Genomic DNA, 56,694 nt, shown 5'->3' on the forward strand with positions numbered 1-56,694 from the left:
CGAGGGGAGGTAAGTCAGCCGTCGCACCTTTTGGCAAGAGCAACGAGCCGATCCCGACGAGTAACGGAAGTCCGACCGTAATCATCGCCGTCTGTCGGTTCAGTTCCCTGGACGCTTCGGTGACACCGATGATTGCCATCCCGGCAACAATCGGGGCGACCATCGCATACCCGACAGCAACGGGAATTTTTGCAATCAGTCCGACGAACGGCGTGACGATGCTGAGGAATAAACAAATAATATTAGCGACCGCAAAGGCTCGACGGTCCGTATTATCCGTTGAAGCGATAAAACCGGCTGTTCCGGAAATCGCGACCGGACCGACCGTTCCGAACATTCCGGCGAAAATTTGCCCGATTCCGGCCGTAACGCCGGCAGTCGCGACTTGTCCTTTGACCTTCTCTCCGCGTTTCGCACTGATGATGCGTTCAATGACTTTAATGTTCGCCAGAACGTTTGTCATCAGTAACAACGAGATGATCAATGCGGTCGGAAGCAGGCTCCAGTCGAGATGAATGCCGCCAAACGGCATCAAATCGGGGAAGGTAAAGAATGGACCATCAAACGTCGGCATTTCGGCGCGTCCGATTAAGGCAAACATACTCCAGCCGACGAGTAAGGTAATCAATAACGCATATTGCCGCAATCGGTCACTGCGTTCGAGATAAAGCGAGACGATGACGGTCAAGATGGAGATGATGGCAGGGAGGACTTGAATCTTGCCGTCTTCGATGTTGAGCAACCCTTTCATGACAGACCCTGATAATTGAGCAGACAACAGTAGCATGTACACGCCGATGACTTGTGGTGTGAACAGCGGAACGAGTCGACGCAGGACACCGGTCAGGGTGAGAATGATACAGATGATGCCGCTGAGGATCAGCAGGAATCCAAGCGACTGCAGTGTCGTGGAATAACTGCCGTATAATGTGATGCCAATCGACGAGTAGAGGGCGAATACACCCCACCAGATCCCGGCAGGACCTTCCATGATCGGCAGACGGTGACCAAATAAAACTTGAATCAGACTTAAAATCGCAAAAACGAATAAACAACGTGAGAGGAAAGCGAGGGTATCCGCACTTGATAATTCAAATGAGGCAGCAATCGCGAGCGGCGGGGCAATGTTCGTACAAATGATAAATAAAAACCACTGAATCGTAGATACAACAGTACGTGGCAAAACAAATGATTCCCCTTTCGAATAACCGATACTTTTTTTATCTTAAACCAAATATTGAAAAAGAGATAGATACGCTTACATTAACTGAAAATTCAAAACTTAATTTTCATATGTGATGTATCACACTGTAAGGGGTAGAAGAAAGAGAGGGGAGAGATGAAGATGAAGAAATGGATCAAACGAATCGGAATCGGTCTCGCAAGTCTTCTAGCCATCATCATCGTCGTATTTATGGTGTGGGCACAGTTCGATTATGGACCGACCGCGGAAGCTAAAACGTATCTCGGAGAAAAAGTCGGACAAGGATATCAGTTTGGAGATCCGAAGAGCGAAACCGGCTTTATTTTTTATCAAGGTGCCAAAGTAGACCCTGCGGCGTACAGTTATATCGGGCAACAACTCGCGGAGAAAGGCCATTTTGTCACGATTCCGAAATTGCCGTTTAATATCGCTTTACTCAACGCCAATGAAGGATTATCAATCATAGATGATCATCCCGATGTCAAACGGTGGTACCTGATCGGTCACTCACTGGGAGGGAGCGCAGCATCGACGATATTAGACGAGAGTCCAAAGATTAAAGGCATCATTTTCCTCGCCTCCTATCCGATCGACGCCATTGATACGCCTTCATTGACGGTGTACGGTGGTCGTGACGGCGTCCTGCCGGTAAAGGATATTGAAGCAAGTAAAGCGGACGTTCGGTCTGACGCGACATTCCATCTGATTAAGGACGGAAATCATGCTAACTTCGGAATGTACGGAAAACAGAAGGGCGACAATTCAAGTCCGTTGAGCGCAAAAGAACAACAGGATGAAACGTTGACGGTCATCGAGGCGTTTCTGAAGGGTCAGTAAAAAGTGAAGTAATACAAACAAGGATGACAGAATTATAATTCTGTCATCCTTGTTGTGTGATATGGGAAAGTTGCCTGTGTCACGGCAGGGTTAATTTAATCGTCGTGACACTTCGTCAAGCGTCGGCAAGGCAGCCATGGCGCCTTTGACGGATGCCGCCAGTCCACCGGAAATCGCGGCGAACCGACCGATGTCCCGTAATTCTTCTTCACCCCAGTCAAACGAAAACGAGCGGATGGCACACTGATGCAGAAGTCCTGACATGAATGCGTCTCCAGCTCCTGTCGTATCGACGGCATCGACGGAAATCGCCTTGATTTCTGCCATGGAGCGGTCCGAGTAAAGAAGAGAACCTTCGGCCCCGCGTGTCACAGCGAGTAAGCGAATCGGATATTCGGCCAACAGTTCGGCCGCGCCTTCGTCGAGATTCGTCTGTCCCGTCAAAAAGGTCAGCTCTTCTTCGGCCAGCTTAACGATCTGCGCATCCGGTAAAACGGAACGAATCGTTGAACGGGCCGCCTCTAAATCAGACCATAAGGATTCGCGTAAGTTCGGATCGTAGGAAATCGGTACAGCATGTTCTTTCGCAATCTCGATGGCGCGACGTGTCGCCTCGACCGAGTCCCCGGAAATCAATGAAATCGATCCGATATGCAAAAGATCGGCATCTGCGAGTGAGGTGGGAATGTCTTTTTCATGAAAACTCATATCGGCGCGGTAACTGTTGATGAATTCAAATGACCGTTCACCATCGGCCGAGTTCGTGACGAGAACAAGACCGGTTTTATGCTCCGGATCAAAGACAAGATGGTCCGTCTTGACACCGTAGTGATGCAGCGTATCTTTAAGGAAATGGCCCATCGAATCATCACCGACAGAACCTAAAAAGTAACTGTCTGCACCGAGTCGTGCTAAACCAACCGCAACGTTTGCCGGGGCACCGCCCGGATTTTTTTGAAAGGTCAGGTTGTCTGTATCCAGTGGAATCAGATCAATTAATGCTTCTCCAAGACTATAAATTCTCATACGATTTGCTCCTTTCAAAATCAGGACGAATCCGTTCAACGTGAAGGGCCATATAGCCGACTTCCGAAATCGGGACCGTCGTCTGTAATTCCTGTTCGAGCCAAGCCGCCATGTTTTCGGCACAACGGAAGGCGTCGGTATAACGCGTTTGGACGGCAGACAAGATCACATCGTCCATATCGTGTAACGTTTGCCCCTGTTCAATCCGGGCCAAAACCAGTTTCATATGAGTGAAAAACCGATAATAGGTCATCGATGTTGTTTCAATCGTCTGCCCAAAAAAGGCTTCAATTTGTTCACGTAATTCATTTAATAAAGTAGCCGTTTGCAGGGCTGTAGCCATATTCGGATGCTGCTGACGGGCATTGTACAAGTGGAGTGCAATGTTCGCAGCCTCTTCTTTCGGTAAAGAAACAGCCAATTTCTTTTCGATGTGGGCTACGGACCATTCTCCAATCTGATACTCTGCGGTATAGAGCAATCGGATTTCTTCCGCCAATCGATTGTGAACGACTAATTCTTCCCGGGCGAGCCGGACGGCGTGGGCGAGGTGATCAGTCAGACTGACGTGAATGTAGTCATGAAAAGGTGTTTTCAGTTCTCCCTCTGCGTAGGAAATGATCTGCTCCGACAAATCGATGATATCAAGTGGTGTCGTCGTCAAGATTTCCTTGAACTGTTCTGCATTTTCAAAAGACGGAATAAACATTTTTTCGATTTTGGACGGATCGACGGGATCCTTCTTTTTTTTACCGAAAGCAATGCCTGGTCCCATGATGATTCGTTCTTGACCGTTTTCTTTTGTAACAATCGCATTGTTGTTGAGTACCTTATAGATGATCAGTCTGACTACCTCCTTTCTATTTATATTATACGGCTAATCCTTCAACTAAGAAAACTGACAAATGCGACCCGAAGAGGATTCTCAAAGGGTCGCATCGTTTAGTTAAGCAGCCAAATCTGTCTGTTTTTGTTTCCGTGCGTCAAGACGCATCAGGATGACAGTGGCGACGAAAGCAGTCGCTACGGCAATCGCAAAACCAACCAGATAGTTGATCAAGTTCGAGGCACCGAGTGGAGCGACGATTGCGATCATCGGAATGCCGGTTAATCCATAGGCGTTTGCTGCGACTTGTGTCAAGACGACATAGCCACCGCCGATGGCACCACCGATGGCGCCGCCGATAAATGGTTTACCGAGTCGCAGGTTCACACCGTAGATGACGGGTTCTGTGATACCGAGGAAAGCAGAAAACGCAGAAGGGAGTGCCAGTGCTTTCAGTTTGACGTTTTTCGTCATGAAGTAAACGGCAAGTCCGGCTCCACCTTGCGCGACGTTGGCCATCGACCAGATCGGGAGGAGGAAGTTTTTACCGATACTCTTATCTGCCAGCAAGCCGGCTTCAATCGCGTGGAAGCTGTGGTGCATCCCCGTAATGACGATCGTTGAGTACAGACCACCAAACAACAGTCCGGCAACGACGGAGAACTGTTCGTAGAAGAAGACAAGAATGAATGAGATCCCTTTTCCGAGCAACGTTCCGATTGGACCGATGACGATGAGGGCAAGGAAACCTGTCACAAGAATCGTGACGAATGGTGTGACGAGCAGATCCAGTGTTTCCGGTGTCCGCTTGCGCACTTGTTGTTCAATTTTGGCCATGACCCAAACTGTCAGGAGAACAGGGAAAACCGTTCCTTGATATCCAATCAATTCAATGTTCATCCCAAGGAAGTTCATCACTTCCGGTTCACTGTTTCCGAGTGTCCACGGGTTCAGCAACGACGGGTGTGTCATGATTCCACCGATGACGGCACCGAGGTACGGATTGGCGCCGAACTCGCGTGCTGCTGAGAAACCGATCAAGATCGGTAAGATGATGAAGGCAGAAGACGAGAACATATCCAGCAATTGAACGATTGCCGAGTCACCGCTGACCCAACCGAACGCTTTGATCATACCGAGCAGTCCCATCAACAAACCGGCTGCAACGATTGCCGGGATCAGCGGAACGAAGACGTTGGACAGGGAACGTGCGAGACGGGCAAAGGGATTCAGTTTTTGAGAAGCTGCTTTTTTTACATCAAGCGGTTCTTCTCCGTCGAGCTTCACACCAGCGAGTGGTGCGAATTCAGCAAAAACTTTATTAACCGTTCCCGTTCCAAAGATGATTTGGTATTGACCAGAACTGGAGAATGCCCCGCTGACACCATCCAAATCTTCGAGTGCCGCTTGATCGACTTTGGATTCATCGTGTAAAACGAGACGCAGGCGCGTCGCACAATGGGCGGCTGTGATGATGTTTTCTCGACCACCAACCAGTTCAAGGACACGTGCTGCAGTTTGCTTGTAATCCATGTTGAGTTCCTCCTTTAGGAAAGACGTGCGATGGCAACAGGCCACAAAAAAAGGCAAGACCGAACAACACCTTCACGAACGAGGTGTTGAATCGGTCTTGCCAGCCGTACTGTCACAATCCGCACTATTTACTTGTTGCCCTCATCATAATGAGAAAAGAAAGCGTTGTCAACAGTTAAATCGGTTCTTTTTGAATGGAAATATCGACTTCGACGCCAAAGTGATCGGAGACGACCGGTGCCAGGACACCGTCAAACACGACACCAACACGATCGACATCAATTTTTCGGTTCGACAAGACAAGGTCGAGCCGCAAGCCGTGTTGATTTTCTTCCCAACCGTCAATTTTTCCTTCGACCGTCTCGACACCGACGGTTTCCTGTGCCAACAAAAAGACATCGTGCAGTCCGCGCTGCACCATGTAGTCATAACCCGTTCCGCGTTCTAAGGCATCGTTGTTGAAATCGCCGAGGAACAGTGTCCATTCGAGGGGATCCATCCGTGCAATCAAGTGATTAAACTGTTCACTGAACGGTTCCTCCGCATCTTCCCACCACCCGAGATGACAGGAGTTGAACGTGATGTGTGTTCCATTGACATCAATCGTCGCCCGGACGATTTTCCGGGATTTCCAGTCCATCGTATCCTGACTCCGGCTGATGTAATAGGAATCAGATTTGATGATCGGATGTTTGGTCAAGAGGGCAAGACCTTCTTCGTAGGCATCATACCCGATATGCGAAAAATCCCAGACGAACGAATAGTCGAGACCTTGTTTACGCAATGCTTGTTGAATCAAGTAGACAAAATTATCTTCACGGACATTGTCATAGAGGATCGGTGTATCCATCAGCTGACTCACTTCCTGTAAAGCGATCACATCATAATCCTGCTGGATGATGTGCGTGACGATTTGATTTAATTTCTCAAGTTGTTGTTCTTCCTGCCATGAGTGGCAATTTAACGTAAGTAGTCGCATCTGCTGTTCCTCCTGATTTTCAATAAAGAAAGGTGAAACTCATGATGAGCTTCACCTTTTCTTATTTACCCTAATCCATTTGGTTTATGCGCCGATTCGATCCTGGATATCCGATTTCAGGACATCCGCTTTTGGACCGTAAATGGCTTGCACGCCATTATTTTTTAGGATAAGACCAAGTGCACCGTTTGACTTCCAATCGGACTCAGGTGCGACCAGGTTTGGATCTTTGACCGTGACGCGTAAACGTGTCATGCAGGCATCGACTTCCTCAATGTTCGCCGGACCACCAAGTAAACCGATGATTTGCGAAGCTTGTGACTGATCGGAAGTCGCAGCTGCTTCTGAAGTCGCTGCGGCACCGTCAGCTACCACTACGTCATCGAGGTAGTTTCCGTTCCGGCCTGGTGTAGCATAGTTGAACTTTTTAATAACGAAACGGAACGTAAAGAAGTTCAAGAAGAAGAAGAAGATACAGACACCGATGAAGCGAATCAAGTCACCGAGAAGTCCTGCTTTGGCGATCAGTGGAATACGCGTCAGCAACTCGATGGCCCCGAACGCATGAATCCGTAAATCCATCACGTCTGCAAGCGCAAACGCGACACCCGTCAAGACGGCATAAACGACGTAAAGAACAGGTGCGATGAACATGAACATGAACTCGATCGGCTCTGTAACACCTGTCAAGAAGACCGCAAGACCAGCAGATAAGAAAACAGGTTTGTAAGCTTTCTTTTTGTCTTCGTCAACCGACATATACATCGCAACGGCGACACCGATTAAAGAAGCAAGTGATGTGACGACTTGTCCTTCTTTGAAACGTGCTGGAACGACGCTGTTGATCAAATCATTGTAGCCCTGTGTATTGCCGGCTTGTTTTAAGTTGACGAGATCGGTGATCCAAGCCAGCCAGAGTGGATCTTGACCGGCAACGACTGAACCTTGTGCTGCACCGGTGAGAATTTTATACGTTCCGCCGAGTTCCGTATAGTTCATTGGAACCGTCAACATATGGTGAAGACCAAACGGCAGAAGAAGACGCTCGAGTGTTCCGTAGACGAATGGCGCAAGAATCGGTGCTGTATCACGCGATGTTGCAATCCAGCGTCCGAAGTCATTCAATAATCCTTGAACGAACGGCCAAACGAGTGACAGGACGAATGCGGCGACAACCGATCCACCGATGACGACGAACGGGACAAACCGTTTTCCGTTAAAGAAGGCTAACGCATCTGGTAATTTGCTGAAGTTATAAAATTTATTAAACAGTACGGCTCCAAGGAAACCGGAAATGATACCAACGAAAACCCCCATGTTCAGGGCAGGAGCACCGAGAACGGAAGTGAAATAATCTTTCACGACTAAGTCCGAACCTAACAACGAAGTGACGGTTGCTTTTGGATCCGCGAGCATAGCTGAGTTGACACCGAAGATGGCGCCTGTGACGCGGTTGACTAAAATAAAGGCAAGCAAGGCAGCGAATGCTCCGCCGGCTCGTTCTTTCGCCCACGATCCACCGATCGCGACCGCGAATAAGACGTGCAGGTTAGTAATGATCGCCCACCCTAAATCTTCAACGATTCTTGCAATCGTTTGCATTAGGGCGAGATCGCCGCCGTACATTCCGATCAGCTTGCCGATCGAGATCATGATTCCGGCTGCTGGCATGACTGCGATGACTACCATTAACGCTTTCCCTAGCTTTTGCCAGAAATCAAATGAAATCTTGTTTTTCATGTGGTCTCACTCCTCTATGTCTCTTTTCTCTGTCTGTTTAGTGCAATAATGTAAGCGATTAATGCAACCGTTTGCATTTAAAATTGTAAGCGATAACTTTTTAAAAAGCTAGTCTTTTTTTATGATTTTTTTAAAATTATATTTCATATCCTGAATATCATGAAGGGAAGGGGTGTTGAAAAAGGAAATTCGGGAATAAGTTAACAGGAACAAAAGCGGAGTGTGGTTTGCTTAGAAAAGGAGATTACATTATGAGCGAAACGATAAGTCCTCTCGAAAATTACGGGCAGCGGATTCGTACATTACGTGAGCGGCAAGAGATTAACTTGGAGCAATTGGCTGAGCTGACAGAAACGACACCGGAAATGATGGAACGGATTGAGCAGAGTATCGCACACCCGTCATTTTCGATGATTGAACGTTTGGCAAAAACACTTAACGTCCCCTATGACCATTTATTGCGGCATATCTGGCCGGCCCAAATGATTCGTCTACACGAACAAGGGGCAAAAATCATTGATTTACCGTCCAGTTGACCGGTTTAAAAAAGCCTCCACTGCCTAAGGCAATGGAGGCTTTTCGAGTCTTAACGATTGTCGATCGTTTCAGGGTAGAGATCGTGATTGAAGAGACGGTGTTCGGCCATCTGTTCATATTTCGTTCCCGGTTTACCGTAGTTGTAGTACGGATCGATCGAAATTCCGCCGCGTGGCGTGAACTTGCCCCAGACTTCGAGGTAACGGGGTTCCATCAATTTGACGAGATCTTTCCCGATGACGTTGATGCAGTTTTCGTGGAAATCACCGTGGTTACGGAAGCTGAACAAGTAGAGTTTTAATGATTTCGACTCCACCAATTTCTCGTCCGGAATATACGAGATATAAATGGTCGCAAAATCCGGCTGATTCGTAATCGGGCAAAGGCTTGTGAATTCCGGTGCGTTGAATTTAACGAAGTAATCGTTTTCCGGATGACGGTTCGGGAAGGCTTCAAGCACTTCCGGTTGGTATTCAAAAATGTAAGGGACGGACTTTTGACCAAGTAAAGACAAGTCGTTTAAATCTTCTGGACGCATAATTAATCTCCTTAGACGCCGCGATCGTTCGCAAAAACGAGGGCATGTAGTTGTGGGAGAACCCGTGCATGATTAAATCGTGCATCACCTGCAACGCGTTCCCATAAAGTTTTTAAATCAGACAACATCCGCGGGGCAATCGTACCTTCTTCCGCGGGATCGGGATTACCGAGCGATAAATAAAGGGTCTTCAAGGCATAGCGATCGGAAACGGCAGCGGCAAAATCAAGGTCCGCCTCATCAAAAATAACGATTTTGACGGCCCGTTGCTGCTCGGGTAACCGTTTGAAAAAGGCATCGAGACGGTCATAATCAACGGTCATACCGCTCGACGGTGGTTTCGGGCTGATCGTGACGTCTTCAATATCGAGGATCCAGTTTTGCCAGTAGGAACCTTGTGTTTCGACCGACATCGTAATGCCGCGGCTCTTCAAGGCATCAACAAGTGTCCCGATGGACGCGTGCAGTAACGGATTACCACCGGAAATCGTGACGTGACCGTAGGAGCCGAGAGCATCCAGCTGCGTGAGGATGTCTTCGGCTGTCATCAAATCCGGTTTCTCTGATCCGTCCCACGTAAAGGCTGAGTCGCACCAGGCACAAGAGTAATCACACCCACCGGTCCGGACGAACATCGTTTTTTGACCGATCGATCGTCCTTCTCCCTGAAAGGTTGGACCAAAGATTTCGAGTACAGGAATCTTCGGTGTTTTTTTCAGTTGACTCATGATTCAAGCATCCATTCCCGACGGACTTCCGCAAAAGCAGTTGGTGTTTCGTACAGTTTGACGAACTCGACACGCAAACCACGTTCGTCCGGCAAATGTTTTCCGAGCGTCTCAAAAATCCAGGCCGACATATTTTCAGCTGTCGTATTCATGTAAGGAAGCGATTCGTTCAAATACCGGTGATCGAGCAACGGTTCAAGGTGTTCTTTGAAAATCTTTTTCAAATCACCAAAGTCGAGTGTCATCCCGCGATGATCGAGAAATCCGCTGATTCCAAGATCAACATGGTACGTATGACCGTGTAAAGCCCGGCATTTTCCGTCGTAATCATACAGATGGTGCGCCGCATCAAACGTCAATTTTTTGACGATCATGACACGTGATTTTGTATAAATAAGCGAGTCGCCCGTCGGACGCTCGACTGTTTCGGGTGCTTCATAATTGAATTTCATGTATGTTGGACCTCCTCGATGTAGGCATCTAAGCCTTTTTTCCGTAATTCACATGCCGGGCAATCGCCGCAGCCGTCTCCGATGATTCCGTTGTAACACGTCAATGTCCGCTCGCGGACAAAATCAAATGCGCCAAGTGAATCAGCTAATGCCCATGTCTCTTTTTTGTCGAGCCACATGAGCGGAGTATGAATCACGAATGGATAATCCATCGCGAGGTTAAGGGTCACGTTCAGTGACTTGATGAAGGAATCACGACAGTCGGGATAACCGGAAAAGTCCGTTTCGCAAACACCGGTGATGATATGGCGAATTCCGCGTCCTTTTGCGAGGACAGCTGCGAAAGACAGGAACAAATGATTCCGGCCGTCTACAAACGTAGAAGGCAATCCGTCTTCATTCGTCGTGATCGATTGTGAGTGGTCAGTCAACGAATTACTTGTTAATTGACTGAGGAGCGAGAGGTCGAGCTCATGGTGTTTCACACCGAGTTCGGATGCAATCGTGCGGGCGACGTCAAGTTCTGCGGCATGACGCTGTCCATAGTTGAAGGTAACGACTTCAACCTGCGAATAATCGGCGAGTGCCTGAAACAGACAGGTCGTCGAATCTTGACCGCCACTGAAGACGACAAGAGCACGTTCATTTTTCATAATGTACACTTCCATTCCTAGTTTTTGTGACGGAGGAGGTTACGAACTCCGGAGACACAGTCTCAACTATTGACACTAGCAGAAGGTGTTCCAAAAGTCGACTGCTAATCCAAGATTTTGTCAGACAAAAAACACCCTCGAACTAAAAGTGTTCGAGGGTGGAAGAATTAAAGCGGATAATGGTAATACCGTTCTTTTACCAAGAGGTCGCGGATGTTCGAGTCTTCTGAGATGACTTTCATCAATCCACCGGTTTGTGAGGCGTGTGCCTGCAGGGCTTCGATTTTTTGCTCGGTATAGGCACTGACGTCATGGATAAACGTCCCTTCACCGAGTTCATCGCGCGTATTGTTGGCGAAGGCGACTGCTAAAAATTCAGGACGCTCGGCTTCTTCGATTGCGCGAAGAGCCCGGACGACGGCACGTGCCGTTGCTTCGTGATCCGGATGGACGGCATAACCCGGATAAAACGAAATCACCCGTGTTGGTCGGGTCTGTTCCATCAATTTGCCAATCCGTTTCGCAAGCATTGCTTCATCTTCAAATTCGACTGTCTTGTCGCGAAGTCCCCACATTTGTAAATCAGAAATCTTCATTTTTTCCGATGCCGCAATCAGTTCGCGTTTTCGGATCGTTGCGAGCTGTTCACGGTTCGTAAAGACAGGACGTCCCATGTTGCGTCCCATTTCTCCGAGTGTTAGACAGGCATACGTAACAGGTCCCCGATTTTCAGCATGCTCAATGATTGTTCCGGCTGAGCTGAATGCTTCATCATCCGGGTGAGGGAAGATGACAAGTAGATGATCTTGTTCGTTATAAGCCATCATTCTACCTCCTCTGCGCCCTGCGCGAATGGGGTCGGACTGAGTTCGAAGGCAATCGCAAGACGCCCTTCGATGTCATGACCGGCAATCAAAAGCTGATCTCCGGCGAACTCGTAATCCGTTAATCCTTCTCCGTACAACCAGCCGTGTGCCAGTTTCAAGCCGATCCGGTAGGGACCGTTTCCTGTAATCAGTCCACGTTCATACGTAATCTCGGCGTTGCGGAAAAACATGCCGGCACTGTGGAACGTCGGATCCTGATGGGTCGCATACGCGCCGTTCGTCGTCTCGACGTGAACGTACAGTGGTGTATTGGCATGCTTGTCGATATAGTCTTGTACAGCGGTTAAATCAAGTGCTTGCATGGTGTATCCCCTTCCTATACAGAAAGAAGTCCGCGATCGTTGCGCGGACTTCTTGAGCGATTAAGACGTTACTGTTCGGTGAGCAGCGTGGTCAGTCGGACCGACATATTCATTCAAACGGAATGAATTACGAATCGCAGAGGTGATAAACGATTTCGCAGTCCGGACCGCTTGTTCCACGGAAGCTCCTTTTGCGAGTTCAGCCGTGATGGCGGCGGAGTAGGTGCATCCTGCTCCATGCGTGTACGGTGTCTCAATACGCTCGTCCTCAATTAGGATAAACTCTTTTCCGTCATAAAGCACGTCAACTGCTCGTGGGTGGTCAATCTTGCTGCCGCCCTTGACGAGTACGTATTGTGCGCCTTTTTCATGGATCCGGGCAGCTGCCAGCTTCATTTCATCGATTGTCGAAGGTGTTTTTCCGAGACCGGACAATTGACCCGCTTCAAAGACGTTTGGTGTCACGACCGTAGCGAGCGGTGTCAGGACATCACGTAAAGCGTTAGCTGTATCTGGATTGAGGACTTCGTCTTCACCCTTACACACCATGACCGGATCGATGACGACGTTTTTGACGCCGGATGACTTGATTTTTTCAGCAACGACTTCAATGATTTCGACAGTCGGGAGCATACCCGTCTTCATCGCGTCAACGCCAATTCCTCCAAGGACCGTGTGGATTTGTGTCCGGACGAGTTCGGCATCGATTGGATAAACCGCATGGTGCCAAGATTGATCGGGGTCTTGTGCGACGATGACCGTCAACGCGTTCATCCCGTAGACTTCAAGCTCCTGGAACGTCTTCAAGTCAGCTTGAATACCGGCACCACCACTTGTATCAGAACCAGCGATTGTTAAGGCTTTACGTTTTGTCATTTGGAATTCCTCCTAAATAAAATAAGCGATTCTTCTTGCCATCAATCATAGCGAATTATAGACGAGGCGACAACTCCCTGAGCTTAACGGGGACAAAAATTCCCCATCTATTTAAACTAGACGGGGAATCGTGATTATCGGATGAAAAGGAAATCAAGAATGTAGTAAATGAGAGCAGCCACTGCCATTGAAATCGGGAGTGTGATGACCCATGTAATCAACATCCGTTGTGCCGTACCCCATTTGACTCCTTTTTTCCGGTGTGATGTACCGACACCAAGAATCGCAGAAGAAATGACGTGTGTCGTCGAGACCGGCAAATGAATCGCGGTTGCACCAAAGATGATGGCAGCAGACGTTAAGTCAGCCGCAACTCCGTTGACGGGACGGATTTTCATGATCTGTCCACCGACAGTCTTAATGATCCGCCATCCACCGACTGATGTACCGAGACCCATCGCGATTGCACATGATAACTTAACCCATGTCGCGACGTCGTGATCCGTTTGGTAACCGGAAGAAATCAGAGCAAGCGTGATGATCCCCATTGCTTTTTGGGCATCATTCGTTCCGTGCGTATACGATTGAAGGGCAGCTGTCGCAATCTGCATATGACGGAAACGACGATTCGTCTTCGCCAGATTACCCTTCTTGAAGACTACTTTAAAGATGGCATAGACAATGAAACCGAGTGTAAACGCAAGAATTGGTGAAATCAATAAGGCTTGGACGATTTTCAAAAGTCCTTTTGCTTCGATTCCGCCAAATCCGACTGAGGCGATCGCAGCACCGGCGATCGAACCGATCAGCGTGTGCGAAGAACTGGACGGAATACCGAAGTACCACGTCAACAGGTTCCAGGCGATGGCAGAAAGTAAAGCGGCAATGACGACATAACTTCCGTGTTCAAGTGTCGACGGATCGACGATATCGCCGGAAATTGTTTTAGCTACACCAGTAAACGTAATGGCACCTAAAAAGTTCATCGTCGCCGCAAGAATGATTGCGTGACGTGGTTTCAAAGCACGAGTCGACACCGAAGTCGCAATCGAGTTCGCTGTATCGTGGAAACCATTAATGAAATCAAAGCTAAGTGCGAGAATGACGATTATGGCGGTGATGATAAAAAGACTATCCATCTCGTTCGCTCCTCACTTATGCGTTTTTCATGATGATCGTTTCAATGACGTTTGCTGCATCTTGGCAGTAATCGGCGATTGATTCGAGCGATTCATAAATTTCTTTGTATTGGATGATTTTAATTGGATCGGTTTCTGTAGCGAACAAGGCTTTGATTGACTTACGACGTAAGTTATCACAAATTGTTTCCTGTTCTTTTACTTTAATGACGTGTTCACGCATCGGTTGAAGTTTACGGGCAACCAACAGATCCATTGATAAAGCGAGTTCGTTGACAGCAATGTGGATCTCATCGACGAAGCGGATCATGTGCTCGTCTGCTTGTACGATATTATAAATTTCAAAAATAGCTGAACATTCTTCAAAACCGTCGAGAACATCGTCAAGCGAGTTAGCGAGTGCCAATAAATCTTCACGGTCGATCGGTGTAATGAAAGCATTGTTTAAATCAATGATGAGTTGGTGCATCAAATCATCACCAGCTGTTTCAAAATCTTTTACTTTATGGGCGAATTCTTTAACATCGGCAATACCATTAATTTTAAAATCGACGAAAAATTGTGACGTTTGTTTCAGGTGTCCTGCAATCTCAGATAATTTCACTGCGAATGGATCTTGTTTTTTACTAAACATTCTTTCTGCCTCCATATTAAGAACAAGAATAGTGAAGTAACTTCACGAGTTCGATTGTATCAGACGCTATTGTAAAAGAATACAACTATGTACCACCTTTACGAAATCTTAATAAATCTTAATATAAGACAGATTGTTGATTTAATAATGATTCGAAAACCTTCTGAATCGTAGGTGTTTCCTCCTTATTCTAAAGGGAAGTTGTGTTTTCGGTTGGGGTTGTGAAGGGAATAGAAGGAAAGCAGGAAAACGACGAACAAAAGCGAATGATAAGCTAGGTAGGATCGATCGGCAGTTCAGCCAGAACCATGAAGAGGAAAGAGGAGGACGTTTAGTATGCTCGTTCAAAGTTTATGCATCCCGAAACACCAGTGTGTCAAAGTATCAGAAACAGCCACGCTCCGTGAAGCGTTACAGACGTTGGAAGAAACGGGATATCGTTGTGTACCCGTTCTGGATCAATCCGGTCAACAGTTCAAAGGGAACATCTATAAAATGCACATCTATCGCCATGGCATGAATGGCGGCAGTTTAGACGACAATGTCATGACATTGATTAAGAATACGACGAAGTTCATCTATACGGGAAGCAACTTCTTTGAAGTCTTCTTTTCCATTAAAGAACTTCCGTACATCGCGGTACTGAACGATGACGGACAATTTTTCGGTATCTTACCACACGGAAAGATGCTCGGTATGCTGGAAGAAGCATGGAACCGTGATTCGGGAAGTTATGTCTTAACAGTGGCACTCAGTGAACAAAAAGGTGCGCTTGAAAAAATCGCCAAAATCGTCAATAAATATTCGACGGTCGCAAGCCTCATGACACTTGATGCGAAAAGTAGTGTCATGCGTCGTGTCTTAATCACATTACCAACAGATTGTGATGACAAGACGAAAAAGAAAATCGTTAAGAAGTTGAATGAAAAAGGGCTGCGTGTCGTCGCTGTCGAAGATTTAGCCGTTCGTGTATAATGACTAGGAAATCCAAAAGGGCCAGCAGCGACTGGTCCTTTTTTTGTTGGGAGGAATGAACATGAACATTTTAATGATAGGTGCAGGTTCGATGAGTGAAGCACTCGTCAAGGGATGGATTGATTCCGGAATCTCACCGCAGACGATTACGATGACGAACCGAGCGGATCGTGCCCGTCTTTTTGCCTTGGCAGAGCAGTATGGGGTGCGGACGACGACGGATGAACAAATCGATCGGTTTGATGTCATCGTCTTAGCGATGCAACCGGACGGTGTCCTGGAATACATCAAACAACACCGTTGGACGGATCAACTGTTGATTTCCGTCGCAGCCCACATCACACCCGTCGAGATTGAAGCGCATGTGACATGTGGAGCGGTTTGTGCGATGCCGAATACGCCTGTCGCCTTTCGAACAGGCATGACCGGCCTTTGGTTCGGTGATCATGTTTCTGACATCAAGAAACGACAAGCAACGACGTTGTTTGAACGAGTCGGTGAAACGGTTGAAACGGATGCTTCAACCATGCCGTATTTGATGGCAGCAGCAGGATGCAGTCCCGCTTTCTTCTATGAAATCGTCGGCGCCATGACACCGGTGTTAACGAAAGCTGGTTTTAATGAATCCGCTGCACGGCGAATCATTGCACAAGCGATGAAAGGTTCGGCGGAATTACTGTTGCATGAAGAACGGCCGACAGCAGAACTGATTCAAGATGTGGCGGCTCCCGGAGGACCGACGGATCGTGGGGTGCATGTCTTGCGTGAACATCAGTTAGCAGAAGCGATGCATGCAGCCTTAATGGAAAGTGCCCGCGAAGACGTTTAACCATCATCTGAAAAAGTCCGCATGTTCCCGATCTGAAAAGAGCGGGAATCGTGTGGATTTTTTTGTTGTTTCAGATGTAGATTGTCTAACCAGAAAGCGTTTCACGTGAAACATCGATTTAATCTTGCAAAGTCGAAAAGAAATTCGTATATTTATAAAAGAAACCGTCCGGACGGTACAGTAAAAAGAAAGGAGAGAGACCATGGTCAGTGCAAAAGCGTTAGAAACAAGACGTCGGATCACGGATGCGACGGTTCAAATCATGCTGACCCGGGGTTTTCCGCAATTGACGCTGGAAGAAGTGGCGAAACAGGCCAACGTGTCAAAGGGTGGGCTGTTGTATCATTTTGCTTCAAAAGAAGAATTGCTGATGGGGGTCATCGAAGAACAGGAAGCCCGTCAGTTTCAGCAATATCAAACCTATCGTGAACAAGGGCTTGGGCAAATGGAAGCATTCGTCATGCTCCAAGCCCAGCGGGACGAAGAGATTTGTCTGGATATCGATACGGTCGTGTTTTTATTGTCATTCTTGAAGGAAAATGCTGATTTCGTCGAAGAACGAAAGAAACAGGTCCATCAATTTTTTGACCAGTTGATGGAACAGACGGATCCCGTTGATGCAATGATGATTCGTTTTACGTTAGACGGCTTAAAGATGTCGGAGCACTTTCAATTTGGCGAGCCTACACCCGATCTTCGCCAGTCCTTGATTAACCGATTACTTACACAAGCACGTGCGATGGATCAAGCATCCGAGAATCAGAAATAAATTGAAAAAGAAGAGAGAAGGCGAATCCTTACCATGAAGCGTATCATTCAATTTTCAGTCAATAACAAGTTTGCTCTTTGGTTGCTGACGATCATCATCACGGTTGCCGGAATTTATGCCGGAACGACGATGAAACTCGAAACGTTACCAGACATCACGACACCAACGGTCTCGGTAACGACGATTTATCCAGGTGCGACCCCGGAACAAGTATTAGACGAAGTGAGTCGGGAACTTGAAAGTAAAGTAGAGAACTTAGGCGGCGTCGAAACGGTCCGTTCTTCGTCTTTCCAAAATGCGTCGAATCTGCAAATCGACTACAGCTTTAGTACCGATATGGACGAAGCAGAGCAGAAAGTGAAAGAGGCTTTAGCGAACGTCGAGTTGCCGGAAGGGGCACAGGAACCTCAAGTTTCCCGGATTTCCTTTGATGCCTTCCCTGTCATCGGATTTGCCGTATCGGACGAAAAACGTTCGTTGTCCGATTTAACCAAACTGGTTGAAAGTGAACTCCAACCGAAACTCGAAGGAATTGAAGGGGCGCAGACAGTACAAATTGCGGGTCAAGAAATTCGCCGGATCGAGATTCAGTTTGATGAAAAGAAATTACAACAGTATGGATTGACGGAAGAGAACGTCAAACAACTGATTCAAGCAAATGATTCCCGTTTGGCGCTCGGCTTGTATGAGTTGGGAGATCAAGAGCAGGCGGTTGTATTGGATGGCAAAGCGACAACCGTCAATGAACTAAAAAATCTGCGTTTACCGTACACGCCGCAGCCGTCAGCGGAAACAGGCCAGGCGTCACCTGGAGCAGGAGCACAAGCACCAACTGGAGCGCCGGCACAAGCAACGGAGGCACCCGCTTCAAACCCAGCGGCACCTACAACGGCTGCCCCGACCCAAGTACCGACCGTCAAATTGTCGCAACTGGCGACAATCGAAGACAAAGGGATCGAAGAATCGATTTCCCGGTCGAACGGAGAACGATCGATTGGTGTTCAAGTGACGAAATCACAGGATGCGAACACCGTCGAAGTCGTGAATGCCGTCAAAGAGACGATTCAAGCCTTTGAAAAAGATAACAGCACCGTAAAAGCATCCGTCACCCTGGATCAAGGGAAACCAATCGAAGAGTCGGTCTCGACGATGGTCAGCAAGGCCTTGATTGGCGCCTTGTTCGCGGTCATCATCATTCTCTTGTTCCTGCGTAACATTAAATCAACGATCATTGCCGTCATTTCGATTCCACTCTCTCTGTTGATGGCGATTCTCGTCTTGAAACAGCTGGACATCTCACTCAACATCATGACGCTTGGTGCGATGACCGTTGCGATTGGTCGGGTCGTCGATGATTCCATCGTCGTCATTGAGAACATCTACCGGCGATTGACGGATCCGGCTGAACCGTTAAAAGGAAAAGCCTTGATCATCGATGCAACACGTGAAGTGTTTATTCCGGTTGCTTCGTCCACCATCGTCACGATTGCGGTCTTCTTGCCACTTGGATTCGTCACCGGATTCGTCGGCGAGTTGTTCCTGCCATTCGCCTTGACGGTCGTCTTTGCCCTGTTTGCTTCGTTGATCGTTGCGGTCACGGTTGTACCGATGTTTGCCGATTCATTGTTCAAACGCGGGAAGGCACCAAAACCGGAAAAAGAAGATGGCGGTAAACTCGCGAACTGGTACCGTGGTGTACTCAACTGGTCCTTGAACCATAAACTTGTGGTCTTTGGTCTGGCTGTTCTGTTGCTGATCGGCAGCTTTGCACTCGTTCCGGCAATCGGCGTCAACTTCTTGAATCAAGAGAGTGAAAAAACGTTTTATGTCACCTACAATCCAAAACCGGGTCAAACACTGGAAGATTCATTGAAGGCGGCTGACCAGGCAGAAGCTTACTTTGACAAACAAAGCAGTGTCGACAACTTACAGTTTACGGTCGGTGGAGAAAATCCACTAAACCCGGGAAACACGAAACAAGCCGTCTTCATTGCCCAGTATGATCCAGACACAGAAGACTTTGCAGACATTAAACAACAAGCGATTAAACAGTTGAACCAAGACATCCCGACTGGAGAATGGAAAGAACAAGACTTCAGCGGCGGGGCGGCCTCTTCGGGTGTCTCGTATTCGATCTATGCCAACTCGATCGAAGATTTACAAACGATGACACCTAAGTTCGTTGAAGCGATCGAGGGTGAATCGAAATACGTTCGAAAAGTGACGACAGACTTAAAAGAGTCGTACACACAATACACGTTTGAAGTCGATCAACAAAAAGCAGCGGAATTCGGTGTGTCGACGGCACAACTGGCCCAAGGCATCGCAAATGTCCAAGGGGAAGAAAAACCACTTTCTACTATAAAAGTAGACGGAAAAGAATTAGACGTCATCGTACCAAACGAACAGACGACGTATGATTCGATTAATGACTTGGAAGAAACGGATGTCACGACGCCGCTCGGCGTACGGAAATTATCAGAGTTCGTGTCGGTCAAAAAAGGAACGACACCGGATTCACTCAGTGAACGTGATGGAAAACTTGTCGCGACCGTCACGGCAGAACTGAAAACGGATAAAGCAACCGAAGCCTCACAGGCGATTGACAAAACCGTCAAGAAGATTGACCTTCCGACAGGCGTATCCTATGACGCAGGCGGAGTGACGGAGCAGATTCAAGAATCGTTCACGCAACTTGGACTTGCGATGGCAGCAGCAGTTGCGATCGTCTATCTTGTTCTTGTCGTCACGTTTGGCGGAGCATTGACGCCACTCGTCATCTTGTTCTCACTTCCATTTGCGATCATCGGTGGTTTACTTGCCCTGTTGATTACAGGAGAAACGATTTCTGTCTCCTCGTTGATTGGTGCCTTGATGTTGATTGGAATCGTCGTCACAAATGCGATTGTTCTGATTGACCGTGTCATTCATAAGGAAAATGAAGGGCTCGATACGCGGGAGGCATTACTTGATGCAGCCGGAACGCGACTACGTCCGATTTTGATGACAGCTCTCGCAACAATCGGTGCGTTATCACCACTCGCGTTAGGTCTTGAGGGCGGCGCACTGATTTCGAAAGGACTGGGTGTAACGGTCATCGGTGGATTAACGAGTTCGACCTTGTTGACACTGTTGATCGTACCGATCGTTTATGAATTCTTTGCCCGTTTTCGGAAAAAGAAATCAACACAGTAACATGATCTGAAACGGTCACTACTAAAACAAAGGTCATCAAACAGCAGAAACGAGCTGTTTGATGACCTTTTTTAACGTTCATTCACAGCAGGATTCGCAGTGAGACCGTTCAAGAGTGTGGTCGGAATTTCGATTTGCGGATGATCGCGCCACGTATCACTGATCGCGATGGAGAAAGCTTCCCGCCCGATTGTCTCATAAGGGACAGCAACGGTCGTCAAGTTCAGGACGACGGCCAAATCACTGCCGTCAAAACCGATCACGGCTAAGTCCTCCGGAACGCGGTAGCCCCGTTTCCGCAGTTCCAGGATGATACCGGCCGCAACGTGGTCACTTGCCGTCAAAAGAGCGGTCGGACGTCGGGGCTGACTTAACCAGTGGCGTGCGATACTTGCACCATCCTCGATCGTCAGCGAATGTTCGTAAATCCATTCTGACGGCGTACATGCCACCGTATCCTGATAGGCTCGTTTTCGGGCAAGACTATTGGTGCTGTCCGGTCGGCCGAGACAGATGCCGATTTCCGTATGTCCAAGGGACTGAAAGGCAGCCAACCCTTTTTGGAATGCTGTATAGTGATCGATATAGACAGCAGAGACATCTGCATGGTGTTCACAAAAAACAATCGGTCCGTATTGTTCGTATTTTAGAATGTCCTCGACGGCGAGACTATGGGAGACGATGATCAGTCCATCGACTTCACGTTGAGCGAGTGCTTGCAGAACAGTTTGTTCGTGTGACTCGACATAGTTCGTCTGCCAGGTCAAAAACCGGTAGTCTTCTTCGAAAGCACATCGGGCGATTCCTTGGAGGATGGCGGCGTGATACGGATGGTCGACATAAGGCAGCATGACACCAATCGTCTTGGTCTGTCCGGTGGATAACTGGACGGCTGTCTGGTTCCGGATGTAACCCAGTTTGCGGATGGCATCTTGGACGGCTTTTCGTTTATCGTCCGCCACGTACGGATGATGGTTAAGGACACGCGAGACCGTCGTCACTGAAACATCTGCTTCACGTGCCAAGTCACGAATGTTGGTCATCAAAGGTTCCTCCTATCGGTTGTTGGATAGTTGCTGGTGGAGATGGATCCAGTCTTGTTTCGTAATCGATCCTTCGAGCCAAGTCGAGCGCTCAATCTGTTCGGAAATTTTTTGCAACAGCTCGACCTGATGAGCCGGCGTCAACTCTTTGTACTGGGCGACCAGCGTATGTTTACACAGGTAGTAGCCGGTTGGTGTATACAGTTGTTCAATCGCTAATTCAAACGCCACATTTTTTTGGAAAAGACGCTGTAAGACTGTTTGCAATGACATGATGAAAGCCTCCCTTGTAGTGTATATCAAGACCATAATCTGTGGAACGCGTTTCACGGCAAGGGAAATGTGGGGTGTCTGTCGAAAGGGTAGAAATCCGAGCTGGAATTGACCAATGGAAAAAAGAGGTCTATGATTGTTTCGAATGAAGATAAAGAGGGGCGAACGTAAAATGGAATCGACAGACTCGAAGCTGGCATTAAAAATGCTCGTTGTTCTATCTCGTACAATGCATGCGGTAACGGAACAAGTAAAGGTGGACATCAAGACACATCAATTGAATTTATCGGAATTTGGTGTACTTGAGTTGTTGTACCACAAAGGAGACACACCGCTTCAACAAATCGGTGATAAGATTTTACTGACAAGCGGCAGTGTGACGTATGTCGTCGATAAATTGGAAAACCGTGGACTTCTTGCCCGACGATCGTGCCCGACAGATCGCCGTGTAACATTCGGGACATTAACCGAAGCCGGTCGGACGTTGATGGAAGAAACCTTCCCGAAACACGAAGCATTTTTAACGGACTTATTCAGCGATCTTTCAATTGAAGAAAAAGAACAGTTGATTGACCAATTGAAACGGATTGGTCATAAAGCAGATCATTATACGCATGCAAAAAAAGCTTAATCGTCATGATTAAGCTTTTTTTGCTGAATTCTTCGAAATCAAACTAATTGACAAAAGAAAACGGTGTTGGTATATTTACTTACAGAAATTACTTTAGATAAAAGGGAGAAATAAAAATGACTAAATTACTTTATGTAACTGTAAACCCGAAATCAACGGAACACTCATTCAGCCTTCAAGCTGGTGCAGCTTTCCTCGAAAGCTACAAAGCAGCTAACCCGAACGCTGAAGTAGAAGTTCTTGACCTATACAACGAAGATGTTCAAGAAATCGATACAGACGTATTAAGCGCATGGGGAAAATTCGCAACAGGCGAAGCGCTCACAGAAGTTGAAATCGCAAAAGTCGGTACGATGACGAAGCACCTTGAGCAGTTCATGGAAGCGGACGAATATGTATTCGTGACGCCAATGTGGAACTTCTCATTCCCAGCACGTCTCAAAATGTACATCGACAGCGTTCTTCTTGCAGGTAAAACGTTTGCTTACACTGCAGAAGGTCCTAAAGGATTGATGGAAGGCAAAAAAGCACTCCACATCCAAGCAACAGGCGGTGTCTACACTGGTTCAGGACTCAACTTCGGAGATGACTACCTCCGTCAAGCACTTGCTTTCACAGGTGTAACAGACTACAACGCATTGTTCATCGAAGGTATGGCAATGAACCCTGAAAAAGCAGAAGAAATCAAAGAAGAAGCGATCGTTAAAGCAACAGAACTCGGTCGTTCATTCTCAACAGTTAACGCATAAGAAACAAAAATACCCGCTGTCCCTTCAAACGGACAGCGGGTATTTTGTGTTTACAGACGTGATTTTTTCCGCAAGACGAGTAACACGAACAGCAACAGATCCTTTAATTTCTCAAATCCACGCGGATGGCTGGAAATCCGGTACAGCCACTCGAGCTTGAGTTTGCGGAACAGTTTGGGTGCCCGTTTGCTGTGACCGGACCAGACATCAAAGGCACCGCCGACACCGATGAAGATGCCGTGATCCAGTTGATCATAAACGGAAGCAATCCACTGCTCCTGTTTGGGTGCCCCCAGCGCGACGAGGATCAAGTCGGCATCAGCCGAGCGGATGGCGGCGGCGGCTTCCTCTTCTTTCCCGAATCCATGAAACGTACCGACGAACTGGATATCGGGAAAACGGATGGACAGCTGTTTAAGTAAAGCTTTCATGACCTCCGGCCGACCACCGAGTAAAAAAACACGTTTTTTTAAGGCGTCTGCCGTCCGAAGAAGTTCACGTGCCGTCTCGATGCCGGGCAAGGTCGCCGTTAAGGGTTCGCCCATCCGTTTACTGGCTGCCGTCACGCCGATTCCGTCGGGTGTAATGTATGTCGCTTGTTGTAAGATATGATTGTAAGCGGGATCGCGCAACGAACGGAGGACCAGTTCGGGATTAGCGGTGACGAGAAAGGCTTTTTCGTTATTGTGTAAAATCGTTTTAATATGGGTATACCATGTCGATGGTGTTGCGTTGACAAAAGGCAAACCAAATAACTGTGTTGTTTGAATCATGTTTATTCCACCTCATTACTCATCATAGCAGAATCAAGCCGAACGAACAGGGGCTTGAGACTGAAAAAGGAGCGAGCTGTATGCATTCAGCCTGGCAGGAAATCTTAAAAGAAGAGAAAGAAAAAGAATATTTTATCCGTTTATGGGATTTCGTTAAAACGGCTTACCGGGAAACAATCGTGTATCCGCCAAAAGATCAAATCTTTCATGCCTTTGATGCTGTGGCACCAGCTGATGTCCGATGTGTCATTTTAGGTCAAGATCCGTATCACGGACCGAATCAAGCCAACGGATTAAGTTTTTCAGTCAATGACGGTGTCGCGATTCCGCCTTCTTTGCGGAATATGTACAAGGAACTCGTCACCGATCTCGACTGTCCGACGCCGACGACGGGCAATCTCGAGGCATGGTCAAAGCAAGGGGTCTTTTTGCTGAACACGTCTTTGACGGTCGAAGCCGGAAAAGCCGGCTCGCATTCGAAAAAAGGCTGGGAATCGTTTACGGATCGTGTGATTGAAGTATTGGGACAACAGGAGCAGCCGATCGTCTTCATTCTGTGGGGAAACCATGCGAAAAGTAAAAAAAGTTTGATTGATACGACGCGTCATCTGGTCTTGGAATCGGTTCATCCCAGTCCGCTTTCGGCCAGTCGCGGCTTTTTTGGCAGCCGTCCGTACTCGCAAACCAATGAGTGGTTGAACCAACAAGGTCGCCCGACGATTGACTGGTGTATGTCTTAACACAACAAAAAGCATTCGACTCCGAGGACACCGGAATCGAATGCTTTTTTGTCGAAATCGTTAATCCATCATGAATTTTTCAACGACGAGGGCAATGCCGTCTTCGTCATTCGAGGCGGTCATGTACTGAGCTTTTTCTTTAACGGTATCGGCGGCATTCGCCATGGCGACACCAAGTCCGGCCCATTCGATCATCGATAAATCGTTGTTGCCGTCGCCACACGCGATGACGTCGGCACGCTTAATGCCGAGGCGGTTGGCAAGCCATTCGAGACTGGTTCCTTTTGTGACACCGGCCTCTGTGAATTCCAAGAAAAATGGTTTGGAGCGGGCGACGGCGAGTTCACCGGCCAATTCGAGTTGCAGTTTTTGTTCGACTTCCGCCAACCGGCTTTCTTCTGCGAGCATCAAACATTTCACGACAGGTGCTGTGATGGCTGCTTTAAAATCGGGTACAGTGACGACGTCCATTCCTGTCAATTCCCCTTCGATTGTCGTGTAGGGATTAGGGTGTTGGGTATAAATTTCGTGTCCGACGTACGTATGGATGTCGATGTTTTCCCGTTGACTTAAATCATAAAGACGATGGACAGTCTCCGGAAGAAGGGTACTGGAGAAGAGTGCTTCATCGGTCTTGCAGTCGATGATGGAAGCTCCGTTAAAACTTAAGATGTAACTGCCGTAGCGGGCGAGTTCGAGTTCTTTCGCAAGATCGATCATGGCGTAAGTCGGACGTCCGCTTGCCAGGACCACCTTTTTTCCACGACGCTGTGCATCGAGTAATGCGTGTTTCGTTTTTGGAGAAATCGTGTGATCACTCGTCAATAATGTATCATCCAGATCAAGTACGATCATTTCATAAGCCATAAGTGTAAACTCCTTTCGAATATCTGTTACATCTTAACAAGTTGACTCCTCTTCCACAATTACTCTCTCTCGAAAGAGTGTGATAAAGTTTGAAGAGAGTATGTACGGAAAGGATATTCATCTGATGAAATATGTTGTTATTTTCTTATCGACCCTATATTTAGCAGGGTGTGGTCTTACATTCCCGCATCCTGCCTCGTTACTGGAACATCCGGCTTTACCGGAATGGGAAAAGTCGTTAAAAACAAGAATTGATGCCGATTTACCGGCACAGGCCGAAATCGTGGCGCCCCGCAATCAATCATTTTCCAAACTGTATGAACTGATTGATTTGGATCGGGACGGTCAGGAAGAAGCGGTTACGTTTTACCGGATCAATCAGGACGGAACGTTCCAAATCCACCTGTTGGTCCACGAGCGGATGAAAAAGAAGTGGGTGTTGCGTGTCAGTCAGCCGATTGCGGCAGGTCGTTCGATTGATCAACTCCACGTCCTTGCCAATCCATCAAAAACCTTGAATCAGTTAGTCATCGGCATCACGAGTCTTGAGAAAAATACCGTCTATGTCTTGCAGGATCTGCTGAAGTCTTCGATGCGTGTCACGGAAGTCGATACATACGATCGATTGACGATCGCCGACTTGAATCAAGACAAACGCCAAGACATGCTGTTGCTAAAAACCGGTCAACCGACAGAGCTGGTTTATTACGAGGAAGCGTTGACTCCTTCCGTCCGTCAGGTCATATCCCTGCCGATGCGGGAAGGTGATCTGTTTGCCGATCATGATTTATTTGAGATCGACATCATCAATGCAGCAAAGGAAAAAGGACTGCTCGTGTCCTTTACGCGTGACGCGGCGATGCATTTGATGCTCGTTCAGCTTGATCAAGCCAAGCTCAATCAAGTGAATTTTGATCAAATCACAGAAATCATTGAGCCGATGTACACCTTCCCGAAAGATGTGGATCAAGATGGAGTCGTTGAATTCGCCCATCAGTACACACCGGAAGGAAGTGTCGGACGCACTGCGGAAGACAAACCGCGTATCACGGCGTACTATGCCTGGAACGGCGCCAATGTGCAACCGTTTCTCGAAAGCGGATTTGAATTGCGGGAAGAACAATACATCGATCTTGAGTATAACTTCGTCATGCGTTTCCCGGCGAACTGGGCCACACGCGAAACGATCGAGAAAAAAGATAACCGGGTCCGTTTCATCAACCGGGAAACCGGCATGATTGATTTTGAACTCGAAATCATTCCGAAAAATCAGTATATCGCCAGCCAACAAAAGAAAAAAATCAAAGAAGGCATTGATTATGTCTACGTCATCGATGCCAATCAATCGTATGACGAATATGCAGCAAACGTAGCCCTTGTGGAATAAAGCGAAAGCAGGAGGAAATCGAGATGACGAAAATATTAGTGGCTGAGGATGAACATGCGATTCGCAGTTTCATCGTCATTAATTTAAAGCGAGCGGGATATGAAGTAATTGAAGCTGAAAACGGACGGGAGGCATTGGACCAGTTTGAGCAGCAGACGTTTGATATTTTGTTGCTCGATATCATGATGCCGGAAGTGGATGGATTTGCCGTTTGCGAACAAGCCCGCTCAAAAGATGAAGTCGTCGGCATCATCATGTTGACGGCACGGACACGTGAAGAAGATAAAGTCATGGGCTTAAGTGTCGGAGCCGATGATTACATCGCGAAGCCGTTCAGCCCCGCGGAGCTGCTCGCACGGATTCAATCGTTACTTCGTCGCGTCGAGACGTTACGCCGCCGTAAACAACCGCGTGAATTGCTGTCCGGACCGTTTCGAATCGATCTTGGGGCGAAACGTGTCCAAAAAGCAGGTGTGGATGTGGAAGTGACACCGACCGAATACGATTTATTGTGTCACTTCATCAAAAACGAAGATCAAGTCATGTCACGTGATGAATTGCTGGATGCCGTCTGGGGCGAAAATTATTTTGGCGATCGCAAGACGGTCGATGTCAACATCCGTCGCCTGCGTCAAAAGATTGAAGAAAATCCAGCCGAACCCGAGTTCATTGAAACGTTATGGGGTCATGGATACAAATGGCGTAACGAAAAATGAAACGACAGATTCTGATGCGTTTCATGACGATCATTACCGTGACGGTGTTACTTGTCATCGGCATTTTATCGTTCGTGACGTATAACTATTATTATGTGACGGCAACGGATGTCCTGAAACGGCACGCCAATGCCAGCGCCGTGTTATTCGCCAACAGCGGACTGGCGTATGATTTTCAGGATTCTGAGGCGACGATTCATGAAGTCCTCGATTCGTATGCGTATACGGACGCTGAAATCGAAGTGTTGGACGTCAAGGGAGTCCCCCGTTACTCGTCGACCGGCTTCGTATCCAAGCGGAGCCTGACAAAAGAGGAAGCAACCCGTCTGTTGGCAGGCGACACCATTACGAAACGGTATGACGACCCGAGTACGGACGAACATTTGTTGGAAGTGACGGAACCGGTCGTATCGTTTGGTCAAACGACAGGAGCTCTTCGGTATACGACCTCACTCGCCAAAATTGATCAGCGGGTTGTCGAGATCTGTTTGGCGATTCTTGTCTTAGGGATCATGATTTGGGGACTGGCTTATATTTATTCGTCACGCCTCGTCTCATCCATCGTTCGTCCGATTCAGGAAGTCATCGGTGCGTCCGATCAGATTGCGAAACAACATTATGATGTCAAAGTGAATGAAGAATATACATTTGAATTAGGCGAGTTGGCCCGGACGATCAACTATATGGGACAACAGATCAAACAACAGGAGACGCTGAAAGACGAGTTCATCTCGGGAATCTCGCACGAACTGCGAACGCCGCTGACCTCAATCAAAGGTTGGAGCGAAACCTTACTGGCAGAACCGGAGCGGTTGCCGGAAGAAGCCTCGCTTGGCATGGGAATCATCCATTCGGAAACGGAACGGTTGATTTCACTGGTCGAACAACTGTTGGACTTTTCCAAGCTTGAAACGAGCCGCCTCGTTTTATACCGTCAAGAAGTCAACCTCACGGAAATCATTGAGGCGGTGACGGCACAATTGCGTCAAAAACTGGAGGAGAAAGACATCCGGATCGTCCGGAAACTGCCGGCACAGGTGATTGGTTTATACGACGAGAATCGATTGAAACAAGTTTTCTTGAACCTGCTCGATAACGCGATTCGATTTTCACCGACAGGCGGTGAAATTACGATCCGTCTGGTCCGTTCGGAACGGGTCTTGTTCCTGTCCTTCAGCGATGAAGGACCCGGGATTCCGAAAAATCACCTTCGTCACGTGACGGAGAAGTTTTATCAGGTCCAAAAAGGGAAAGGTGGAACGGGACTCGGACTGGCCATCTGTCGCGAACTTGTTGAAGCGCATGAAGGAAAACTGTTCATCGATAACCAGCCGGAAGGGGGCGCCATCGCGACGATTCTCCTGCCGGTCACAAAAGCATAACGAAAAAGTCAAATGAGAAGCGCTTTCGAAACCGAACTGGTAAAGTAAAATGGGAATAGAGATTTACTGTAAGACGAAACGAATGGAGGAATCAGTCATGGCACTTGGCGTATCGAACGGAACATTAAGTCCGCTGACCGGGAAACCGAATGCGGTATCGACACAAACGGACAAAGAAGCGTTGAAAATGGCACCTTTACCGTTTAAAGGCAATCTGACAGAATCAAAGTTTCAAATTATGCGGATTCTCCAAAGTTTGGACCGGGTGGACGTCGTGAAAGAAGATGCCCAGTACATTCATGCGGTGTTCTCAAGCAAACTTCTACGTTTCAAAGATGATGTCGAATTTTATTTTGATCCATCGGCTCAGCTCGTCCATTTCCGCTCGGCTTCACGCGTCGGATATTCGGACTGGGGGGTCAACCGGAAACGGATGGAAGAGATTGCAACACGATATAAGGAGGTTTCCCGATGAAAAGTTATCAGTTGGTCGTAATTGGCGGGGGTGCAGCCGGAATGACGATTGCTGCGGGTGCAGCAAGTCTCGGTGCCCACGTTGCATTGATTGAACGGCATACGCATTTAGGGGGAGACTGCCTGCATTACGGATGTGTGCCTTCGAAAGCGTTGATCGAAGCCGCCCATGATGTCCATGTCATGAAGCAGACGGCAGCTAAATATAACATCACACTGAACGGGGACGCCGTTTATGCGAAGACGAAAGCCAGTGTCGACCGGGCGCGTAACATCATCCAATCGCATGACGGGACAAAACGTTTTGAAGATCTGGGTGTAGATGTGTACATCGGGGAAGCGAGCTTCTTAAGTGCCAATGAAGTTGAAGTGGCGGGACAACTGGTTGTTGGTGAAAAATTCGTCATTTCGACCGGCTCACAGCCGATCGTCCCACCAATCGACGGACTGGATACGATTTCTTATTTAACCAATGAGACGATTTTTGAACAGACCGAACGTCCTGAACGATTACTCGTCATTGGCGGCGGCGCAATCGGCATGGAACTTTCACAAGCTTATGCGCATCTCGGAACCGAGGTGACGGTCATCGAAGGCGCGGATTCCTTGATGCCGAAAGAAGACAGAAGCATGGTCACCGTGTTGCAACGCCAAATCGAACAAGAGTTGACGCTGCATCTCGCTACGACGGTCACGAGTGTCCGCAAAGCGGCGAACGGGATCGAAGTCACGGTCAAAACGGGAGACGAATCACGTGTCATCGAAACGGATGCGGTGCTCGTCGCAGTTGGACGGAAACCTCGGATCGAAGCATTGCGTCTTGACCGGGCGGGTGTTCAAGTCGAAAAAGGATATGTTCAAGTCGATGCGTCGCTTCGGACGAACCAACGTCACATCTTTGCCGTCGGTGACACGATTCAATCGTTACCGTTCACGCATGTCGCGGGTCTTGAAGGGAAAACGGTCGTCACGAATGCCTTGTTCGGTTTACGGACAAAACCGGATTACCGTGCGGTACCATGGGTGACGTTCACGACGCCTGAACTCTTCCATCTCGGGTTGACGGAAGCAGAAGCACGTCAAAAGTATGACGACATCAAAGTCTACGAAACAGGACTCGATGAAGTCGATCGTTTTGTCATCAACGGTCGGACGGAAGGACGTGTCAAACTGATTGCGGATAAGCGCGGGAAATTGATTGGTGCCCACGCGATTGGTGAACAGGCGGGCGAATGGATGCAGGAAGTCGTCTATGCGATGGCCCGTAAAGATAAGGTTGGTCAACTGTCGCGTGTCGTCCATCCGTACCCAATCCGAGGAGCAGCCGTCCAGCGTGCAGCCGATCTGTACTGGCGTGAACGTTTGTTTGATGGTCCATTACCAAAATGGTTAAAACGATACTTTGATTGGAAACAAGGAGAATGATTCATGCAGCAATCCGCTAAAAAACGTAATTTTGTTCCACTCGTCATCATCCTGACGCTCGTCATCAACTTGTTGGTCGCACTGTTATTTTTTGCGCCGCCGTTACAAGTCGGGGACGGGTTTGACTGGACGATCCTTCCGTTCTTGAATGCGATTTTTAACAGCTTCACATTCATGTTATTACTCGGAGCCTGGATTTCGATCCGCCGTGGAAATCGCATCAACCACCGTCGTTTTATCGGTGGTGCGATGACGACGACGACGCTGTTCCTGATTTCGTACGTCACCTATCACGCGGTCAGCGAGTCGACGAAGTTCGGAGGCGAAGGGTTTGTCCGTCCGTTGTACTTCTTTATTTTGATTTCACACATCATCTTAGCGGCGGTCATCGTCCCACTGGTCCTGATGTCGCTTGCCCATGCGTTGAATCAAAATTTCGAGAAACATAAGAAGTGGACACGGTTTACGATGCCGCTTTGGTTGTACGTCAGTCTTACGGGTGTCATCGTCTACTTGATGATTCGTCCGTATTATTAAAACAGCAAACAGGTCCATCCCGGAATAGTCTGGGATGGACCTGTTTGCGTTGCTTTTATGATGGTTTGACTTTCGTCTCGTCGAGAACATTTTGTGCTTTGATGTCAATTAACGGACGGATCAATACTTCGACACGGCGGTTTTGACTCCGGCCGCTTTCCGTCTGGTTGGAAGCAATCGGTTGATATTCGCCGTATCCACTGACGGTAAACCGTTTCGGCACGAGTTGCGGGTTACGTTGGAGCGCCCGCATGAAGCTGATCGCCCGCTCAGTGCTCAACTCCCAGTTGGACGGATATTGTGCCGTGTTGATCGGAATGTTATCCGTGTGACCGGATACCTGAATCTGACGCTGACCGGCTTTAACGAGTAAATTACTCATCCCTTGGGCAATCTGAACGGCATTGCCGCGCACTTCGGCCTGTGCAGGAGAGAAGAGCGCACGGTCGCGGATCGTGAAGACCAATCCTTCATTCGTCACTTCGACTTTGATGTCTTTTTCAAGCTTCTGTTGTTTGATGTAATCATTCGCTTCTTCCTTGATTTTTTCAAGTTCGGCGATTTCATAACTTTGCGCCTTTGTCCGGGCATCCGTCTTTTTGGAGTCCTCTTCTTCCTGTGAGGTCGACAATGAACTGTTCGTGATCATCCCGGAACCGCCGTTAAAGACGGAGCTGAACGATTGGGACATCGCTTTAAGCTTAACGGCATCGACGTTACTCGAAGCGAACAGAACGATGAACAAGGCAAGCAATAACGTCAGAAGATCGGCATAAGGAATCAGCCAACCTTCGGAGATATGTTCGTCATGCGGCTTCTTTTTCCGTTTCATACGTCGCACGCTCCTTCGGTGTCAGATACACAAGTAGCTTATCCTCCAGATTTTTAGGGGACTCTCCATTCTGAATCGATAAAATCCCTTCGATCATCATTTCATACAGTTGGATTTCATTGGCTGATTTTTGCTTGAGTTTGGTAGCGAACGGGAACCAGAGGACATATCCCGTGAAAATCCCGAACAGGGTTGCGATGAACGCACCGGAAATCGCATGGCCCAATTTTTCGATGTCCGACAGATCGGACAAGGCAGCGACGAGTCCGATAACGGCTCCGAGTACACCAAGAGTCGGTGCATATGTACCAGCTTGCGTAAAGATGTTGGCGTTGGCATGATGGCGTTCCGTCATGTTTTCGAGATCGCGTGTCATGACATCTTCGACATATTCAGACGGTTGTCCGTCGATGACCATCATGACACCACGGCGCATGAAGGCATTATCGACTTCTTCGAGTGCTGTTTCGAGTGATAACAACCCTTCTTTTCGAGCTTGTGTCGAAAGTGTTAAAAACTGTTGCAACAGCGTTTGTTTCGTCATCAGTTTTTGCTCAAAGAAGATGACCTTAAATAAAGCGGGAACGATTTTGAGTCGCTCTTTCGGAAATGAGATCATGATGGCCGCAATCGTTCCGGCAAAGATGATGACAAGTGCCGCTGGGTTCAACAGGGCGACCGGCGAAGCCCCTTTTAAAATCATTCCTCCGACTAGGGTGATGAGGCCTAGTATAATACCAATAATCGACACGATATCCATTTGTTTGTGCCACCTTTCCCCATGTTGTCTGATCGTGAACGAAAAATAAAAAGAGCAGAAGAGGCGTCTTCTGCTCGGAAATCCAAAAACCGAGTATCAAGCGCCGTTTTCGTCGATAAGCAATTGAATGCTTTCGTTTCGTTCGTCACGCTCTATATCGGTTAATACATCGTATTTTTTTAATGCAATATACAATTCATTTAGAATTGATTGATCCACATGTAGTGATAATAACTCCTCGAACTGATAATACAACTGTGCGGGCATCCATTGTGATTGGCGTTCCAGCCTTCGCGAGACATCTTCAATCGAATGTTCAGCCGTCCTAGGGTCCACTGTTTCCCTCAACCTCCTTTTATGATTAAACGTCGACTTTTATCTATTTTACCAAAAAAAAACGAAAAGGTTTAGCAGATTGTACATTTAGATAGAACTAATGTTTTTGAGAGAGTATGATAGATGCAATTGGGTCATTTCATATAGGAGGAGTACGAACATGTTTTCACATAAAAGACGTTCGCGATTAGCCAAATTTGGACGGCTCGGGGAACTGATTTATCATCAATTTGATAAGCCGGCCCGGTTCATTGCGATGGGGTTTACCCTCACCATTCTGTTAGGGGGATTTTTACTCTGGTTGCCGGTCTCACAGCAAGCAGGACAAGAGGTTTCCTTTATTGATTGTTTATTTGTTGCGACGTCTGCCGGTACCGTGACCGGATTATCGCCGATCAACATCGCGGAAGCATACAATCTGTTCGGGCAAATCATTTTAATGCTATTGATTCAGGTCGGCGGACTGGGCTTCATGACGATTGCGCTGGTCTTATTGAGTGTAACCGGTCGGAAAATCGGGATTCGTCAACGGATCATCATTCAAGAGATGTTTAATCTCGACAGTCCGGGAGGAACGATTCGTCTCGTCCGGAACATCATCGTTACGACCGTCGTCGTCGAATTGATCGGTATGGTCCTGATTGCGCTCGACTTGTTTATTCAGTATAAGTACACATTCGGGAAATCGTTATATTACGGGTTGTTCCACGCCATTTCGGCCTTCAATAATGCCGGTTTTGCGTTATGGGGGGATAGCTTGACTGGCTTTCAGCAAGATACGACCTTTATCCTGACGATTGCCGCGTTATTAATGATTGGTGGACTTGGGTTCACGGTCATCGCTGACTTATCAGCGAAGCGCAGCTTCAAGAAGATTTCGCTCCACTCGAAATTAATGGTCATGTCGTTGCTCGTCATCAATGGTCTTGGGGTCATCGCAATGATGGTCTATGAATGGGTATCGAATCTTGGTTCACTCAAAGAGTATTCGTTTTTTGAGGCACTCCATATTGTATTCTTCCAAGTCGTCACGACACGGACAGCAGGTTTTCAGACGATTGATCTGACGACGATGGTGCCGCTCTCGATTGGTCTCATCATGGTCCTGATGTACATTGGAGCAGGTTCGGCCTCGACGGGGTCCGGGATTAAGGTCACGACGGCCGCCGTCATTCTAAAGAATGTCTGGACCTATTTGCGGGGGCAACGGGAAACGGTGTTGATGCGTCGGACCGTTCGACCACAAGCGATTCAAAAAGCCTATGCGATTGCCGTGTTCAGTCTGTTGTTCATCGCCTTGATCACGACGCTGCTTGCTTTATCGCAACCAAACGTGCCGTTCATCGGATTGTTTTTCGAAACGGTTTCAGCGTTCGGAACAGTTGGATTGTCCTTGAATGTCACAGCAGAATTAAATGACTTCGGAAAATCCTTGATCATGTTCATGATGTTGGTCGGACGGGTCGGTTCCTTAACGATTCTCTTCACCTTTGCGATGCAACACGACCGGACGATTCGTTATCCAAAAGAAAACATGTTGATTGGTTGAGTTTCTATAACAGTCAAAAAAAGTGTCCTCCCTCCCGTATTGATCGGGACGAAGGACACTTTTTTAATGGACGAAGGACAGGCGTTCTGAAATCGGCCGGATGGTGACGCGTGCGTCCGTCATCCGGTCATCGCGTGTCATGCGGTTGTCCTCTAGAATCTGCCACTTTGCACCGTGCAGAGTGTTCAAGGCTGTCACGATCTCAAAAAACGAATGATTGGAATTCCCGTTCGCCAGATAAAGACCGGGCGTATATGTCGTAACAATCGTGTACAGCGTCTGTGCCGTATCTTCTAAAAAGGCGCAGGAAGGATACCACTGTGTGCTGGCAGGGATCGGACCGGTGACCGCATGGCGTTCCAGATAATCAATCATATTATTGGATCCGGCTGCTTGTCCGATCTGCCAACCGATCCGGACGATGTACGCATCGGGGTTGACCGCTTGAATCAGACGTTCGCACGTTCGCTTGTATGCGCCGTATTCATCCGTTGCTGCCGGTGCGACCGTAGGATCATGCGGTCCGATTTGATCGTCGGCATAGACGGAAGCAGTACTTGTAAACAGAAACGGAATGTTTCGTTCAAACGACAGCCGCGCAAGCGTTTCAGCAAAATGAGCCGACCCCATCCCGATATGGAGCAACAGATCGGGTTGGACCCGATCGATGAAAGCTTCCATGATAGCAGGGTCAGTCGTTGAGACGACGGACCGGTCCCAGGCGGTGATGTCGTAATGGTGGGAACGGAAGACGTCTGCAAGGACAGGAGCGACCGTTCCGTTCATCCCGGTGATTAAAACGTTCATAAGGTTTCTCCAATCTGTGAATGTTTTGTTTTGTAATAGGTGACGAGGCGGGGAATCAGTTCTGCCAAATCAGGGCAGATGATGCCTGTCCCGTCGAGGTCACGTAATGTGTTGCTCGTATCATAACGGACCGGGTGAACGAAGTAATCGAGCGTCTGACGCTGCATCTGTAATCGTTTGGCGACGCGTGGCGTCAGCAACGATGTGACGAGACGAAACGGGACGACCCCGCGGGGATAGGAACCGTAATAGACGACATGCAGCATTTCATAAATCGCCCGGGCGCCGTGCGGGAAGGGATCCGTCAAATGATAGGTCGTCCGGATTCCGGCTGGCGCATGACTCAAGTAAGTGGTCGCCGCAACGACATAGTCATACGGAACCAGATTGACGAGCGCGTTCGCCCGACCGGCGTACGGCAAGGGGGCAAACGTGTCCAACAGGCGAAGGGCGTTCAAGATAAAGTACACACCGTCCCATTTCGGTGTTTCGCCGGTTTGTGAATGTCCGACGACGATGCCGGGACGGATGATGGTATACGGAAGCGTACCGATTTCGTCGCGGAACCGGACTTCCGCTAAATATTTCGTTTCCTCATAAGCATTTTTAAAATCAGCGTGATGAAGCAGTTCCTGTTCGGATACCGTCCCTGTTCGTAAGCCGGAGACATAAGCCGTGCTGAAGTAAACATATCGTTCCAGATGGACGCATGTATGCGCCAGTCGTGTCACGTTGGATGTTCCGATGACGTTGATCCGAAACGCCAGGTCATACGAGGTCGCTAAATCATAACGGGCGGCGAGATGAAAGAGATGGGTGACGCGGGACGCAAGCTCTTGCCGCATTGCTTCCGGTAAGCCGAGTCCTTCTTTTGTAATATCTCCTTCTATTAAAATTAACTGTTCTTCTTGTAAGGCAGTCGTCTTCAAAAAATGATTTTTCTGAGCCTCGGCGCCGGCCTGCTCCTGCTTAAGATAAAGCAGATAAAAGCAGTCAATCTGTTCCGGTACAAGCGCGAGTCGTTCAACGAGCTTCGTTGCCAAAAAACCCGGGAAACCGGTCATCAAGTAAGTTCGTTTCATAGTTTCTCAAATTCCTTTCGTGGATCGAGATCCAGTACGATCGTGAACGTCGATCCCTGATTCAGTTCCGATTCGACAGAAATGGCACCACCGTGCGATTCAATGATCTCCTTGCAGATGGCAAGTCCCAGTCCCGTGCCGCCTATCTTGCGGATGGCTGAGTTATCGACCCGGTAAAATTTCGTGAAGAGCTTATCAAACGCATTTTGTGGAATGCCGAGTCCATAATCGATGACGGTCAAACTGGCTTGATCCGCCGTTTTCTTCAAGTGAACATCGATGTGGTCACAGGAAGGAGAATACTTGATGGCATTCGATAACAGATTGATGATGACTTGTTTGATCTTGTTTTCATCGGCAAAGATCATGACCGGGTCATCCTCCAGCTGGACCTGAATCGTGTGGGTTTCGGCATGTTCGCCAAACGTCTCGATCGTTTCGAGCAGGAGTTGACGTAAGGAGAACGCCTTGAAGACGTAATCTTGTTTACCGCCTTCCATCCGTTGAATATCTAAAAAGTCGTCTAACAGTGTTGTCAGCCGCTTGGCTTCCTCATGGACGATTTGAATGTAGCGTGTCGTTTTCTCCTGTGTCGGCTGCCGGTAGCGCAACAGTTCCATGAAGCCGAGAATCGAGGCGAGTGGTGTGCGTAATTCGTGCGATACGGTGCTGACGAGTTCATCTTTGACTTGATCCATTTTTTGTTCCTCTGTCCGGTCACGGAAGACAAACAAAAAACCATGCCGGGAAAAGCGGCTGCGTTCTTTTTTGATCGACGTCGCATAAAATTCAAAGTAATGATTACTGGATTCATCCGGCTGCTGTAACATGAACCGGAAAGAAATTTCGGAATGTTTTCCGGCCAGTAACTCTTCAACTTGCTGCAACATGGCATAGCGGGTTGCTAAATCCAAATTTGGGATCATGCTGATCCGTTCCTGAATCTTACTTGGGGCGATGCCCGGGACATCCAGTAATTTTCGCGCTTTGACGTTCATGTAGATAAAGCTGCCGTCTTCCTCCGTCAGTAAAAAGCCTTCATTGGAAGCTTGAAGAATGGACTGGGTGATGTCCCGCTGACGCATGATGGCATTTTTTTCACGCTCCAACATTTTTTCGATTTTTTTCCGTTCACTGATATCCCGAACGACAGCGACACGCATCCGTGTTTTATCGTAGGTGATTTCACGTGGGAAAACCTCAATTTCGACAGATGTTCCATCCGCCCGCTGTCCGATGACTTCATACGGTTCCTCATAGTGGGCGGCGATGCGTCGCATGACAGACTCTTGAAATTCAGGGTGAATGAAATCGAGAATCTGATGTCCTTTCATCAGTTCGAGTTTCGTCCGAAAGATGATTTCAGCAGCACGATTGGCATCGAGAATCACACCTTGATCATGGAAGATGACCGCTTCGAGAACGGACTCGGCAATCAGCCGGAAACGGCGTTCACTTTTGGCAAGATGCGTTTCGACTTGTTTTTGTGAACTGATGTCCGTGATGAACAGGAAAAATCCGCCGCTTTCGAGTCGTGTCATATAGAGGCGTCCTTGAAAACGAGAGCCGTCTTTTCGATGGTAGGTCCATTCGTTTTCCGTATCCCGACCGTGAAGTAAAAGAATATCTTCATCCGCCAGATTTTTTAGATTCAACTGCTCCAGGTGCTGTTTTCGAAGCTGAAATTCGTCTGCATCATGCAATGCGATGGGTGTGACGTGATCGAGTGGATACGTCAAATCAAATCCGAACAGTGTACTCGCCGTTTCATTCATCGAGGTGATGAAGAAATCCGAGTCGGTCACAAGCAAGGCGGCATCAATCGTTGAGTTCAACAGCTGTCTTAAGTCGAGTGATTTGATGGTCACGAGATAAAAATCAGTCTGCTCCACGGGTGAAAATGTTAACGCATAGGGAGGAGAGACGATCCGGACCTGACGAGAGAGCGGGAAAAGTGTTTCTTCTATTGAAAAAAACGAAGTAAGCGAAACATCAGCTGACGCTGTCAGGAACTGTTTATGAAATGCAGGATTCGCAAAGTCGATCATACCTAGTCGATCAACCAACACGACAGGTTCTTCGAGAGCGCGTAACGTTGCATGGATGACTCTGCTTGAAGAAGGAGATGAATGTTCTGCCATGAGCTGCCTCCTTAAAAGAAATAAAACGACCCAATTGCCGTTAGCGATGCGTAGTGCTGTTCACTACGTACTCTTTCTCTTTATTCTCCACTTGGACATGACGTTCCTCTTTGAGAAACAAGGGAGCAGTAAATTTTAGTATGATGAAAAAGAAACGAAAATCGAACGATACGAAAAAGGAGTAAAAATGACGATGCAGAAACGGACGAAACGAAGGCTGATTGCCTTGCTATTCGCATTTATCGGAATAATCGGATCTTATTTTATTTCGAGTTCATGGGAACCTTTAATCTTGATTATCAGTATAGTAGGGTGTATACTCTTTTTAATCCTTTCTTTCCTGACACCATCGCTTGAAAATCGACTGGATCGGATGGAAGGCAGAGAGTTTGAAGAATGGTTGGTCGAGCTTTTTGAAACAGCCGGGTATCGTGTCGAGTTGACACCGGCCTCACGTGATTTCGGAGCAGATTTGTTGATTGAAGATGCACAAGGGTATAGGATTGCGATTCAAGCGAAACGATACAGTTCAGCAGTTGGTTTGGAAGCCGTGCAGCAAGTGGCTGCGGCTGTCCCGTTTTACGACATGGATGAAGGATGGGTCGTTACGAATTCGACCTATACGGAAGCCGCTTATCAGTTGGCGGAACCGAACCGGATTCGATTGATTGACCGAAAAGAATTACTGGAGTTTGCCCATGAGATTGGCTTTCGCTAAGGTTGTCGAATGATTGTCGACAAAAGGGGGTTGTCAATTTGTTCAAACGGTGCAATAATCATTTTCGTTAACGAAATATCAGTCAGATAAAGAAAATCAAATTATTAGGAATGTCTAAATATACTGGGGACGAAATACCAGCACTTTTTAGCAGTGAGAGGAGAATTTCTGTTGCGCAAAGTTGTCTATGTGCAGGGTTGCGTTTTTTCGCAAGGTCATGCCGCGATTTATGATGAATCGCACCAAATGATTGGTGCAGTTCAACACGACGAAACGGGTCGTGTCCAAGTAATGAATGGTGAAGGTAGAGGGGTAGCGTTTGGTAAGTTCATCCCGACATGTAAAAAATGGGTCGTGATGAACCACGATGGTCAAGAAGTAGGTCAAATGCGTGAGAAATTTTCACTCTTCTCGAAGAAATGTGAGTATAACGTGTATGAACGTGGCACGTATACGATTTCCTTCGACCTGACAAAAGGAAAATTCTCAGTTCGGAGTTCAGCAGGCGAAGTCGTCGCAGAATTATTGCAGGACGGTGATGAGTACCGTCTTGTCAAAGATGCGGATAAACTGTCGATGTATGAACTGCTCTCTGTCTTAAAAAGTCTGACGAATAACGTCAACTACAAATCGCTTACAGCGGTCTAACCAAAAAGATGTCCCCCGATTCATCGGGCGGACATCTTTTTTTTGTTAAGTGTGTAAGACATGTTGCAGACGTTGCTTCGCTTCGTGCGTCAGATGCGATATACGGCGTGCATAGAGACAAAGCTGAAGGACATGGACCGTTTCAGGGCGGTAGGCGTTGATGCGTTCTAATGAGCGTCTCAGACGTTTTTCCGTCAATTCAATCGGACCACTGGTTTCGGCATGTTGTGTATAAACAAGATAAAAATCGAGGGGACTGATCAAGTCATCCTCATCGATATTCGGGTTTTTAAAGACAATCGTCAATAACTCCCGTGTTTCTTCTAATGAAAAGAGGTGCTTCAAATCATCGAGCAAGTAGATGATGGCAGCTTGGTTGATTGAATATTTTTTACCACGGTGCGGGACACCAATGATGTCTCGGACTTCTCGTTTCGTCCAGTTTTGAATCGTCGTTGCCGACATATGTTCCCCGATCAATGCATTGGCAAGATGGACGATTTCATTAATGGACAACCCATTTTTTGTTGGGTCGAACTGTTTGAGACGTGTCATTACTTTTGGAAGCTCAGCTTCCTCTTCAGAAACGAGTGTACCGATTCCTTTGCCTTCTTTTAAACGAAGCAGGCAGCCAGATAACGTTTGAACTGCTTGAGCATCATACATTCAGAATACTTCCTCTCTAGAACGTCATTTGACCTTATGTTAACAAATGGAGGTTCGAAAGAGCAAACGCCAATCGAACGAAGTACAATGGAACTATCAGAAAAAGGGGGATTCGTATGGAGTGGATTGCTGCAATTGGAACAATCGTCATCGTCGGAATCGTCTTAGCCGGATTGGAGTGGACAGGACGGAAAATACAGGCACAACCCGAAACGGTTCGGAAATGGATTCATATCGCGGTCGGACATTGGGTCTTTCTGGCGCTTGCCTGGATCGATCAGTGGTACATTGCAATCGTCCCGTTGCTGTTCTTTACGGTTGTGAATCTCATCACCTTAAAACGAGGCGACGGACAGATGAACCAAGTCGAGCGAGTATCATACGGGACGGTGTATTACCCAGTCGCCTTGGCCTTATTAGTCATGTTATTTTTCGAACAGGAACCGATGGCTCTCGTCGCGGGAAGCATGGTTCTGGCCTGGGGAGACGGATTGGCCGCTCTCGTCGGGAAACGTTTTGGAAAAACATTTTATACCCGCGGAAACATAAAGCGATCGTTTGAGGGAAGCATCGCGATGTTCCTCGCCTCGTTTCTTGTCCTGACGGTAACATTTTTGTTTTATGAATTACCGTCTTGGCTCGCCGTCAGCTACGGATTTTTACTGGCCAATATCGCCACGTTGATTGAAGCCGTTTCGTACCGGGACACCGACAACCTGTTGATTCCATTGACGATTGGTGCCCTCGTCGCCTTTGCGCTTTAAGTCATCCGCGGTGCTGCAGGCGATTGATCCAGTACCGCGACCGGATGGACAGATACAACGGAACGGATCGCAGTCCGGCATGACGAAACGTCAAGTCGCGGCACATATCGGTGAACATCTTGCGGTACATCCGTTCGTCGGATTGATCATGGATGGCTGCCCACATACTGTGTTCGACCATCAAAGACAGAAGCGAATCGAGCCGCGCAGTGGTTGCTTCGTCCGGTTCACCGTCAAGTGTCTTACAAAAGGCGTCATACCGCATTTCAGCGTTATTAGCGGCAATGGCATGAAACACCATATCGTGCCGATGTTCAGGAATTTCGAGCAGTGTTGCGTAGAGTGATTCCAAGACATAGTCGTCATGATCCGGCATCGACTGCATCATATCGATCATCATCAGTGTCCCTTCTCTGTCAGGACCGATTTTTTTCAAATACTGGAGAGCGTGATGTGCAGCCTCCCCATGAAATGTCCGGTCATAATAATGAACAGCAAGGTAACGATGGACGATCGGTTCGCCCGGGAAAAGCTTGAGGGCAGTCAAGAAATGTTGTTCTGCCTCATGTTGAAAGTGCTCCATTTCGCTCATCAAACCGAGAAGCAGATGAGCCCGGACATGATCTCCCGTCTTGTCTCGCGCCAGCTCGATTTGTTGACGTGCCGCTGAAAATTCTTTCGCATGAAACAAAGTATAGGCCTGTGCGATGCCGAGAAGGGGATGGGTCGGTGCTAACTTCTGAAGGTATTGGATTTTTTCATGCAGTCCATCCACCTCGATTTCAGAAGTCAGGTGATTTAAGAGATCAAGTTCCGCAAAGGGAATCGTGATGTCGTTTGAATGTGCGTGTAACGTATGTGTCATATCTAGTCCACCTTATGTCATGTTATCTTTTCATCATATAGGATATCTGACACAAGAAACAGTCCGTTGCGCGAAGCAACGGACTGTTTCTTATTTGCATGTGACGCGATTAAGCGTGCAAGTGCAGAACATCCTCAACGGATTTATACGTGTAACCTAAGTCGCGTGCAACGGCTTCGTACGTGACGAACCCTTGTGCGACATTCAGACCTTTTTCAAGAGCCGGATTCTCAGCGAGTGCGCGGTGTGTGCCTTTGTTTGCGAGTTCCAGAACATAAGGAAGTGTCGCATTCGTCAAAGCGAGTGTCGAGGTGCGGGGAACAGCACCCGGCATGTTGGCAACAGCATAATGGACGACACCGAATTTCTCATATGTCGGATCATCATGTGTCGAAATCCGATCGACGGTTTCAAAGATTCCACCTTGATCGATGGCAACGTCCACGATGACAGAGCCCGGTTTCATCCGCTCGACCATCTCAGCCGTGACGAGTTTTGGCGCTTTTGCTCCCGGAATCAAGACGGCACCGACGACGAGGTCACTTTCAGCGACTGCTTCCGCAATCGTGTACGGATTTGAGATCAGTGTATTGATTGAATTCCCGAAAATGTCATCGAGTTGACGGAGACGTTCCGGACTGACATCGATGATGGTGACATCTGCACCAAGACCAACTGCAAGCTTCGCTGCGTTTGTGCCAACGACTCCACCGCCGATGACCGTGACTTTACCGCGACGGACGCCAGGAACACCTGCTAACAGGATGCCCATGCCGCCGTGTGGTTTTTCGAGGAACTGAGCTCCGATTTGTGACGCCATCCGACCAGCCACTTCGCTCATCGGTGTTAAGAGTGGTAACGTCCGGTTTTTCTCAACCGTTTCGTAAGCAATGGCTGTGATGTTTGAATCAACGAGTGCACGTGTCAATTCAGGTTCTGCCGCGAGGTGCAAGTACGTGAACAGTGTCAGTTCCGGACGGAAATATTGGTATTCCGAAGCAACCGGTTCTTTTACTTTGAGTGCAAGCTCAGCAGTGGCCCACACTTCTGCAGCTGTTTCGATGATTTGTGCACCGGCCTGCGTATATTCTTCGTTCGTAAAGCCACTCCCCATACCGGCTGTTGTTTCGACGATGACCGTATGTCCTTGACCCGTTAAGGCTGCTACCCCAGCAGGCGTTAACGCAACACGGTTTTCGTTATTTTTAATTTCCTTTAATACTCCGATGATCATAAATGCGATCCCCTTTCGCGAATAAACAAACAGTGTTTCACTTCCCCTTCAGTATACGAGAAATGAAAGCGTTCTACTTTATCGGCGATTTCAAAAATACAGACAATCCTTTGTGAAAAATCACAAAGGATAACGGTCTGCTTTTAAATACAAGTAAAGGAGCGCACGTTCCGGGAGCGACTCCATCCGAATGCCGGCTTCTTCTTCGATCCGGCGCATCCGGTACAGGATTGTATTCGGGTGGACGTGCAGATGGGAAGCCACCTGCTTGACGTTCCCGTCATAGTGAAGGAACCATTCCAACGTTTCACATAAGGAGGCAGCATGTTTGCCGTCGTACGCACGCAACCGCTCAATCTCTTCAAGCCGGACGGTCCGTCGGCGCAAGCGTTCGGAAAAGATCGGCAACAGTTGGAATAATCCGAGTCGTTCATAGCGGGTCACCGCGTCTAACTCAAAGGGAAAGGCATCCTTTAACCGTAAGACGATTCCCGTTTCTTCATAACGGTCCGGAATAGATTGGACACCGGTAAACACTTCGCTGCTGGCAGAAATGAAGTTCGTATAATTGAACCGTTCCGCGAGCATTTGTCGAAACGATTGGATGAAGGCATCAAATTGAAGCCGTTCGTGTTGGGCATCCTGATCGTTTGTGCTGATCCACAAAATAAAATCCGTTTCATCATACGCATACAAGAGCGGACGGACAGTTTGCTGAATCGTCAGCAAGTAACGCAATCGATCTGCGAGACGGGGGGTGATGGCCTCCGAGAAGCGGATCACCATCAATCGACTGATGCCGGGTGGAGCCAAGTGCAGTTTCGAAAAGGTCTTCAGGATTTCCGATTCGGGCATGTCTTCATGAAGCAATTCAAAAAAGAACTGTTCCGATTTTTCTTCCTGCCGTTTCTTTTGCATGTCAATCGCGAGCAGCTGACGTTGGGCAAGCAGGGCACCTTTTTTTAAATCTGCCAATTCTGTTGTTGAAAAAGGCGTGGTCCGAGCGATCGACCAAATGTAGCCGAGAATTTCCGTATCTTGTTTAATGGCGATTGCTACCCGGTCATTCAGACCGACACCGGTCCGAGCCGAAATGATGAGAGGTTCGTCTTGGGCAGCCAGATTTTGAATGACTTCATCTTTCCAAAGTTGATCGATGACGGATTCCGGAACTCGTCGACCGATGATGGTTGCAATCCGGGCTGGGTCCGTATCGGCAGTATGGGTACTATAAGCCAGTAATCGATGATTTCGATCCTCAATCGTGATTGGTGCGTTTAAGGCGATTCCGATGGCTTCCGCCAAATCATCGAGTGAATGGTAGGTCGCTTCTAACATAAAGACATTCCTTCTTTCTCTCTGAACGTGCTGATGTATTCAGTATATCTTGGTTTGTGTAAAATCACAAAAAGTTTCGTAATGGATTGTAAGATTAAACAAACTTGTGCTAAGGTGGGCGACAGAGTATAGGTTAAAGAGAGAGAGGATCAACGAATATGGATGTGTTACAACTAATTTCTTCATGGATCTGGGGGATTCCCAGCATGGTCTTGTTGGTCGGGACAGGACTGTACTTTACGATTCGTTTACGCGGCTTACAATTTCGGCGATTAAAACAAGCGTTTCGTCTGGCGTTGACGAAATCTGAGCATGGTAAAGGGGAAATCAGCAGTTTTCAAATGCTGATGACATCACTTGCTGCGACAATCGGAAACGGGAACATTGCGGGTATTGCCGTCGCTCTGACGATGGGTGGACCGGGTGCTGTCTTTTGGATGTGGGTCATCGGATTGATTGGAATGGCGACCAAATACGCCGAAAGTTTACTTGCGATTCTTTACCGCGAACGAAATGATCGTGGGGAAGTGGTCAGTGGACCGATGTATTACATTGAAAAAGGGCTTGGAAAAGGATTTAAACCGCTAGCGGTTGCCTTTGCGATTTTCGGTTTAATCGCGTCGTTTGGTGTCGGGAATACGGTTCAAGCTAACGCGATGTCGACAGTATTGAATCAGACGTTCCACGTTCCGTTGCTTGCATTCGGGATTCTCTTGGCGATTGCGGTCTACTTTTCAATCCGAGGCGGATTGGAACGGATCAGCTCGATCTCGACGATTTTTGTACCCTTGATGAGTCTGCTCTACATCTGTGCTGCACTCTTGATTTTAGTCATTCAGGCGGATCAAGTGTTACCGGCACTTGGATTGATTGTGCAATATGCGTTTGAACCGCTTGCGCCGGCGGGGGCGTTCACGGGTATTTCCATCATGGTCGCGATGCAAGTTGGGGTCGCACGCGGAATCTTCACGAACGAAGCAGGGCTTGGAACGGCTGCCTTGATTGCAGGTTCGGCCAAAAGTGAACGTCCGGCGGAACAAGGGTTGATTTCGATGACCAGTACGTTCATCGTGACCATCATCGTCTGTACGATGACAGCGCTCGTGTTGATGACGACCGGTTTTTGGGATCCGACGGGTGGGGAATTATCGGGTGTTGCCCACGATGCATCTCTGTCTGGCGCAGCATTGACTTCAGCCGCCTTTACAAGTGTCCTTGGATCAAGCGGAGCCTGGATTGTTGCTTTTTCGGTGTTCTTCTTCGGCTATTCGACGATTATCGGATGGTACGTCTACGGAGAAAAATGTTTGGAGTATTTGAGTGGTGCGACACGTTTGAATGAAGCGTACCGGATCGTTTTTGCGGTTGCTGCATGTTACGGTGCGGTGGCGAATCTGGAGCCGCTTTGGCTGGTTGCGGATATCGCGAATGGGCTGATGATGATACCGAACTTAATCGGTATGTTGTTGCTGTCAAAAATCGTCATCGATCATACGAAACAATATGAGGCGGGAACGATTCGACGGGTAGCATGATGAAACGAGAAACGAGGACGGCAGATTTAAAATCTGTCGTCCTCGTTTTTTTGCAGATGAAGTTTTGCGCAAGTCGCGTATAAGAAAATGAGTTACCGTTTCGCAGAACGTCTTCGACCATAGACGACCAGGGTCAATAAAAAGATGAGACTGAGAGCAATCAGCACAATCAAGGAAGCAACATTGAAATGAAGCACTTCTAGAAGCACACTCAATGCAACCGTCAAATAGAAGATGCCCAAATATTTTTTGACGAAGGCACTCTCAAAATGGGCCAACTGTTTGGCACCGATCGGCGCACCGAGCAAGGCGCCGATGATCAGCATGATACCGACGAGGAGGTCAACATCGGTACTCGCGACCGTGTAGTTGACGAGACCGGATAACACAATCAATAACGCAGAGGCGATACTGGTTCCGACGGCACGCTTGAGTTCATAACCGGCAATCCCGACCAGTAACGGCGTGATGATGAATCCACCGCTGACCCCGAGTAAAGACGAGATGAAACCGGCGAACAAGCCGATGAAAGCAAGGGCAAGATAGCGGTTTTTCCAACCTGTCTGAGGACCGGTCGTTGATTTGGGGCGCAAGAATTTATTGGCGAAGTACAATAACAGACCGATGTAGACGATCGAGATGACCAGATGCGCCCCGTTCACTTCCTCCAATCGAAGAACGATGGGAGTAGCAATGGTAGAACCGATGATGCCGACTAAACCGACAACCAGACTGTCACGCCAAACGACGTTTTTTAAACGGAGATGGGACAGCGTACCGGAGACCGTCGAGCCCAATGTCAGCATCAAACTCGTCGCGATGGCGACACTTGGTGCAAAACCGAGAATCAACAATAACGGAGTCAGAATGATTCCGCCGCCGATTCCGAAAAAACCAGAGATGATGCCAATGAAAAATCCGAGAGGTAAAAAATAATAAAAGTCCATCTATGCCATTCCTTTCACGATCTATAATACGGTAAGTATGGCAATCTACCTGCAAAATGTAAAAGGGAACGGCTCCTTCAAGGGGGTTGAAGGAGCCGTCGAGGGGATTATTCTTTGGATGCAGCGACTTCTGTCGCTGTATCGATGCCGGTATTGGCTTTGACGAGAATCCGTTCGAAGTTACCGGCAACCTCGTCGGATTTTGTAACAAGCGTCCCGATGATCGCACCTAGAAAACCAAGTGGAATCGAGACGATTCCTGGATTCGCCAGCGGGAATAGAGCTTCCCCGACGAACAAGGCTGAACCGTCGACTGCCCAGATATTCGGACTGAGCACAACGAGAATCAGAGAAGAAAAAAGTCCAACCATCATTCCGGTGACGGCTCCGCCAGTACTGAAACGGCGCCAGAAAATCGTAAGCAGAATGACGGGTAAATTGGCACTTGCCGCAACAGCAAAGGCAAGCGACACCAAGAAGGCGACGTTCATGGATTGGGCAAACAGGGCCAAGACCATTGAAACGAGCGCGACGGCAATCGATGCCAGCCGAGCAGCCGTCATTTGTTCTTTTTCCGTCGCTTGTCCTTTACGTAAGATGTGACTGTAGAAGTCATGGGCAAAGGCGGAAGCGGCAGACAGGACCAGTCCGGCAACTACGGCGAGGATCGTCGCAAAGGCGACGGCAGCTACGAAGGCAAAGAGTAAGTCGCCGCCGAGTGCTTGAGCAAGCAGAGGGGCTGCCATGTTTCCGGCAGCGTTTGCGGCAATGATATCTTCCGAACCGACAAACGCGGCAGCTCCAAAACCAAGGAAAATCGTTAAGATATAAAACGCACCGATGATCCATGTTGCATACACAACGGATTTACGGGCAGTTGGTGCATCCTTGACGGTGAAAAAACGAATTAAGATATGCGGCAGTCCGGCTGTTCCGAGGACAAGCGCCAAGTTCAAGGAAATCGTATCAAGCGGCAGCTTAAACTTATTCCCTGGATTCAAGAACGAATCGCCGAGTGGTGTCGCTTGTTTGACTTCGGAAAACATCTTCATGATTGAAAAATCAAACTTCGCAAATACCATAAAGGAGATGACGGCTGTTCCGGCCATCAAGAGCACGGCCTTGATGATCTGTACCCACGACGTTGCGGTCATACCGCCAAAGACGACGTAGACCGTCATCAGGATACCGACGATGATGACACTCGTTGTGTACGGGATACCTAGCAACAGTTCAATCAAGGCACCGGCTCCGACGAGCTGGGCGATCATATAGAAAATCGAGATGACGATCGAGTTCATCGCGGCGACACCCCGGACTTTGGAAGCGTTGAAACGGGCTGCGATCATATCCGCCATTGTATATTTCCCTAAATTTCGCAACGGTTCAGCGACGAGATAGAGTACTACGAGATAAGCGACGAGGAAACCAATCGAATAAAAAAATCCATCAAAACCGGCTAGGGCAATCATACCGGCAATTCCTAAAAAGGAAGCAGCCGACATGTAATCTCCGGCGATGGCCATTCCGTTTTGGGCTCCGGTCAGCCCGCCGTCCGCTGTATAAAAGTCATTGGCTGTTTTGGTCTTACGGGCAGCAAAATATGTAATGACGAGTGTCAAACCGACAATCGCTGCAAACAGAGCGACAGCTGTATAATTCATCGGGACTCCTCCTTGATCTGTTCGACCAATCGGTCAAACGAACGGGCTTTTTTGTTATAGAGGGTACAGAACGTCCACGTCATGATGAATTGAAGGAAAGCAAATAGCCAAGCACCTGTGATATCTCCGATCAGCGGTTGATTTAAAAATGTAAAATAGCTCGTCATGACAGGGAGGGTAAAATAAAAGACAAGACAAAACAGAATCGCAGGGATGATAAAGCTGTTCTTTTCGTGCATCAGTTGTCGAAATGAAGCACTTTCGACAATCGTCTGTGCGGAGCGTGTCGTCTCCGTCTTCGTCGATTCCGATACTTGGTGCATAGGGACGCCTCCTTTAAAAATGAATTTAAATTCATTATAGAGACAGTCTTGTTGGAAAATCTATCCTAATTTAATGAAGGGAAATCATGAAATTATACTAATATTGGTCTTACCAATTTAATGTAAGCGTTTCCAATGTTGAACAAAATGTGAACGATATTTAAGTATAGTAATGGTTGGAGAAAATGATTCAAAAGTCCTGTGTCTAAATGGACGCAAAACCTGACCGTTCAATCACTTAAAAGCGACAGATCTCTTTAAGGATAAAAGAGGTCTGTCGCTTTGTGCGGATAAGTTATTTATTATTGTGTTCGATGTCTTGCTCAATCTCGCGGAGCACTTTCGAACGACGGGCAAGGGCACGCCGTTTAATGATTTCTTCCACTCCGCGGCTGACTCCCCAGATGGCGAGTAAAATCAGGAACAGGAAAACAAGTCGAATCGGTCGTTCTAAAAAAGTCGACCATTCTTTACCGATTAAGGAAAAGATGATGACGACAATCAATCGACCGGCTCCGGCCGCAATCAAGTACGTCCGAAGCGACAGCTGAATCATCGCCGAAATGGATGTAATGATGAATGCCGGCATGAACGGGAGTGAGAAGAAAAACCCGAGTGAAATCGGACTCATATGCCGGACACGTTCAATCCATTGTTGTGCGCCTTTATGTTGTTCAAGCCACCGTGTGACGGGGCGGCGAAATAAATAACGAATACAAGCGAAAACGACAAGTGAACCAAGCATACTTCCGACCCACGAGACTAACACACCCATCCAAAAACCATATGTTGCTGCGTTAGCAGAAATGATCAAGACTAACGGAAGGAATGGAAACAAGGATTCAAGAAACGGGGCGATTAATCCAGTCGAAGCTCCGCCTGGAAGATCCTGAAGAAACGTAATCATCTGTTCAATCCACTGACGGACGGTTTGGAGCATTCGAAATCCTCCTTACAAAATAAACTGCTATCTTCTATTTTAACTCTTTCGTCGTCAGAAAGGGAGAGACATTATGTAATCGTGATCCGTAACATAGCAATTGTACAATTCAAACGAAGTTGGTATCATACTTAAATGGGTGCGTTTTGCAGGCGTTCCCAGCTAGCTAATAGCTATGACGCTTCGTTCGCCAACGTTCGTTTTACTGCAAAAAACTGACATGGGGGCCAATGAGGATTATGAAACCTTATCGCGTACTATTATTTTATAAGTATGTTCCAATCGACAATGCGGAACAAGTAACAAAGGAGCATCTTGCCTATTGCAAAGAGCTCGGCATCAAAGGAAGAATCTTGATCGCACCGGAAGGAATCAACGGAACGTTGTCCGGAACGGTCGAACAGACAGAACAGTACATGCAAGACTTGCTTGCGGACCCACGGTTTAGTGATATCGAGTTCAAAATCGATGAGGTCGACGAGCATGCCTTCAAAAAAATCTTTGTCCGTTACAAGAGTGAGCTCGTGACATGGCGTTTTGAAGATGAATTCAACGTGCCGGAAGAACATGCAGCCTATCTCGAACCGGCTGAGTGGAAAAACATGATGCAAAATGAAGATGTCGTCATCTTGGATGTCCGGAACAACTATGAATACGATCTCGGGCATTTTAAAAATGCCGTCAAAGTCGACGTGGACGCATCACGGGAATTTCCACAATGGCTCGATGAAAATGAGCACCTGTTTGAAGGGAAAAAAGTCCTGACGTATTGCACGGGCGGTGTCCGCTGTGAAAAATTCACGGCCTACTTCCGGAAACGTCAAAACAGTGATGACATCTTCCACCTTAAGGGCGGCGTCGTCATGTATGGAAAAGATGAAGCGACACGTGGAGAAGACTGGGAAGGCGAATTGTATGTGTTTGATGAACGTGTACAAGTACCTGTCAATGAAGTCAACCCGACCGTCGTCTCGACATGTTACTACTGCGGGAAAGACGAGACACGTTATGTGAATTGTGCGAACCCGGAATGTAATCGTCAACACTTCTGTTGCGAGGACTGCGAACCGAAAGTGATGCGGTCTTGTTCAGATGAATGCCGTGAGCATCCGCGGAATCGTTATATCAAAGAACAGGCGGAAGCGCTCGTTAAATAAACACAACCAATCAGAACAGGCTGACGGCATCCTCACGGGGAATGCCGCCAGCCTGTTTTTTTTACGATGAAAACAAGAAGCGGAGAATATCCGGCATCCGTTTGGCCCATTCCGTTTCGTGGTGAACGGCATTTGGAATGACAGTATAGGTCGCGCTGTCGACTTTTTTCTGTACCGCTTTGGCGAGCACATCATTCGTGTGTAAATAGTCATTTTCGGTCATCGGTCCACTGACTTCTTTGGTGCCGACATCCATGTAGCAACGATGCTGTTCCGATAGACGGGGGCTGCGTTCGATGAACTCCAGTAAGGAGGAGAAGTTGGCCCAGCCGGCGGTCGACAAGGCGGCGACACGTGTGATGATTTCAGGATAGGCGAATAATCCATAAAGTGAAATCACGCCGCCCATCGAACTCCCGATCATGGTCGTGTCGGTCGGGATCGTCGCGTAATGTGTGTCGATATGCGGTTTTAATTCGTGGACGATCCAGTCCATATACTGCTTGCCGTTTCCGCCAATCGTTGTCCGGTGGGAAGGATAGGCGGTGCGCATGAGCAGAGCTTCATCCGTCCAAGGGGCATATTCGTCATATCGATCCATCCCGTCGTCCGGGCTGTCGATGGCGACAATCATCGCATGCAACTTGACCGTATGCAACGCATGATGGACTTCCCAGCCTTTTCCGAAGGACGCGGTTTCGCCGCTGAACACATTTTGCCCGTCGTGCATGTAGATGACAGGGAGTGCTTCTTCGGCTGACAGTTCCGTCGGGCGGTAAATCCGGATGGTGCGAGGTGATTTCAGCATCGGGATGGTGTGTTCGATTTCAATAATGGACAAAGTAGTCACGACCTTTCAAAGATTAGCGTAATGGGCGGTACAGTTTCGACCGTTATGTTTGCCGCCGACATAAAGGGCATGATCGGCTTGACGAAGCGACTCTTCAAAGGTCCGTTCACCCGGATGCTCGACCGTATCGACGCCGAGACTGATTGTGATCGATAAGCGGTGTCCGTCGACCAAAAAAGGGCGGTCAAGAACAGCATGACGAATGATCTCTGCGAAATCAATCGCCTGCTTCTGCGGACACTGGTGGAGTAAGAGCACAAACTCTTCTCCACCGTAACGGGCGGCAAAAACATCCTGCCGTGTTTGCTGCAAGGACCGGATACGGCGTCCGAGTTCACGAAGGACGAGATCGCCGACTTTATGACCATACGTGTCATTGACGTACTTAAAGTGATCGATGTCGAACAGAACAATCGACAACGGATAACGGTCGGAGTTGAATTGATAGGCACCCTCTTCATAAAAAGCACGGCTGTTGGACAGTTCCGTCAACGCATCGGTTCGACTTTCAGCATAGAGTTGATGCGTTTCCTGGGAGCGATGCAACGAACGACAGAAAATCCGCAGTAAACGCGACAACTCATCCGCCTTTGCCTCATCGTAGGCATCGGCTATTTGATGAAACAACACAATCGATACATCGACGTCTTCGTTCGTGATCGAAGGAATGGCGAGCATCGAATGACGGTCGACCGGCAAATCGATTTGGATGTCTTTCCCCCAATCAAACCGGAGACCGTGGATGATGGGCGTCTGAAGCTGCTCGGCCGACAACGAATGAAACAAGGGAAGGACATCGATGACCGTCTTTGTCCGGATGTTGTAGATGATTTGTTTCCGTTGCTGTTGAATCGAAATCCAGCCTTCCGAAAAGTCAATCAGTTGGGGCAAATCAATCAATAACGAGTCGATCGTCTCGCGTTCGAAACGGGAAATCAAGAGGTGCTCTTTCGCATCGTCAAATCGTTTGGCATTTTCGTTGGCTTCGATCGTCACGCCCCGTTGCTGAAGCAACCGTTTGAACAAAAGCAAGATCAGGGCCGAGACGGAAGCAGCGATGAGCGGATTTTCATCATAAAACCAGATGCCGAGAAACGCACACAGCATGCTCGTCCCGTAAACGAGCGTCTGCAAACGGACAAGGTGGATCCAATCGTATTTCAGATAGAGGACACGATTGACGAAACGGCACTGCACGTAAGAAACGAGCATGACCGCCGTCAAGTATCCTAAAAAAGGAATAATCGCTTCCGAGTACGTGAATCCAGTGCCGATCGGGCCGCCGAGCGCCAAGTAAACGAGTGATGGACAAGCGAGATAAAACAAATCAAACAAGACGTTGATCGGATACAAGTATAAAAATCGTTTGAGACGGATTTCTTTTTTATGAGAGAAAACTTGAAAGATGATGATGCCGATTTGGCTGAGCAGGATCGACGGCAACAAACCATAGTTGAGGAAGATGAACAAGATGATACCCTCTTGAAAGGTATAATAAATTCCGCCACGACGGACGTTATCGAATTGGAATAAAATGATGAGTGCCAGAAGATAGACGGCATTACCAAAAGAAAGTGGAAAGTCCATCAGCGTCGGACGTGCGAGTAAAGCAAAGGTGAGCAGACCGGCAACGAGACACAACACAAGCCAACTCGTCCGTGCCACTTTTTGATAGTAGACCACAATGCGTCCCCTCCTTTAACAGTCCTTCCCTACTTATACCCGTTTTGTGGAAATTATGATGAGGGATTTACAAAAAAATAAGGTTGAGAGAATGAAGCGGATTGCGTATAATGTGGAAGATATCAAACAATCAATGACGAAGAAAGTAACGGAATCATTTGATCGACCAGCGAATCAGGGAATGGTGGAAGCCTGAATGGATTGAAAAACCGTGAAACGCACTTCCGAGATGCTATCCGAATCAACCTGATCAGGCGTAGCCGGGGGACCCCCGTTATCCCCAGTTAAAGTGGGTGTCGCACCGTCGACACCAAGAAGAGTGGTACCGCGGTCATTCCGTCTCTTTGCGTGTTGCGCAAAGGGCGTTTTTTATTGGAAAAAATAAACTGTTGGAGGGAATAACATGAGTTATAAGCAACAATATGCGGAAGTATTACACAGCGTGATCGGTGATGCGTTGTCGCAACAAGAGATTGAACAACTGATTGAACAACCGAAACATGAGGACCATGGAGATTTGGCTTTCCCTTGTTTCCAACTCGCGAAAGCATTCCGGAAAGCACCGATGATGATTGCGACGGAACTGGCTGAAAAAATCGATAATCCACTTTTTTCAAACGTTCAGGCTGCCGGACCATACGTCAACGTCTTCTTAAACCGGGAAATCGTTTCGCGTGAAATCGTCAAACGTGTGTTAGACGAACAACAGGCATACGGTTCAAGTGAGCCGACCGGAAAAACGATCGTCACTGACTTCTCGTCTCCGAACATCGCGAAGCCGTTTTCAATGGGGCACCTCCGTTCAACGGTCATCGGAAACGCATTGAACCAGATTTCACGGAAAAAAGGATACGAAGTCGTCGGCATCAATCACCTCGGAGACTGGGGAACACAGTTCGGCAAGCTGATGGTTGCTTACAACATGTGGGGCAAGGAAGAAGATGTCCGCGCTGAGCCAATTAAAGAATTGCTTAAACTGTACGTTCGTTTCCACGAAGAGGCGGAAGAAAACCCGGGCTTAGAAGATGAAGGTCGTGCCTGGTTCAAAAAACTCGAACAGGGTGACGAGCAGGCGACGGCACTTTGGACATGGTTCCGCGAAGTGTCACTTGTTGAATTCAACCGTGTGTATGAAATGCTGGGTGTCAGCTTCGACAGCTTGAACGGGGAAGCCTTCTACAATGACAAGATGCAACACGTCATCGATCTGCTTGAAGAAAAGGAGTTGCTGGTCGAGTCGGAAGGTGCGATGGTCGTCGACCTCGAAGCAGAAGGAATGCCTCCTGCCTTGATCAAGAAAAAAGACGGAGCGACGTTGTATGCGACACGTGATTTGGCAGCTGCCGTCTATCGTCTTGAGACATACGGTTTTGAGCAAGCCTTTTATGTTGTCGGCGGTGAACAAGCGTTGCACTTCAAGCAATTATTTGCGGTCTTGAAAAAACTTGGCTTTGAAAATGTCGACGGTATGCACCATGTACCGTTTGGTCTGATCATGAAAGACGGCAAAAAGATGTCGACACGTAAGGGGCGGATCGTTCTCTTAGAAGAAGTCCTTCAGGATGCAATCAATGTTGCAAAACAGAACATCGCCGAGAAAAATCCTAACCTGGCGAATGCGGAGCAGACGGCACGTGAAGTGGGTGTCGGCGCTGTTATTTTCCATGATCTTAAAAATGAGCGGATGAACAACATTGAATTTGATCTCGAACAAATGCTGAAGTTTGAAGGAGAAACGGGTCCGTACGTCCAATATACGAATGCACGGGCAAATTCATTATTGCGTAAAGGGGAATACGACGGTTCAGCGTTTGCCGGAAGTGCGGACGATTACTCATGGGGCGTCGTGTCGATGCTGAACCAGTTCTCGACCGTGATTGACCGTGCGTTTACACGCCGCGAGCCTTCGATCATCAGCCGGTACGTGCTGGACTTAGCACAAAGTTTCAACAAATATTACGGACAAGTCCGTGTTTTAGAAGACGACGCAGAAAAACAATCTCGCCTTGCACTCGTAAAATCGGTTACGATTGTATTGACGGAAGGATTACGCCTGCTTGGTGTCGGTGCTCCAGAAGAAATGTAAGTAAATCAGATTAAAGATGGGGTTATTATATGAACAAAGAGACAATGGAACGGTTGCAGCACGCTTCTACACAAATGAACCAGGAAGATTTGGCAGCATCAGTTGCTTTCATT

At 47.9% G+C, this 56,694-nt stretch carries 58 protein-coding genes and 1 other annotated feature (2 of these 59 cut by a window edge); of the genes, 23 read left to right on the top strand and 35 right to left on the bottom strand.

What is annotated here, in order from left to right; genetic code table 11:
- On the bottom strand, nucleotides 1-1,183 hold the 5' portion of the coding sequence (locus P397_RS0101840) for a purine/pyrimidine permease (RefSeq protein WP_026831705.1). The gene continues 89 nt to the left of window position 1, outside the view; 1,183 of the gene's 1,272 nt are visible here — the first part of the coding sequence; it begins with the start codon at nucleotides 1,181-1,183; its stop codon lies off the left edge, out of view.
- 162 nt (nucleotides 1,184-1,345) lie between these two features.
- On the opposite strand from P397_RS0101840, the gene P397_RS0101845 reads away from it, so the two are divergent.
- Nucleotides 1,346-2,041 (top strand): alpha/beta hydrolase, encoded by a 696-nt coding sequence (locus P397_RS0101845; protein ID WP_028105442.1) that lies wholly within the window; start codon nucleotides 1,346-1,348, stop codon nucleotides 2,039-2,041.
- Between the two features lie 90 nt (nucleotides 2,042-2,131).
- Here the strand turns inward: P397_RS0101845 and P397_RS0101850 are convergent, their stop codons facing one another.
- From P397_RS0101850 to P397_RS0101870, 5 genes are all read right to left on the bottom strand, one after another.
- Nucleotides 2,132-3,067 (bottom strand): carbohydrate kinase family protein, encoded by a 936-nt coding sequence (locus P397_RS0101850; protein WP_026831707.1) that lies wholly within the window; start codon nucleotides 3,065-3,067, stop codon nucleotides 2,132-2,134.
- Complete coding sequence (locus tag P397_RS0101855) at nucleotides 3,054-3,935, bottom strand: PRD domain-containing protein (protein ID WP_081775987.1); 882 nt, start codon at nucleotides 3,933-3,935, stop codon at nucleotides 3,054-3,056. The genes P397_RS0101850 and P397_RS0101855 overlap by 14 nt, the downstream gene beginning before the upstream one ends.
- 78 nt (nucleotides 3,936-4,013) lie before the next feature.
- Nucleotides 4,014-5,426 carry a sucrose-specific PTS transporter subunit IIBC gene (locus tag P397_RS0101860; protein ID WP_026831709.1) on the bottom strand — a complete coding sequence of 471 codons (1,413 nt, stop codon included), beginning with the start codon at nucleotides 5,424-5,426 and terminating at the stop codon, nucleotides 4,014-4,016.
- A gap of 175 nt (nucleotides 5,427-5,601) precedes the next feature.
- Complete coding sequence (locus P397_RS0101865; protein WP_028105443.1) at nucleotides 5,602-6,405, bottom strand: endonuclease/exonuclease/phosphatase family protein; 804 nt, start codon at nucleotides 6,403-6,405, stop codon at nucleotides 5,602-5,604.
- Nucleotides 6,406-6,489: 84 nt separating this feature from the next.
- The gene (locus P397_RS0101870) at nucleotides 6,490-8,145 is read right to left on the bottom strand and encodes a PTS transporter subunit IIBC (protein WP_028105444.1); all 1,656 of its coding nucleotides are present in this window, start codon (nucleotides 8,143-8,145) and stop codon (nucleotides 6,490-6,492) included.
- A gap of 251 nt (nucleotides 8,146-8,396) precedes the next feature.
- Here P397_RS0101870 and P397_RS0101875 point away from each other — a divergent pair, with 251 nt between their 5' ends.
- Nucleotides 8,397-8,681 carry a helix-turn-helix domain-containing protein gene (locus P397_RS0101875; protein WP_028105445.1) on the top strand — a complete coding sequence of 95 codons (285 nt, stop codon included), beginning with the start codon at nucleotides 8,397-8,399 and terminating at the stop codon, nucleotides 8,679-8,681.
- 50 nt (nucleotides 8,682-8,731) lie between these two features.
- Here the strand turns inward: P397_RS0101875 and queF are convergent, their stop codons facing one another.
- The 9 genes from queF to P397_RS0101920 all read right to left on the bottom strand — a co-directional run bounded on the left by queF (nucleotide 8,732) and on the right by P397_RS0101920 (nucleotide 14,891).
- The gene (gene queF / locus P397_RS0101880; protein ID WP_012371770.1) at nucleotides 8,732-9,220 is read right to left on the bottom strand and encodes a preQ(1) synthase; all 489 of its coding nucleotides are present in this window, start codon (nucleotides 9,218-9,220) and stop codon (nucleotides 8,732-8,734) included.
- An 11-nt stretch (nucleotides 9,221-9,231) separates the two neighbouring features.
- On the bottom strand, nucleotides 9,232-9,948 hold the full coding sequence (gene queE, locus P397_RS0101885) for a 7-carboxy-7-deazaguanine synthase QueE (RefSeq protein WP_035414008.1): 717 nt from the start codon (nucleotides 9,946-9,948) through the stop codon (nucleotides 9,232-9,234).
- Nucleotides 9,945-10,400: a 6-carboxytetrahydropterin synthase QueD gene (gene queD / locus P397_RS0101890; RefSeq protein WP_012371768.1), complete on the bottom strand. Its 456-nt coding sequence runs from the start codon at nucleotides 10,398-10,400 to the stop codon at nucleotides 9,945-9,947. The genes queE and queD overlap by 4 nt, the downstream gene beginning before the upstream one ends.
- Nucleotides 10,397-11,053, bottom strand: a complete 657-nt coding sequence (queC, locus tag P397_RS0101895; RefSeq protein ID WP_026831715.1) for a 7-cyano-7-deazaguanine synthase QueC — start codon at nucleotides 11,051-11,053, stop codon at nucleotides 10,397-10,399. Before queC ends, queD begins: the two co-directional genes overlap by 4 nt.
- Before the next feature lie 167 nt (nucleotides 11,054-11,220).
- Nucleotides 11,221-11,877: a bacillithiol biosynthesis deacetylase BshB2 gene (gene bshB2 / locus P397_RS0101900; RefSeq protein WP_028105447.1), complete on the bottom strand. Its 657-nt coding sequence runs from the start codon at nucleotides 11,875-11,877 to the stop codon at nucleotides 11,221-11,223.
- Nucleotides 11,877-12,242, bottom strand: a complete 366-nt coding sequence (locus P397_RS0101905) for a YojF family protein (protein WP_026831717.1) — start codon at nucleotides 12,240-12,242, stop codon at nucleotides 11,877-11,879. The genes bshB2 and P397_RS0101905 overlap by 1 nt, the downstream gene beginning before the upstream one ends.
- A gap of 60 nt (nucleotides 12,243-12,302) precedes the next feature.
- On the bottom strand, nucleotides 12,303-13,118 hold the full coding sequence (locus P397_RS0101910) for a bifunctional hydroxymethylpyrimidine kinase/phosphomethylpyrimidine kinase (protein ID WP_026831718.1): 816 nt from the start codon (nucleotides 13,116-13,118) through the stop codon (nucleotides 12,303-12,305).
- A gap of 134 nt (nucleotides 13,119-13,252) precedes the next feature.
- Nucleotides 13,253-14,257, bottom strand: a complete 1,005-nt coding sequence (locus tag P397_RS0101915) for an inorganic phosphate transporter (RefSeq protein ID WP_028105448.1) — start codon at nucleotides 14,255-14,257, stop codon at nucleotides 13,253-13,255.
- Between the two features lie 16 nt (nucleotides 14,258-14,273).
- The gene (locus P397_RS0101920) at nucleotides 14,274-14,891 is read right to left on the bottom strand and encodes a DUF47 domain-containing protein (protein WP_028105449.1); all 618 of its coding nucleotides are present in this window, start codon (nucleotides 14,889-14,891) and stop codon (nucleotides 14,274-14,276) included.
- 336 nt (nucleotides 14,892-15,227) lie between these two features.
- Here P397_RS0101920 and cbpA point away from each other — a divergent pair, with 336 nt between their 5' ends.
- The 4 genes from cbpA to P397_RS0101940 all read left to right on the top strand — a co-directional run bounded on the left by cbpA (nucleotide 15,228) and on the right by P397_RS0101940 (nucleotide 20,659).
- Entirely contained in the window at nucleotides 15,228-15,866 is a 639-nt protein-coding gene (gene cbpA, locus P397_RS0101925; RefSeq protein WP_026831721.1) for a cyclic di-AMP binding protein CbpA, read from the top strand.
- 61 nt (nucleotides 15,867-15,927) lie between these two features.
- On the top strand, nucleotides 15,928-16,695 hold the full coding sequence (locus P397_RS0101930) for a pyrroline-5-carboxylate reductase family protein (protein ID WP_028105450.1): 768 nt from the start codon (nucleotides 15,928-15,930) through the stop codon (nucleotides 16,693-16,695).
- Between the two features lie 202 nt (nucleotides 16,696-16,897).
- On the top strand, nucleotides 16,898-17,464 hold the full coding sequence (locus tag P397_RS0101935) for a TetR/AcrR family transcriptional regulator (protein WP_028105451.1): 567 nt from the start codon (nucleotides 16,898-16,900) through the stop codon (nucleotides 17,462-17,464).
- 33 nt (nucleotides 17,465-17,497) lie between these two features.
- Nucleotides 17,498-20,659 carry an efflux RND transporter permease subunit gene (locus P397_RS0101940; protein WP_028105452.1) on the top strand — a complete coding sequence of 1,054 codons (3,162 nt, stop codon included), beginning with the start codon at nucleotides 17,498-17,500 and terminating at the stop codon, nucleotides 20,657-20,659.
- Nucleotides 20,660-20,730: 71 nt separating this feature from the next.
- Here P397_RS0101940 and P397_RS17040 read toward each other — a convergent pair whose 3' ends face one another.
- Together P397_RS17040 and P397_RS0101950 are read right to left on the bottom strand one after the other, a co-directional pair.
- Nucleotides 20,731-21,702, bottom strand: a complete 972-nt coding sequence (locus tag P397_RS17040; RefSeq protein WP_051523862.1) for a LacI family DNA-binding transcriptional regulator — start codon at nucleotides 21,700-21,702, stop codon at nucleotides 20,731-20,733.
- Nucleotides 21,703-21,714: 12 nt separating this feature from the next.
- Entirely contained in the window at nucleotides 21,715-21,975 is a 261-nt protein-coding gene (locus tag P397_RS0101950; RefSeq protein ID WP_028105453.1) for a hypothetical protein, read from the bottom strand.
- Nucleotides 21,976-22,147: 172 nt separating this feature from the next.
- Here P397_RS0101950 and P397_RS0101955 point away from each other — a divergent pair, with 172 nt between their 5' ends.
- Together P397_RS0101955 and P397_RS0101960 are read left to right on the top strand one after the other, a co-directional pair.
- A complete protein-coding gene (locus tag P397_RS0101955; protein WP_028105454.1) occupies nucleotides 22,148-22,606 on the top strand; it encodes a MarR family winged helix-turn-helix transcriptional regulator in 459 nt (152 codons plus the stop codon).
- Nucleotides 22,607-22,722: 116 nt separating this feature from the next.
- Nucleotides 22,723-23,355 (top strand): NAD(P)H-dependent oxidoreductase, encoded by a 633-nt coding sequence (locus tag P397_RS0101960; protein WP_026831727.1) that lies wholly within the window; start codon nucleotides 22,723-22,725, stop codon nucleotides 23,353-23,355.
- 50 nt (nucleotides 23,356-23,405) lie between these two features.
- On the opposite strand, the gene P397_RS0101965 is transcribed toward P397_RS0101960, so the two are convergent.
- The gene (locus P397_RS0101965) at nucleotides 23,406-24,128 is read right to left on the bottom strand and encodes a WecB/TagA/CpsF family glycosyltransferase (protein WP_026831728.1); all 723 of its coding nucleotides are present in this window, start codon (nucleotides 24,126-24,128) and stop codon (nucleotides 23,406-23,408) included.
- Between the two features lie 80 nt (nucleotides 24,129-24,208).
- Between P397_RS0101965 and ung the strand changes: the two genes are divergently transcribed.
- Complete coding sequence (gene ung, locus P397_RS0101970) at nucleotides 24,209-24,868, top strand: uracil-DNA glycosylase (RefSeq protein WP_028105455.1); 660 nt, start codon at nucleotides 24,209-24,211, stop codon at nucleotides 24,866-24,868.
- 60 nt (nucleotides 24,869-24,928) lie between these two features.
- On the opposite strand, the gene P397_RS0101975 is transcribed toward ung, so the two are convergent.
- Nucleotides 24,929-25,735 carry a Cof-type HAD-IIB family hydrolase gene (locus P397_RS0101975; protein ID WP_028105456.1) on the bottom strand — a complete coding sequence of 269 codons (807 nt, stop codon included), beginning with the start codon at nucleotides 25,733-25,735 and terminating at the stop codon, nucleotides 24,929-24,931.
- 124 nt (nucleotides 25,736-25,859) lie between these two features.
- On the opposite strand from P397_RS0101975, the gene P397_RS0101980 reads away from it, so the two are divergent.
- The 6 genes from P397_RS0101980 (at nucleotide 25,860) to P397_RS0102005 (ending at nucleotide 31,656) form a co-directional block, all read left to right on the top strand.
- Nucleotides 25,860-27,122: a hypothetical protein gene (locus P397_RS0101980; protein WP_235183943.1), complete on the top strand. Its 1,263-nt coding sequence runs from the start codon at nucleotides 25,860-25,862 to the stop codon at nucleotides 27,120-27,122.
- A 23-nt stretch (nucleotides 27,123-27,145) separates the two neighbouring features.
- Entirely contained in the window at nucleotides 27,146-27,838 is a 693-nt protein-coding gene (locus tag P397_RS0101985; protein WP_026831732.1) for a response regulator transcription factor, read from the top strand.
- Nucleotides 27,835-29,220 (top strand): sensor histidine kinase, encoded by a 1,386-nt coding sequence (locus P397_RS0101990; protein WP_028105458.1) that lies wholly within the window; start codon nucleotides 27,835-27,837, stop codon nucleotides 29,218-29,220. The genes P397_RS0101985 and P397_RS0101990 overlap by 4 nt, the downstream gene beginning before the upstream one ends.
- A 97-nt stretch (nucleotides 29,221-29,317) precedes the next feature.
- Nucleotides 29,318-29,695 carry a DUF1499 domain-containing protein gene (locus P397_RS0101995; RefSeq protein ID WP_026831734.1) on the top strand — a complete coding sequence of 126 codons (378 nt, stop codon included), beginning with the start codon at nucleotides 29,318-29,320 and terminating at the stop codon, nucleotides 29,693-29,695.
- Complete coding sequence (locus P397_RS0102000) at nucleotides 29,692-31,119, top strand: dihydrolipoyl dehydrogenase family protein (protein ID WP_028105459.1); 1,428 nt, start codon at nucleotides 29,692-29,694, stop codon at nucleotides 31,117-31,119. The genes P397_RS0101995 and P397_RS0102000 overlap by 4 nt, the downstream gene beginning before the upstream one ends.
- A 3-nt stretch (nucleotides 31,120-31,122) precedes the next feature.
- Nucleotides 31,123-31,656, top strand: coding sequence for a DUF420 domain-containing protein (locus tag P397_RS0102005; protein WP_026831736.1), 534 nt, complete (start codon nucleotides 31,123-31,125; stop codon nucleotides 31,654-31,656).
- Between the two features lie 55 nt (nucleotides 31,657-31,711).
- On the opposite strand, the gene motB is transcribed toward P397_RS0102005, so the two are convergent.
- The 3 genes from motB to P397_RS0102020 all read right to left on the bottom strand — a co-directional run bounded on the left by motB (nucleotide 31,712) and on the right by P397_RS0102020 (nucleotide 33,584).
- Nucleotides 31,712-32,488, bottom strand: a complete 777-nt coding sequence (gene motB / locus P397_RS0102010) for a flagellar motor protein MotB (RefSeq protein ID WP_028105460.1) — start codon at nucleotides 32,486-32,488, stop codon at nucleotides 31,712-31,714.
- Nucleotides 32,463-33,248 (bottom strand): flagellar motor stator protein MotA, encoded by a 786-nt coding sequence (gene motA / locus P397_RS0102015; RefSeq protein ID WP_026831738.1) that lies wholly within the window; start codon nucleotides 33,246-33,248, stop codon nucleotides 32,463-32,465. The genes motB and motA overlap by 26 nt, the downstream gene beginning before the upstream one ends.
- Nucleotides 33,249-33,344: 96 nt before the next feature.
- Nucleotides 33,345-33,584: a hypothetical protein gene (locus tag P397_RS0102020; RefSeq protein WP_026827175.1), complete on the bottom strand. Its 240-nt coding sequence runs from the start codon at nucleotides 33,582-33,584 to the stop codon at nucleotides 33,345-33,347.
- 160 nt (nucleotides 33,585-33,744) lie between these two features.
- Here P397_RS0102020 and P397_RS0102025 point away from each other — a divergent pair, with 160 nt between their 5' ends.
- Nucleotides 33,745-35,133, top strand: a complete 1,389-nt coding sequence (locus P397_RS0102025; RefSeq protein ID WP_035414013.1) for a TrkH family potassium uptake protein — start codon at nucleotides 33,745-33,747, stop codon at nucleotides 35,131-35,133.
- 63 nt (nucleotides 35,134-35,196) lie between these two features.
- Here P397_RS0102025 and P397_RS0102030 read toward each other — a convergent pair whose 3' ends face one another.
- Genes P397_RS0102030 through P397_RS0102040 form a run of 3 tightly spaced genes read right to left on the bottom strand, consistent with a single transcriptional unit; the run spans nucleotide 35,197 to nucleotide 39,163 of the window.
- Nucleotides 35,197-35,940 (bottom strand): sugar nucleotide-binding protein, encoded by a 744-nt coding sequence (locus tag P397_RS0102030; protein ID WP_028105462.1) that lies wholly within the window; start codon nucleotides 35,938-35,940, stop codon nucleotides 35,197-35,199.
- A complete protein-coding gene (locus tag P397_RS0102035; protein WP_028105463.1) occupies nucleotides 35,937-37,022 on the bottom strand; it encodes an SDR family oxidoreductase in 1,086 nt (361 codons plus the stop codon). The genes P397_RS0102030 and P397_RS0102035 overlap by 4 nt, the downstream gene beginning before the upstream one ends.
- The gene (locus P397_RS0102040) at nucleotides 37,019-39,163 is read right to left on the bottom strand and encodes a PAS domain-containing sensor histidine kinase (protein WP_028105464.1); all 2,145 of its coding nucleotides are present in this window, start codon (nucleotides 39,161-39,163) and stop codon (nucleotides 37,019-37,021) included. Before P397_RS0102040 ends, P397_RS0102035 begins: the two co-directional genes overlap by 4 nt.
- Before the next feature lie 193 nt (nucleotides 39,164-39,356).
- On the opposite strand from P397_RS0102040, the gene P397_RS0102050 reads away from it, so the two are divergent.
- Nucleotides 39,357-39,881, top strand: coding sequence for a restriction endonuclease (locus tag P397_RS0102050; RefSeq protein WP_026831743.1), 525 nt, complete (start codon nucleotides 39,357-39,359; stop codon nucleotides 39,879-39,881).
- Nucleotides 39,882-40,052: 171 nt separating this feature from the next.
- A complete protein-coding gene (locus tag P397_RS0102055; protein WP_026827182.1) occupies nucleotides 40,053-40,529 on the top strand; it encodes a hypothetical protein in 477 nt (158 codons plus the stop codon).
- Nucleotides 40,530-40,574: 45 nt separating this feature from the next.
- Here the strand turns inward: P397_RS0102055 and P397_RS0102060 are convergent, their stop codons facing one another.
- Nucleotides 40,575-41,195, bottom strand: a complete 621-nt coding sequence (locus tag P397_RS0102060) for a DUF1836 domain-containing protein (RefSeq protein ID WP_026831744.1) — start codon at nucleotides 41,193-41,195, stop codon at nucleotides 40,575-40,577.
- Between the two features lie 116 nt (nucleotides 41,196-41,311).
- Between P397_RS0102060 and P397_RS0102065 the strand changes: the two genes are divergently transcribed.
- Nucleotides 41,312-41,959 (top strand): diacylglycerol/polyprenol kinase family protein, encoded by a 648-nt coding sequence (locus P397_RS0102065; RefSeq protein WP_028105465.1) that lies wholly within the window; start codon nucleotides 41,312-41,314, stop codon nucleotides 41,957-41,959.
- A 1-nt stretch (nucleotide 41,960) separates the two neighbouring features.
- Here the strand turns inward: P397_RS0102065 and P397_RS0102070 are convergent, their stop codons facing one another.
- The 3 genes from P397_RS0102070 to P397_RS0102080 form a co-directional block, all read right to left on the bottom strand.
- Entirely contained in the window at nucleotides 41,961-42,824 is an 864-nt protein-coding gene (locus tag P397_RS0102070) for a tetratricopeptide repeat protein (RefSeq protein ID WP_028105466.1), read from the bottom strand.
- Nucleotides 42,825-42,933: 109 nt separating this feature from the next.
- A complete protein-coding gene (gene ald / locus P397_RS0102075; RefSeq protein WP_026831747.1) occupies nucleotides 42,934-44,058 on the bottom strand; it encodes an alanine dehydrogenase in 1,125 nt (374 codons plus the stop codon).
- A gap of 120 nt (nucleotides 44,059-44,178) precedes the next feature.
- Nucleotides 44,179-45,396 (bottom strand): PucR family transcriptional regulator, encoded by a 1,218-nt coding sequence (locus P397_RS0102080; RefSeq protein WP_026831748.1) that lies wholly within the window; start codon nucleotides 45,394-45,396, stop codon nucleotides 44,179-44,181.
- A gap of 158 nt (nucleotides 45,397-45,554) precedes the next feature.
- Here P397_RS0102080 and P397_RS0102085 point away from each other — a divergent pair, with 158 nt between their 5' ends.
- Complete coding sequence (locus P397_RS0102085; protein ID WP_028105467.1) at nucleotides 45,555-46,931, top strand: alanine/glycine:cation symporter family protein; 1,377 nt, start codon at nucleotides 45,555-45,557, stop codon at nucleotides 46,929-46,931.
- Nucleotides 46,932-47,023: 92 nt separating this feature from the next.
- Here P397_RS0102085 and P397_RS0102090 read toward each other — a convergent pair whose 3' ends face one another.
- The 4 genes from P397_RS0102090 to P397_RS0102105 form a co-directional block, all read right to left on the bottom strand.
- Nucleotides 47,024-47,878 carry a sulfite exporter TauE/SafE family protein gene (locus P397_RS0102090; RefSeq protein ID WP_028105468.1) on the bottom strand — a complete coding sequence of 285 codons (855 nt, stop codon included), beginning with the start codon at nucleotides 47,876-47,878 and terminating at the stop codon, nucleotides 47,024-47,026.
- A gap of 107 nt (nucleotides 47,879-47,985) precedes the next feature.
- Nucleotides 47,986-49,542 (bottom strand): solute symporter family protein, encoded by a 1,557-nt coding sequence (locus P397_RS0102095; RefSeq protein WP_028105469.1) that lies wholly within the window; start codon nucleotides 49,540-49,542, stop codon nucleotides 47,986-47,988.
- Complete coding sequence (locus P397_RS0102100; RefSeq protein ID WP_028105470.1) at nucleotides 49,539-49,865, bottom strand: DUF485 domain-containing protein; 327 nt, start codon at nucleotides 49,863-49,865, stop codon at nucleotides 49,539-49,541. Before P397_RS0102100 ends, P397_RS0102095 begins: the two co-directional genes overlap by 4 nt.
- A gap of 295 nt (nucleotides 49,866-50,160) precedes the next feature.
- Nucleotides 50,161-50,805 (bottom strand): TVP38/TMEM64 family protein, encoded by a 645-nt coding sequence (locus P397_RS0102105; RefSeq protein WP_026831753.1) that lies wholly within the window; start codon nucleotides 50,803-50,805, stop codon nucleotides 50,161-50,163.
- Between the two features lie 239 nt (nucleotides 50,806-51,044).
- Between P397_RS0102105 and trhO the strand changes: the two genes are divergently transcribed.
- A complete protein-coding gene (trhO, locus tag P397_RS0102110) occupies nucleotides 51,045-51,962 on the top strand; it encodes an oxygen-dependent tRNA uridine(34) hydroxylase TrhO (protein WP_035387556.1) in 918 nt (305 codons plus the stop codon).
- Between the two features lie 61 nt (nucleotides 51,963-52,023).
- On the opposite strand, the gene P397_RS0102115 is transcribed toward trhO, so the two are convergent.
- Complete coding sequence (locus P397_RS0102115; protein ID WP_028105471.1) at nucleotides 52,024-52,803, bottom strand: alpha/beta hydrolase; 780 nt, start codon at nucleotides 52,801-52,803, stop codon at nucleotides 52,024-52,026.
- A 15-nt stretch (nucleotides 52,804-52,818) separates the two neighbouring features.
- On the bottom strand, nucleotides 52,819-54,495 hold the full coding sequence (locus P397_RS0102120; RefSeq protein ID WP_028105472.1) for a GGDEF domain-containing protein: 1,677 nt from the start codon (nucleotides 54,493-54,495) through the stop codon (nucleotides 52,819-52,821).
- Between the two features lie 124 nt (nucleotides 54,496-54,619).
- Nucleotides 54,620-54,842, top strand: a binding site (T-box leader).
- A 56-nt stretch (nucleotides 54,843-54,898) separates the two neighbouring features.
- Here P397_RS0102120 and argS point away from each other — a divergent pair.
- Together argS and P397_RS0102135 are read left to right on the top strand one after the other, a co-directional pair.
- On the top strand, nucleotides 54,899-56,581 hold the full coding sequence (gene argS, locus P397_RS0102130; RefSeq protein ID WP_026831757.1) for an arginine--tRNA ligase: 1,683 nt from the start codon (nucleotides 54,899-54,901) through the stop codon (nucleotides 56,579-56,581).
- 29 nt (nucleotides 56,582-56,610) lie between these two features.
- Nucleotides 56,611-56,694 carry the 5' end (the start) of a hypothetical protein gene (locus tag P397_RS0102135; protein ID WP_026831758.1) on the top strand. It continues 522 nt past the right edge of the window, so 84 of the gene's 606 nt are visible here — the first part of the coding sequence; it begins with the start codon at nucleotides 56,611-56,613; its stop codon lies off the right edge, out of view.

It is taken from the genome of Exiguobacterium undae DSM 14481 (assembly GCF_000620805.1).
Classification (GTDB): Bacteria; Bacillota; Bacilli; order Exiguobacteriales; family Exiguobacteriaceae; genus Exiguobacterium_A; species Exiguobacterium_A undae.

Excerpts from the sequence above, each read along its gene's own strand:
- P397_RS0101845 (WP_028105442.1), top strand. The coding sequence starts at position 1,346 with ATGAAGAAATGGATCAAACGAATCGGAATCGGTCTCGCAAGTCTTCTA.
- P397_RS0101850 (WP_026831707.1), bottom strand. The coding sequence starts at position 3,067 with ATGAGAATTTATAGTCTTGGAGAAGCATTAATTGATCTGATTCCACTG.
- P397_RS0101860 (WP_026831709.1), bottom strand. The coding sequence starts at position 5,426 with ATGGATTACAAGCAAACTGCAGCACGTGTCCTTGAACTGGTTGGTGGT.
- P397_RS0101865 (WP_028105443.1), bottom strand. The coding sequence starts at position 6,405 with ATGCGACTACTTACGTTAAATTGCCACTCATGGCAGGAAGAACAACAA.
- P397_RS0101870 (WP_028105444.1), bottom strand. The coding sequence starts at position 8,145 with ATGAAAAACAAGATTTCATTTGATTTCTGGCAAAAGCTAGGGAAAGCG.
- P397_RS0101875 (WP_028105445.1), top strand. The coding sequence starts at position 8,397 with ATGAGCGAAACGATAAGTCCTCTCGAAAATTACGGGCAGCGGATTCGT.
- queF (WP_012371770.1), bottom strand. The coding sequence starts at position 9,220 with ATGCGTCCAGAAGATTTAAACGACTTGTCTTTACTTGGTCAAAAGTCC.
- queE (WP_035414008.1), bottom strand. The coding sequence starts at position 9,948 with ATGAGTCAACTGAAAAAAACACCGAAGATTCCTGTACTCGAAATCTTT.
- queD (WP_012371768.1), bottom strand. The coding sequence starts at position 10,400 with ATGAAATTCAATTATGAAGCACCCGAAACAGTCGAGCGTCCGACGGGC.
- queC (WP_026831715.1), bottom strand. The coding sequence starts at position 11,053 with ATGAAAAATGAACGTGCTCTTGTCGTCTTCAGTGGCGGTCAAGATTCG.
- bshB2 (WP_028105447.1), bottom strand. The coding sequence starts at position 11,877 with ATGGCTTATAACGAACAAGATCATCTACTTGTCATCTTCCCTCACCCG.
- P397_RS0101905 (WP_026831717.1), bottom strand. The coding sequence starts at position 12,242 with ATGCAAGCACTTGATTTAACCGCTGTACAAGACTATATCGACAAGCAT.
- P397_RS0101910 (WP_026831718.1), bottom strand. The coding sequence starts at position 13,118 with ATGACAAAACGTAAAGCCTTAACAATCGCTGGTTCTGATACAAGTGGT.
- P397_RS0101915 (WP_028105448.1), bottom strand. The coding sequence starts at position 14,257 with ATGGATAGTCTTTTTATCATCACCGCCATAATCGTCATTCTCGCACTT.
- P397_RS0101920 (WP_028105449.1), bottom strand. The coding sequence starts at position 14,891 with ATGTTTAGTAAAAAACAAGATCCATTCGCAGTGAAATTATCTGAGATT.
- cbpA (WP_026831721.1), top strand. The coding sequence starts at position 15,228 with ATGCTCGTTCAAAGTTTATGCATCCCGAAACACCAGTGTGTCAAAGTA.
- P397_RS0101930 (WP_028105450.1), top strand. The coding sequence starts at position 15,928 with ATGAACATTTTAATGATAGGTGCAGGTTCGATGAGTGAAGCACTCGTC.
- P397_RS0101935 (WP_028105451.1), top strand. The coding sequence starts at position 16,898 with ATGGTCAGTGCAAAAGCGTTAGAAACAAGACGTCGGATCACGGATGCG.
- P397_RS0101940 (WP_028105452.1), top strand. The coding sequence starts at position 17,498 with ATGAAGCGTATCATTCAATTTTCAGTCAATAACAAGTTTGCTCTTTGG.
- P397_RS17040 (WP_051523862.1), bottom strand. The coding sequence starts at position 21,702 with ATGACCAACATTCGTGACTTGGCACGTGAAGCAGATGTTTCAGTGACG.
- P397_RS0101950 (WP_028105453.1), bottom strand. The coding sequence starts at position 21,975 with ATGTCATTGCAAACAGTCTTACAGCGTCTTTTCCAAAAAAATGTGGCG.
- P397_RS0101955 (WP_028105454.1), top strand. The coding sequence starts at position 22,148 with ATGGAATCGACAGACTCGAAGCTGGCATTAAAAATGCTCGTTGTTCTA.
- P397_RS0101960 (WP_026831727.1), top strand. The coding sequence starts at position 22,723 with ATGACTAAATTACTTTATGTAACTGTAAACCCGAAATCAACGGAACAC.
- P397_RS0101965 (WP_026831728.1), bottom strand. The coding sequence starts at position 24,128 with ATGATTCAAACAACACAGTTATTTGGTTTGCCTTTTGTCAACGCAACA.
- ung (WP_028105455.1), top strand. The coding sequence starts at position 24,209 with ATGCATTCAGCCTGGCAGGAAATCTTAAAAGAAGAGAAAGAAAAAGAA.
- P397_RS0101975 (WP_028105456.1), bottom strand. The coding sequence starts at position 25,735 with ATGGCTTATGAAATGATCGTACTTGATCTGGATGATACATTATTGACG.
- P397_RS0101980 (WP_235183943.1), top strand. The coding sequence starts at position 25,860 with ATGAAATATGTTGTTATTTTCTTATCGACCCTATATTTAGCAGGGTGT.
- P397_RS0101985 (WP_026831732.1), top strand. The coding sequence starts at position 27,146 with ATGACGAAAATATTAGTGGCTGAGGATGAACATGCGATTCGCAGTTTC.
- P397_RS0101990 (WP_028105458.1), top strand. The coding sequence starts at position 27,835 with ATGAAACGACAGATTCTGATGCGTTTCATGACGATCATTACCGTGACG.
- P397_RS0101995 (WP_026831734.1), top strand. The coding sequence starts at position 29,318 with ATGGCACTTGGCGTATCGAACGGAACATTAAGTCCGCTGACCGGGAAA.
- P397_RS0102000 (WP_028105459.1), top strand. The coding sequence starts at position 29,692 with ATGAAAAGTTATCAGTTGGTCGTAATTGGCGGGGGTGCAGCCGGAATG.
- P397_RS0102005 (WP_026831736.1), top strand. The coding sequence starts at position 31,123 with ATGCAGCAATCCGCTAAAAAACGTAATTTTGTTCCACTCGTCATCATC.
- motB (WP_028105460.1), bottom strand. The coding sequence starts at position 32,488 with ATGAAACGGAAAAAGAAGCCGCATGACGAACATATCTCCGAAGGTTGG.
- motA (WP_026831738.1), bottom strand. The coding sequence starts at position 33,248 with ATGGATATCGTGTCGATTATTGGTATTATACTAGGCCTCATCACCCTA.
- P397_RS0102025 (WP_035414013.1), top strand. The coding sequence starts at position 33,745 with ATGTTTTCACATAAAAGACGTTCGCGATTAGCCAAATTTGGACGGCTC.
- P397_RS0102030 (WP_028105462.1), bottom strand. The coding sequence starts at position 35,940 with ATGAACGTTTTAATCACCGGGATGAACGGAACGGTCGCTCCTGTCCTT.
- P397_RS0102035 (WP_028105463.1), bottom strand. The coding sequence starts at position 37,022 with ATGAAACGAACTTACTTGATGACCGGTTTCCCGGGTTTTTTGGCAACG.
- P397_RS0102040 (WP_028105464.1), bottom strand. The coding sequence starts at position 39,163 with ATGGCAGAACATTCATCTCCTTCTTCAAGCAGAGTCATCCATGCAACG.
- P397_RS0102050 (WP_026831743.1), top strand. The coding sequence starts at position 39,357 with ATGCAGAAACGGACGAAACGAAGGCTGATTGCCTTGCTATTCGCATTT.
- P397_RS0102060 (WP_026831744.1), bottom strand. The coding sequence starts at position 41,195 with ATGTATGATGCTCAAGCAGTTCAAACGTTATCTGGCTGCCTGCTTCGT.
- P397_RS0102065 (WP_028105465.1), top strand. The coding sequence starts at position 41,312 with ATGGAGTGGATTGCTGCAATTGGAACAATCGTCATCGTCGGAATCGTC.
- P397_RS0102070 (WP_028105466.1), bottom strand. The coding sequence starts at position 42,824 with ATGACACATACGTTACACGCACATTCAAACGACATCACGATTCCCTTT.
- ald (WP_026831747.1), bottom strand. The coding sequence starts at position 44,058 with ATGATCATCGGAGTATTAAAGGAAATTAAAAATAACGAAAACCGTGTT.
- P397_RS0102080 (WP_026831748.1), bottom strand. The coding sequence starts at position 45,396 with ATGTTAGAAGCGACCTACCATTCACTCGATGATTTGGCGGAAGCCATC.
- P397_RS0102085 (WP_028105467.1), top strand. The coding sequence starts at position 45,555 with ATGGATGTGTTACAACTAATTTCTTCATGGATCTGGGGGATTCCCAGC.
- P397_RS0102090 (WP_028105468.1), bottom strand. The coding sequence starts at position 47,878 with ATGGACTTTTATTATTTTTTACCTCTCGGATTTTTCATTGGCATCATC.
- P397_RS0102095 (WP_028105469.1), bottom strand. The coding sequence starts at position 49,542 with ATGAATTATACAGCTGTCGCTCTGTTTGCAGCGATTGTCGGTTTGACA.
- P397_RS0102100 (WP_028105470.1), bottom strand. The coding sequence starts at position 49,865 with ATGCACCAAGTATCGGAATCGACGAAGACGGAGACGACACGCTCCGCA.
- P397_RS0102105 (WP_026831753.1), bottom strand. The coding sequence starts at position 50,805 with ATGCTCCAAACCGTCCGTCAGTGGATTGAACAGATGATTACGTTTCTT.
- trhO (WP_035387556.1), top strand. The coding sequence starts at position 51,045 with ATGAAACCTTATCGCGTACTATTATTTTATAAGTATGTTCCAATCGAC.
- argS (WP_026831757.1), top strand. The coding sequence starts at position 54,899 with ATGAGTTATAAGCAACAATATGCGGAAGTATTACACAGCGTGATCGGT.